The organism is Campylobacter sp. BCW_4332, assembly GCF_001763175.1.
Lineage (GTDB): Bacteria > Campylobacterota > Campylobacteria > Campylobacterales > Campylobacteraceae > Campylobacter_D > Campylobacter_D jejuni.
Window position 1 is genome coordinate 1 of record NZ_MJYF01000037.1, and the last position, 56758, is coordinate 56758.

General features: G+C 30.3%; 58 protein-coding genes and 4 pseudogenes (1 of these 62 cut by a window edge). 50 read left to right on the forward strand and 12 right to left on the reverse strand.

Annotation, left to right across the window (positions count from 1 at the left end; genetic code table 11):
* The 4 genes and pseudogenes from AJN64_RS03140 to argS form a co-directional block, all read left to right on the forward strand.
* Positions 1-858: pseudogene (locus tag AJN64_RS03140) on the forward strand (highly acidic protein); the annotation flags it as partial.
* A gap of 2 nt (positions 859-860) precedes the next feature.
* Complete coding sequence (gmk, locus tag AJN64_RS03145; RefSeq protein WP_070292660.1) at positions 861-1478, forward strand: guanylate kinase; 618 nt, start codon at positions 861-863, stop codon at positions 1476-1478.
* Between the two features lies 1 nt (position 1479).
* Positions 1480-1719, forward strand: a complete 240-nt coding sequence (locus AJN64_RS03150; protein ID WP_070283691.1) for a twin-arginine translocase TatA/TatE family subunit — start codon at positions 1480-1482, stop codon at positions 1717-1719.
* Between the two features lie 11 nt (positions 1720-1730).
* Positions 1731-3323, forward strand: a complete 1593-nt coding sequence (gene argS, locus AJN64_RS03155) for an arginine--tRNA ligase (protein WP_070292661.1) — start codon at positions 1731-1733, stop codon at positions 3321-3323.
* A 17-nt stretch (positions 3324-3340) separates the two neighbouring features.
* On the opposite strand, the gene AJN64_RS03160 is transcribed toward argS, so the two are convergent.
* Both AJN64_RS03160 and AJN64_RS03165 read right to left on the reverse strand, forming a co-directional pair.
* The gene (locus tag AJN64_RS03160) at positions 3341-3649 is read right to left on the reverse strand and encodes a DMT family transporter (protein ID WP_070247783.1); all 309 of its coding nucleotides are present in this window, start codon (positions 3647-3649) and stop codon (positions 3341-3343) included.
* Positions 3649-3990 (reverse strand): DMT family transporter, encoded by a 342-nt coding sequence (locus AJN64_RS03165; protein ID WP_002777281.1) that lies wholly within the window; start codon positions 3988-3990, stop codon positions 3649-3651. Before AJN64_RS03165 ends, AJN64_RS03160 begins: the two co-directional genes overlap by 1 nt.
* Before the next feature lie 106 nt (positions 3991-4096).
* Here AJN64_RS03165 and AJN64_RS03170 point away from each other — a divergent pair, with 106 nt between their 5' ends.
* From AJN64_RS03170 to AJN64_RS09730, 12 genes and pseudogenes are all read left to right on the forward strand, one after another.
* Positions 4097-4804 carry a YebC/PmpR family DNA-binding transcriptional regulator gene (locus tag AJN64_RS03170; protein WP_002787769.1) on the forward strand — a complete coding sequence of 236 codons (708 nt, stop codon included), beginning with the start codon at positions 4097-4099 and terminating at the stop codon, positions 4802-4804.
* Between the two features lie 10 nt (positions 4805-4814).
* Positions 4815-5288 carry a peptidylprolyl isomerase gene (locus AJN64_RS03175; protein WP_044780073.1) on the forward strand — a complete coding sequence of 158 codons (474 nt, stop codon included), beginning with the start codon at positions 4815-4817 and terminating at the stop codon, positions 5286-5288.
* Positions 5289-5433: 145 nt separating this feature from the next.
* Complete coding sequence (locus tag AJN64_RS03180; protein ID WP_070247787.1) at positions 5434-6882, forward strand: DUF3373 family protein; 1449 nt, start codon at positions 5434-5436, stop codon at positions 6880-6882.
* Positions 6883-6892: 10 nt separating this feature from the next.
* Positions 6893-7120 carry a hypothetical protein gene (locus AJN64_RS03185; RefSeq protein WP_002894642.1) on the forward strand — a complete coding sequence of 76 codons (228 nt, stop codon included), beginning with the start codon at positions 6893-6895 and terminating at the stop codon, positions 7118-7120.
* A gap of 81 nt (positions 7121-7201) precedes the next feature.
* Positions 7202-7801: a DedA family protein gene (locus tag AJN64_RS03190; RefSeq protein WP_070292662.1), complete on the forward strand. Its 600-nt coding sequence runs from the start codon at positions 7202-7204 to the stop codon at positions 7799-7801.
* An 81-nt stretch (positions 7802-7882) separates the two neighbouring features.
* Entirely contained in the window at positions 7883-8659 is a 777-nt protein-coding gene (locus AJN64_RS03195; protein WP_002870478.1) for a threonine/serine exporter family protein, read from the forward strand.
* A complete protein-coding gene (locus tag AJN64_RS03200) occupies positions 8656-9150 on the forward strand; it encodes a threonine/serine exporter family protein (protein WP_070292663.1) in 495 nt (164 codons plus the stop codon). Before AJN64_RS03195 ends, AJN64_RS03200 begins: the two co-directional genes overlap by 4 nt.
* A 71-nt stretch (positions 9151-9221) precedes the next feature.
* Positions 9222-9485, forward strand: a complete 264-nt coding sequence (locus tag AJN64_RS03205; protein ID WP_002861877.1) for a zf-TFIIB domain-containing protein — start codon at positions 9222-9224, stop codon at positions 9483-9485.
* A gap of 74 nt (positions 9486-9559) precedes the next feature.
* Complete coding sequence (gene czcD, locus AJN64_RS03210; RefSeq protein WP_070292664.1) at positions 9560-10510, forward strand: CDF family cation-efflux transporter CzcD; 951 nt, start codon at positions 9560-9562, stop codon at positions 10508-10510.
* Positions 10500-10694 (forward strand): heavy-metal-associated domain-containing protein, encoded by a 195-nt coding sequence (locus AJN64_RS03215; protein WP_070292665.1) that lies wholly within the window; start codon positions 10500-10502, stop codon positions 10692-10694. Before czcD ends, AJN64_RS03215 begins: the two co-directional genes overlap by 11 nt.
* On the forward strand, positions 10694-12793 hold the full coding sequence (gene copA / locus AJN64_RS03220) for a copper-translocating P-type ATPase CopA (protein ID WP_070292666.1): 2100 nt from the start codon (positions 10694-10696) through the stop codon (positions 12791-12793). The genes AJN64_RS03215 and copA overlap by 1 nt, the downstream gene beginning before the upstream one ends.
* 96 nt (positions 12794-12889) lie before the next feature.
* A pseudogene (locus AJN64_RS09730) lies at positions 12890-13354 on the forward strand (DUF2165 family protein).
* Here the strand turns inward: AJN64_RS09730 and AJN64_RS03230 are convergent.
* Positions 13351-14877 (reverse strand): DNA polymerase III subunit gamma/tau, encoded by a 1527-nt coding sequence (locus AJN64_RS03230; RefSeq protein ID WP_070292667.1) that lies wholly within the window; start codon positions 14875-14877, stop codon positions 13351-13353. The pseudogene AJN64_RS09730 and the gene AJN64_RS03230 sit on opposite strands and share 4 nt — an antisense overlap.
* Positions 14878-14880: 3 nt before the next feature.
* Positions 14881-16179 carry a transcription termination factor Rho gene (rho, locus tag AJN64_RS03235; RefSeq protein ID WP_057042622.1) on the reverse strand — a complete coding sequence of 433 codons (1299 nt, stop codon included), beginning with the start codon at positions 16177-16179 and terminating at the stop codon, positions 14881-14883.
* A 108-nt stretch (positions 16180-16287) separates the two neighbouring features.
* On the opposite strand from rho, the gene AJN64_RS03240 reads away from it, so the two are divergent.
* Positions 16288-18645, forward strand: coding sequence for a heavy metal translocating P-type ATPase (locus tag AJN64_RS03240; protein ID WP_083271910.1), 2358 nt, complete (start codon positions 16288-16290; stop codon positions 18643-18645).
* On the forward strand, positions 18642-18848 hold the full coding sequence (ccoS, locus tag AJN64_RS03245) for a cbb3-type cytochrome oxidase assembly protein CcoS (protein ID WP_002852798.1): 207 nt from the start codon (positions 18642-18644) through the stop codon (positions 18846-18848). Before AJN64_RS03240 ends, ccoS begins: the two co-directional genes overlap by 4 nt.
* A gap of 22 nt (positions 18849-18870) precedes the next feature.
* On the opposite strand, the gene AJN64_RS03250 is transcribed toward ccoS, so the two are convergent.
* A complete protein-coding gene (locus AJN64_RS03250; protein ID WP_002852762.1) occupies positions 18871-19173 on the reverse strand; it encodes a c-type cytochrome in 303 nt (100 codons plus the stop codon).
* Positions 19174-19253: 80 nt separating this feature from the next.
* Between AJN64_RS03250 and gmhB the strand changes: the two are divergent.
* From gmhB to AJN64_RS03275, 5 genes and pseudogenes are all read left to right on the forward strand, one after another.
* Positions 19254-19815: pseudogene (gene gmhB / locus AJN64_RS03255) on the forward strand (D-glycero-alpha-D-manno-heptose-1,7-bisphosphate 7-phosphatase).
* The gene (gene rfaD / locus AJN64_RS03260) at positions 19816-20769 is read left to right on the forward strand and encodes an ADP-glyceromanno-heptose 6-epimerase (RefSeq protein WP_070210284.1); all 954 of its coding nucleotides are present in this window, start codon (positions 19816-19818) and stop codon (positions 20767-20769) included.
* Entirely contained in the window at positions 20762-22147 is a 1386-nt protein-coding gene (gene rfaE1 / locus AJN64_RS03265; RefSeq protein WP_070210283.1) for a D-glycero-beta-D-manno-heptose-7-phosphate kinase, read from the forward strand. Before rfaD ends, rfaE1 begins: the two co-directional genes overlap by 8 nt.
* Positions 22144-22704, forward strand: a complete 561-nt coding sequence (gene gmhA / locus AJN64_RS03270; RefSeq protein ID WP_070210282.1) for a D-sedoheptulose 7-phosphate isomerase — start codon at positions 22144-22146, stop codon at positions 22702-22704. The genes rfaE1 and gmhA overlap by 4 nt, the downstream gene beginning before the upstream one ends.
* The gene (locus tag AJN64_RS03275) at positions 22704-23462 is read left to right on the forward strand and encodes a glycosyltransferase family 25 protein (protein WP_070210281.1); all 759 of its coding nucleotides are present in this window, start codon (positions 22704-22706) and stop codon (positions 23460-23462) included. Before gmhA ends, AJN64_RS03275 begins: the two co-directional genes overlap by 1 nt.
* On the opposite strand, the gene waaF is transcribed toward AJN64_RS03275, so the two are convergent.
* Positions 23452-24402, reverse strand: coding sequence for a lipopolysaccharide heptosyltransferase II (gene waaF, locus AJN64_RS03280; RefSeq protein ID WP_070292669.1), 951 nt, complete (start codon positions 24400-24402; stop codon positions 23452-23454). The two genes, AJN64_RS03275 and waaF, sit on opposite strands and share 11 nt — an antisense overlap.
* A gap of 58 nt (positions 24403-24460) precedes the next feature.
* Between waaF and AJN64_RS03285 the strand changes: the two genes are divergently transcribed.
* From AJN64_RS03285 to AJN64_RS03310, 6 genes and pseudogenes are all read left to right on the forward strand, one after another.
* A complete protein-coding gene (locus AJN64_RS03285) occupies positions 24461-25270 on the forward strand; it encodes a glycosyltransferase family 2 protein (protein WP_070292670.1) in 810 nt (269 codons plus the stop codon).
* Between the two features lie 54 nt (positions 25271-25324).
* Positions 25325-26133, forward strand: a pseudogene (locus tag AJN64_RS09735) (glycosyltransferase); the annotation flags it as partial.
* A 69-nt stretch (positions 26134-26202) separates the two neighbouring features.
* Entirely contained in the window at positions 26203-27135 is a 933-nt protein-coding gene (locus tag AJN64_RS03295) for a glycosyltransferase family 2 protein (RefSeq protein WP_070292734.1), read from the forward strand.
* Positions 27132-27911 (forward strand): glycosyltransferase family 25 protein, encoded by a 780-nt coding sequence (locus AJN64_RS03300; protein ID WP_070292672.1) that lies wholly within the window; start codon positions 27132-27134, stop codon positions 27909-27911. Before AJN64_RS03295 ends, AJN64_RS03300 begins: the two co-directional genes overlap by 4 nt.
* Entirely contained in the window at positions 27892-28968 is a 1077-nt protein-coding gene (locus tag AJN64_RS03305; RefSeq protein WP_070292673.1) for a glycosyltransferase, read from the forward strand. The genes AJN64_RS03300 and AJN64_RS03305 overlap by 20 nt, the downstream gene beginning before the upstream one ends.
* Positions 28968-29996 (forward strand): hypothetical protein, encoded by a 1029-nt coding sequence (locus AJN64_RS03310; RefSeq protein WP_070292674.1) that lies wholly within the window; start codon positions 28968-28970, stop codon positions 29994-29996. Before AJN64_RS03305 ends, AJN64_RS03310 begins: the two co-directional genes overlap by 1 nt.
* Here AJN64_RS03310 and AJN64_RS03315 read toward each other — a convergent pair.
* From AJN64_RS03315 to waaC, 3 genes are read right to left on the reverse strand one after another with little or no spacing between them, the layout of a single operon-like run.
* Positions 29980-30690: a glycosyltransferase family 2 protein gene (locus tag AJN64_RS03315; RefSeq protein WP_070292675.1), complete on the reverse strand. Its 711-nt coding sequence runs from the start codon at positions 30688-30690 to the stop codon at positions 29980-29982. The two genes, AJN64_RS03310 and AJN64_RS03315, sit on opposite strands and share 17 nt — an antisense overlap.
* Complete coding sequence (locus tag AJN64_RS03320; RefSeq protein ID WP_070292676.1) at positions 30687-31565, reverse strand: lipid A biosynthesis lauroyl acyltransferase; 879 nt, start codon at positions 31563-31565, stop codon at positions 30687-30689. The genes AJN64_RS03315 and AJN64_RS03320 overlap by 4 nt, the downstream gene beginning before the upstream one ends.
* Positions 31555-32583, reverse strand: coding sequence for a lipopolysaccharide heptosyltransferase I (gene waaC / locus AJN64_RS03325; RefSeq protein WP_070292677.1), 1029 nt, complete (start codon positions 32581-32583; stop codon positions 31555-31557). Before waaC ends, AJN64_RS03320 begins: the two co-directional genes overlap by 11 nt.
* A 66-nt stretch (positions 32584-32649) precedes the next feature.
* On the opposite strand from waaC, the gene AJN64_RS03330 reads away from it, so the two are divergent.
* The 18 genes from AJN64_RS03330 to pssA all read left to right on the forward strand — a co-directional run bounded on the left by AJN64_RS03330 (position 32650) and on the right by pssA (position 52304).
* Positions 32650-33444 (forward strand): 3'-5' exonuclease, encoded by a 795-nt coding sequence (locus AJN64_RS03330; RefSeq protein ID WP_052793764.1) that lies wholly within the window; start codon positions 32650-32652, stop codon positions 33442-33444.
* 55 nt (positions 33445-33499) lie between these two features.
* Entirely contained in the window at positions 33500-34486 is a 987-nt protein-coding gene (galE, locus tag AJN64_RS03335; protein ID WP_002874249.1) for a UDP-glucose 4-epimerase GalE, read from the forward strand.
* Complete coding sequence (gene pglK / locus AJN64_RS03340; RefSeq protein ID WP_070292678.1) at positions 34480-36174, forward strand: ABC-type lipopolysaccharide transporter PglK; 1695 nt, start codon at positions 34480-34482, stop codon at positions 36172-36174. The genes galE and pglK overlap by 7 nt, the downstream gene beginning before the upstream one ends.
* Entirely contained in the window at positions 36171-37250 is a 1080-nt protein-coding gene (gene pglH, locus AJN64_RS03345; protein WP_083271911.1) for a GalNAc-alpha-(1->4)-GalNAc-alpha-(1->3)-diNAcBac-PP-undecaprenol alpha-1,4-N-acetyl-D-galactosaminyltransferase, read from the forward strand. Before pglK ends, pglH begins: the two co-directional genes overlap by 4 nt.
* Complete coding sequence (gene pglI / locus AJN64_RS03350; RefSeq protein WP_070292680.1) at positions 37243-38172, forward strand: GalNAc(5)-diNAcBac-PP-undecaprenol beta-1,3-glucosyltransferase; 930 nt, start codon at positions 37243-37245, stop codon at positions 38170-38172. Before pglH ends, pglI begins: the two co-directional genes overlap by 8 nt.
* A complete protein-coding gene (pglJ, locus tag AJN64_RS03355) occupies positions 38160-39257 on the forward strand; it encodes an N-acetylgalactosamine-N,N'-diacetylbacillosaminyl-diphospho-undecaprenol 4-alpha-N-acetylgalactosaminyltransferase (RefSeq protein WP_002861842.1) in 1098 nt (365 codons plus the stop codon). The genes pglI and pglJ overlap by 13 nt, the downstream gene beginning before the upstream one ends.
* Before the next feature lie 3 nt (positions 39258-39260).
* Positions 39261-41402: an undecaprenyl-diphosphooligosaccharide--protein glycotransferase gene (gene pglB / locus AJN64_RS03360; protein WP_070292681.1), complete on the forward strand. Its 2142-nt coding sequence runs from the start codon at positions 39261-39263 to the stop codon at positions 41400-41402.
* Positions 41403-41411: 9 nt separating this feature from the next.
* Positions 41412-42542, forward strand: a complete 1131-nt coding sequence (gene pglA / locus AJN64_RS03365) for a N,N'-diacetylbacillosaminyl-diphospho-undecaprenol alpha-1,3-N-acetylgalactosaminyltransferase (protein WP_070292682.1) — start codon at positions 41412-41414, stop codon at positions 42540-42542.
* Positions 42535-43137, forward strand: a complete 603-nt coding sequence (pglC, locus tag AJN64_RS03370) for an undecaprenyl phosphate N,N'-diacetylbacillosamine 1-phosphate transferase (protein ID WP_002861839.1) — start codon at positions 42535-42537, stop codon at positions 43135-43137. Before pglA ends, pglC begins: the two co-directional genes overlap by 8 nt.
* Positions 43124-43714, forward strand: a complete 591-nt coding sequence (gene pglD / locus AJN64_RS03375) for a UDP-N-acetylbacillosamine N-acetyltransferase (RefSeq protein ID WP_032603433.1) — start codon at positions 43124-43126, stop codon at positions 43712-43714. The genes pglC and pglD overlap by 14 nt, the downstream gene beginning before the upstream one ends.
* A gap of 97 nt (positions 43715-43811) precedes the next feature.
* Entirely contained in the window at positions 43812-44972 is a 1161-nt protein-coding gene (gene pglE / locus AJN64_RS03380; RefSeq protein WP_070210265.1) for a UDP-N-acetylbacillosamine transaminase, read from the forward strand.
* A 1-nt stretch (position 44973) separates the two neighbouring features.
* Positions 44974-46746, forward strand: coding sequence for a UDP-N-acetylglucosamine 4,6-dehydratase (configuration-retaining) (gene pglF, locus AJN64_RS03385; RefSeq protein WP_070292683.1), 1773 nt, complete (start codon positions 44974-44976; stop codon positions 46744-46746).
* A complete protein-coding gene (locus tag AJN64_RS03390) occupies positions 46746-47639 on the forward strand; it encodes a PDC sensor domain-containing protein (protein ID WP_002861835.1) in 894 nt (297 codons plus the stop codon). Before pglF ends, AJN64_RS03390 begins: the two co-directional genes overlap by 1 nt.
* Positions 47640-47751: 112 nt before the next feature.
* Complete coding sequence (locus AJN64_RS03395; protein WP_032603349.1) at positions 47752-48144, forward strand: chemotaxis response regulator CheY; 393 nt, start codon at positions 47752-47754, stop codon at positions 48142-48144.
* A gap of 22 nt (positions 48145-48166) precedes the next feature.
* Positions 48167-49015 carry a 50S ribosomal protein L11 methyltransferase gene (locus tag AJN64_RS03400; RefSeq protein ID WP_002861833.1) on the forward strand — a complete coding sequence of 283 codons (849 nt, stop codon included), beginning with the start codon at positions 48167-48169 and terminating at the stop codon, positions 49013-49015.
* Entirely contained in the window at positions 49015-50952 is a 1938-nt protein-coding gene (gene ftsH / locus AJN64_RS03405) for an ATP-dependent zinc metalloprotease FtsH (protein ID WP_002861832.1), read from the forward strand. Before AJN64_RS03400 ends, ftsH begins: the two co-directional genes overlap by 1 nt.
* The gene (locus AJN64_RS03410) at positions 50949-51566 is read left to right on the forward strand and encodes a phosphatidylserine decarboxylase (RefSeq protein WP_044779141.1); all 618 of its coding nucleotides are present in this window, start codon (positions 50949-50951) and stop codon (positions 51564-51566) included. The genes ftsH and AJN64_RS03410 overlap by 4 nt, the downstream gene beginning before the upstream one ends.
* A gap of 9 nt (positions 51567-51575) precedes the next feature.
* Complete coding sequence (pssA, locus tag AJN64_RS03415) at positions 51576-52304, forward strand: CDP-diacylglycerol--serine O-phosphatidyltransferase (RefSeq protein ID WP_002859122.1); 729 nt, start codon at positions 51576-51578, stop codon at positions 52302-52304.
* Here the strand turns inward: pssA and AJN64_RS03420 are convergent.
* Positions 52295-53092, reverse strand: a complete 798-nt coding sequence (locus AJN64_RS03420; RefSeq protein WP_070292684.1) for a ferritin-like domain-containing protein — start codon at positions 53090-53092, stop codon at positions 52295-52297. The two genes, pssA and AJN64_RS03420, sit on opposite strands and share 10 nt — an antisense overlap.
* 89 nt (positions 53093-53181) lie before the next feature.
* Here AJN64_RS03420 and AJN64_RS03425 point away from each other — a divergent pair, with 89 nt between their 5' ends.
* The 3 genes from AJN64_RS03425 (at position 53182) to cetZ (ending at position 55552) form a co-directional block, all read left to right on the forward strand.
* Positions 53182-53541, forward strand: a complete 360-nt coding sequence (locus AJN64_RS03425; protein WP_002861829.1) for a methionine-R-sulfoxide reductase — start codon at positions 53182-53184, stop codon at positions 53539-53541.
* 14 nt (positions 53542-53555) lie between these two features.
* Positions 53556-54182 (forward strand): MarC family protein, encoded by a 627-nt coding sequence (locus AJN64_RS03430; RefSeq protein ID WP_074470041.1) that lies wholly within the window; start codon positions 53556-53558, stop codon positions 54180-54182.
* An 80-nt stretch (positions 54183-54262) separates the two neighbouring features.
* The gene (gene cetZ / locus AJN64_RS03435; RefSeq protein ID WP_002861827.1) at positions 54263-55552 is read left to right on the forward strand and encodes an energy taxis response protein CetZ; all 1290 of its coding nucleotides are present in this window, start codon (positions 54263-54265) and stop codon (positions 55550-55552) included.
* Between the two features lie 22 nt (positions 55553-55574).
* On the opposite strand, the gene aat is transcribed toward cetZ, so the two are convergent.
* The gene (aat, locus tag AJN64_RS03440) at positions 55575-56222 is read right to left on the reverse strand and encodes a leucyl/phenylalanyl-tRNA--protein transferase (RefSeq protein WP_002826100.1); all 648 of its coding nucleotides are present in this window, start codon (positions 56220-56222) and stop codon (positions 55575-55577) included.
* A protein-coding gene (locus AJN64_RS03445; RefSeq protein ID WP_070261237.1) for an AAA family ATPase crosses the window boundary here: on the reverse strand, positions 56197-56758 show its end. It continues 1568 nt past the right edge of the window; only the last 562 of its 2130 coding nucleotides appear in the window; the start codon falls outside the window, past its right edge; the stop codon is at positions 56197-56199. Before AJN64_RS03445 ends, aat begins: the two co-directional genes overlap by 26 nt.

Sequence of the window (56758 nt, forward strand, 5' to 3'; positions counted from 1 at the left end):
CAAGATGATAATGCAAACGAAACTTTAGAAACTCAAAATTTAGAAGATGAAAATTTAGAACAAGAAACAACTAAAGAACAGAATCAAGAAGACATTCAAACTGATTTAGATTTAACTTTGGAAGATGGCGGAAGCGAAAAAGAAGACTTAAGCCAAGAACATACAGCTTTGGATACTGAGCCTAGTTTAGATGAACTAGATGATAAAAATGATGAAGATTTAGAAGATAACAAAGAATTACAAGCTAATATAAGCGACTTTGATGATCTTCCTGTGGTTGAAGAGCAAGAAAAAGAAATGGATTTTGATGATATTCCTGAGGATGCTGAATTTTTAGGTCAAGCAAAAGATAATGAAGAATCAGAGGAAAATTTAGAGGAGTTTGCTCCTGTTGTGGAAGAAGATGTTCAAGATGAAATGGATGATTTTATTTCAAATTTAAGCACTCAAGATCAAATCAAAGAAGAACTAGCTCAACTTGATGAGCTTGATTATGGTATTGATAGTGATAATAGTAGCAAGGTTTTAGAAGATTTTAAAGATGAGCCAATTTTAGACGATACAGAATTAGGAACAAATGAAGAGGAAGTGGTTGTGCCAAATTTAAATATAAGTGATTTTGATGCATTGAAAGAAAGTGATATACAAGAAGCTCTTGGAGAGGAAATTGTAGAAAAAAATGAAGAGCCTATAGTAAGTAATGCAACTAAAGATGATAATAGTGAAGAGATAGTTAATGAGCTTAGCCAAAGTATAGTAGGAGCGATCACTTCAAGTATTAAGGATGATACCTTAAAAGCTGCTCTTAAGGGTATGAATATGAATATAAATATAAACATTAGTTTTAAAGAGGATTAAAATTGCAAGGTTTTATTTTGTTGATTTCAGGTCCTAGTGGAGCTGGAAAATCAACTCTTTTAAAAAAACTTTTTGATGAATTTGAAGATGAGCTTTATTTTTCTATTTCTTCAACAACTCGCAAACCAAGAGAGGGTGAAAAAAATGGAATACATTATCATTTCATATCCCATGAAGAATTTCAAAAAGGTATAGATGGTGATCATTTTTTAGAATGGGCTAAGGTGCATGAAAATTTTTATGGCACTTCTTTAAAGCACACTCAAAATGCTTTAGATAATGGAAAAATAGTTGTTTTTGATATTGATGTGCAAGGATTTAAAATAGCCAGACAAAAAATGGCTGATAAGATTGTTTCTGTTTTTATTACTACAAAAAATAAAGATGAGTTAAAAAAAAGACTTATTAAGCGAAATACTGATACAATAATACAACTAGAAAAAAGATTACAAAACGCTAGTGATGAAATGAAAGAGCTTAGCGAGTATGATTATCTTATCATTAATGATGAGCTAAAGCAAAGCTATGAAGCATTGCGAGCGATTTTAATTGCCCATAAATTTAGAACCAAAGGGCAGAATCTAGGACAAATTCAAAATATTTGGAATGAAGGAGAATAAAATGGGTGGTTGGTCAAGTCCAAGTCATTGGTTGATTATTTTATTGATTGTTGTATTGCTTTTTGGAGCAAAAAAAATTCCAGAACTTGCAAAGGGTTTAGGCAAAGGTATTAAAACTTTTAAAGATGAAATGAATAATGATGATGAAGTAGCAAAAAATACTCAAAAAATAGAAGAAAACAAAAACACAACTAATAATACAAGCGCTGATGCAAGTATAGACGAAACAAAAAAAGCTTAAGGTTTAGTCTTTTGAAAAGTATTATTTTTAATGAAATTAAAAAGATTTTAGAGTGTGATTTTACACTTGAAAATCCAAAGGATAAAAATTTAGCACATTTTGCTACCCCTTTGGCTTTTTCACTGGCTAAGGAATTAAAAAAATCTCCTATGTTGATCGCTAGCGACTTAGCGAGCAAATTTCAAAATCATGATTGTTTTGAATCGGTTGAAGCTGTAAATGGGTATTTAAATTTTAGAATTTCCAAAACTTTTTTAAATGAACTTGCAAATCAGGCTTTAGCAAATCCAAATGATTTTTCTAAAGGAGAAAAAAAACAAGAAAGTTTTTTGCTTGAATATGTGAGTGCAAATCCTACTGGACCTTTACATATAGGACATGCAAGAGGCGCTGTTTTTGGAGACACCTTAACAAGACTTGCAAGACATTTGGGTTATAAATTTGATACAGAATACTATGTCAATGATGCGGGTAATCAAATTTATTTACTAGGGCTTTCTATTTTACTAAGTGTGAAAGAAAATATACTTCATGAAAATGTTGAATATCCAGAGCAATATTACAAAGGCGAGTATATAGCAGATTTGGCAAAAGAAGCTTTTGAAAAATTTGGTAAAGAATTTTTTAGTGAAGAAAATATCCCTAGTTTAGCTGATTGGGCAAAAGATAAAATGCTTGTTTTGATTAAACAAAATTTAGAACAAGCAAAGATTAAAATTGACAGCTATGTAAGCGAGAGATCGTATTATGACGCTTTAAATGCAACTTTAGAATCTTTGAAAGAGCATAAAGGAATTTACGAGCAAGAAGGTAAAATTTGGCTTGCTTCTTCGCAAAAAGGCGATGAAAAAGATAGGGTAATTATCCGTGAAGATGGACGCGGGACTTATTTGGCAGCAGATATTGTTTATCATAAGGATAAAATGAGTCGTGGTTATGGCAAGTGTATTAATATCTGGGGAGCAGATCATCATGGTTATATCCCTAGAATGAAAGCTGCGATGGAGTTTTTGGGATTTGACTCTAATAATCTTGAGATTATTTTAGCACAAATGGTTTCCTTGCTTAAAGATGGAGAGCCTTATAAAATGAGTAAAAGAGCAGGAAATTTTATCTTGATGAGCGATGTGATTGATGAAATAGGAAGTGATGCTTTGCGTTATATCTTTTTGAGTAAAAAATGCGATACTCATTTGGAATTTGATATTAGTGATTTGCAAAAAGAAGATAGCTCTAATCCTGTATATTATATCAACTACGCACACGCTAGAATTCATCAAGTGTTTGCTAAAGCTGGTAAAAAAATCGATGATGTAATGGGAGCTGATTTACAAAGTTTAAATCAAGATGGTGTAAATTTACTTTTTGAAGCTTTGAATTTAAAAGCTATTTTAAACGATGCTTTTGAGGCTAGAGCTTTGCAAAAAATTCCTGATTATCTTAAAAATTTGGCTGCAAATTTTCATAAATTCTACAATGAAAATAAAGTTGTAGGCTCTGCAAATGAAAATGATTTGCTTAAATTATTTTCTTTAGTTGCTCTTAGTATTAAAACCGCATTTTCTTTAATGGGTATTGAAGCGAAAAACAAAATGGAACATTAAAACAGCATTTTGCTGTTTTAATAATTTAGTAAAAATACTGCTATTATTACGATAATGATGCCTAAAATTCCTATTTTGTTTAATTTTTCTTTATATAAAATCCATCCACCAAGACAAGTTCCTATGATGCCTATAGCACCCCAAGTTGAGTAAGCTATGCTTAAAGGAACGTATTTTAAAGAAAAAGAAAGTAGAAAAAAAGCAAGTATAGCATTGACAATCGCAGCCAAGCCCCAAATTTTATGCTTAAAACCATCTGATTTTTTTAGCAATAAATTTGCTACGATATCTAAGAATGCTGATAAAACAATGATAAAAATATACATTATTCTTTAACCTCGCCTATATTAATCATGATAATTCCAACGATAGAAAGAACAATGCCTAGAATTTGAGTTAAGGTTAAACTCTCTTTAAAAACTATAAAAGAAACTAAAAGTATAAGAATAATCCCTAAAAGTTCCCATACAGCATAGGCTATGCCTACTTGAATTTTTTTAATCGCCTTGCCCATAAAAAAATAAGAAAAAGCTATAAATAAAGCCATAAATATATAGCCTAAAATTTGATTTTCCATTTTTAAAAAACTAGTACCTAAAACTTCAAATACAATAGCAGCAATCAAGAAAAACCAAGCAACAAAAAGTTCTTTTTTTGCGATATTCAAAAAACTTCTCCTAAAATAAATGGTAAAATCATACCATTTAAAGCTTTAATTAGCCTTTTTAGTTTATACTTTTAAGTTTGAAAATCTTTAAAGAAAGTGAGAATTTATGGGACGAGCATTTGAATACCGAAGAGCTTCTAAAGAGGCTAGATGGGATAAAATGAGCAAGCTTTTTCCTAAGCTTGCTAAAGCCATACAAGTAGCTGCTAAAGAAGGTGGCACTGATCCTGATATGAATCCAAAATTAAGAAGTGCTATAGCTACAGCAAAAGCAAATAATATGCCAAAAGATAATATAGATGCGGCTATTAAGCGTGCGAGTGGAAAAGATAGCGCAGATATTAAAAACATTCATTATGAAGGAAAAGCTGCACATGGAGCTTTGGTTATAGTTGAATGTATGAGTGATAACCCTACACGCACCGTGGCTAATGTAAAAGCTATTTTTAGCAAGAATGGTGGAGAAGTTTTACAAAATGGATCTTTAGGCTTTATGTTTACAAGAAAAGCGGTTTTTCATCTTGAAAAATTTGCAGGGGATTTAGAAGAATTAGAACTTGATTTGATCGATGCAGGGCTTGAAGAATTAGAACAAAATGAAGAAGAGTTAGTAATTAGCGGTGATTATACTGCTTTTGGCGAGCTAAGCTCTGCTATAGAAACTAAGGGTTTAGTTCTTAAAAAAGCAGGACTTGAGTATATACCAAACAATCCTGTAAGCTTTAGCGAAGAACAGCTTAGTGATATAGAAAAACTTTTAGATAAGTTAGAAGATGATGATGATGTTCAAGCTGTTTATACAAATATAGATTAAGGAGAAAAATATGATAAAAACAATTGACACAAGCAAAGTAAATGAATACAAATTTGCTCTTATAGAAACTGAAAAAGGTACAATGAAGCTAAAACTTTTTGGTGATGAGGCTCCACAAACGGTTTGTAATTTTGCTACTTTGGCTAATGAAGGATTTTATAAAGATTTAAATTTTCATCGTGTGATCCCAAATTTTGTCATACAAGGGGGTTGTCCACACGGCAATGGTATAGGTGGGCCTGGATATGAAATCATTTGTGAATGTGATGATCAAGAACATAAACATGAGCGTGGAACCTTATCTATGGCACACGCAGGACGCGATACGGGTGGATCCCAATTTTTCATTTGTCACAGCCCTCAAGCTCATTTAGATGGGGTTCATACTGTTTTTGGGCAAATTGATCCAAAAGATGAAGAAAGTTTGGAAGTTTTAGACTCTATACGCCAAGGAGATAAAATTTTAGATATAAAAATTTTGTAATTAAATTTAAATCTTATAATGTAAAGCTAGTCATAAAATTTGACTAGCTAAAAATAATTAACACATAATTTTTTTTAAAGCTTTTTTTTCTATAATTATAATTTTATTTCAGTGAAATGTAACAAAATTACAAGGAGTTATGATTATGAAAACTAAGTTTTCACTTATTTTAAGTGCTTGTCTTCTTTCATCTTCACTTTTTGCTAAAAATACAGATGATGAAATAACCAAGCTTCAAAAACAGCTTGCACAAATTCAAGCTGAACTTGCACAAATCAGAAAAGAAAGGGAAGCTCAAGCTAAGCAAAATGAAGCTGTAAAAGCTGAACTTGCCGATCTTAATGATAGAGCTGATGAAACAGAATTTCAAGCTGCTTTAAGCAAAGTTAAATTTGGACTTGAGTTTTCAACAGCGGTTTCAAATACAAACTATAAAGTTGGCGGACAAGATTATAGCGCCAATAACAAATGGATGAATGAGCTTCATTTAAATATGAATGCTGATATTAATGATAAAACCAAATTCTATGGTCGTTTATCTATGGCTAAAAACTGGTCTCAAATGGGTTGGAGTGGCACTCCTTACGACTTAGATGCAGGAAGAAATACAAGAACAAGTGGGCCTGTACTTTATGTAGATAGAGCTTATCTTGACTACTATATCACGCCTGAGTGGATTGCAACTATAGGAAGACAGCCAGGAACCGATGGTCCAGGAAGTAATCTTAGAAACAATGCTTTAAGACAATCCACTTATCCAGCCTTGGCAATCAACGCTCTAGGTGATGCAGCGGTGATCACTTATAAACCTGAAAGTTTGCAAGATCATAAGGTAGCTATCCGTGCAGCTTATGGTAAAACTTATCAATGGGATGAAGAAGGCAAGGTAAGAGACTGGATGAGCGATCAAAAAGATGCTGATGCAAATCTTTACTATGCTGCAGTAGAAGGAGAGCTTCCTATAGAAGGCATGGGAGATAATTTAATATTATTTAATATTGCATATTTAAGCGATTTTGCTTTGCCGCTTAACAATGGTCCAATTGCTTTACCTGGTGGTGTCGGTACTACTACTATTCTTGATGATGATGGTGTGGTAAATTTAGGAGATTTAACTATAGCAAATCTTCATTTTGAAAATTACAAAGCTTTTGGAACGAATTTTAATTATTTTCTATCTTTGGGTTATTCTCACGGGAATAACAATCAATTAAGTTCGCCACTAAGCGTAATTCTTCAAAGCCAAGGTTATGGCGATGGCAAGTTTAATGAAGAAGATGGCTATGCGGTACATGTAGGTGGACGCTATGATTTTACCAAGGCTTTAAAAGTAGGATATGAGTTCTTCTGGGGAAGTAGATACTGGTATACTATGAGCCGTCCAAGTATCAATGATCCGCTTAATATAAGAATGACAAGAGGAACGGCTCACGATGTTTATGTGATTTATCAACTTGATAGATATCAATTCTTACGCTTAAGCTATACCAATATCCAAAATAAATGGGGCAATCGTGGCTTACCATTTGGTGGAGCGAAAAAAGATAAAGCAAGAGCTGATAATATCATGTTAATGTATAATGTAAAATTCTAAGGAGCAAAAGATGAGAAAAATACTTTTTGCAAGTTTATTACCTATCATTGCTTTGGCTGATTGTGCAAGTTTGATGGCAAAATACGAAGCTCCAGAGCCAGAGTCAAAAACAATGAAACAAGTTGAACGCTGGATTAATAAAAAAGTTAGCGATCCAGCTGATGCTGCTATTTTAAAAGAGTGTATGATCGCTCGTGCAGCGGACAATCCAAATCAAGTTTCAGTTGCAGGTAAATAAAAAAAGCGGTATAAAACCGCTTTTTACTGTTTAATCTTTTAAGCTACAATTTTTTAAAATTTTTCTTCAAATAAGGCTAATATGCAAGAAATCATTTCTTTTATTGTTGAGACGGCTAGTGCTTGGGGGTATTTGGGTATTATTATCTTAATGACCTTAGAGAGTTGTTTTATACCTTTTCCAAGTGAAGTTGTTATGATACCTGCTGGATATTTGGCACATAAAGGCGAACTTGATATTACTCTTTGTATACTTAGTGGGACTTTAGGTTCTGTTTTAGGGGCTTTGATTAATTACTATATTTGCTTTTTTTGGGGTAAAAATTTTGTATTAAAATGGGGCAGGTATTTTGGTATAAATGAAGCCAAATTTGCTAAATTTGAAGAATTTTTTAACACGCACGGGGAATTTTCAACCTTTACTTGTCGTCTTTTACCAGGGATTCGTCAGTACATCTCTATGCCCGCAGGTTTGGTAAAAATGAAACTTGTAAATTTTATACTTTTTACTGCACTTGGTAGTGCTATTTGGGTGGCTATACTTGTATTTTTGGGTTATTATATAGGACAAAATGAAGAGTTGATTAAAACTTATTTAACTCAAATTTTAATCATTATAATTGTTTTTGTGATTTTAGCAAGTTTAATTTATATCAAAATCAAAAAGCCTTTTAATAAATGATTTAAATTATAAATATTTTTTTCTTTATTATTTTCAAATTTGCTATAATTGTAATAAATTCAAGTTAAAGATGATCAAAATATGGAAAAACCTGATATACAAAGATTAACTAATTTTTTAATCGTATATACTAAAACTTTGCTAGGTGCTGGAACTTATACAGCTAGGGTGGCAAAATGTGTAGGAAGAATAGCTGAGGTTTATGGCTATGAGATAAATATCAATTTCTTTTTTCATCATATTACTTTAAATGTTGTAGATATGGATGATAACTCCATTCAAAGAACTTATGTTATACCCAATCATCATGCCCATGTTAATTTTAAGCTCATTTTTGATTTAAGTGCTTTAAGCTGGGCTATATATGATCATAAATACGATCTTGAAAAAGCACAAGTTGTTTTTGAGAAAATTTCTCAACAAAAAAAGCATTCTTATTTGCTTAATCTTTTATTTGTTTCTATGGCAAATTCGGCTTTTTGTAGGCTTTTTGGCGGTGATTTTGGCGCTGGAAATTTGGTGTTTTTTGCAACTTTCGTGGGATTGTTGTTAAGATATATTTTAACTAAAGCAAAGATTGATTTAAGAATTCAATACATTCTTTGTTCTTTTATCTCATCGTGGTTTGTATTTTTTGGACTGGATATGGGATATACCAATACTTCTGATGTGGCTTTGGGTTCTAGTATTTTATATCTTATACCAGGGGTATTTTTTATAAATTCTGTGATTGATATATTAAAAGATCATATTTTAATGGGGCTTAGTCGTATTATCAGCGTGGCTATTTTGATTTGTTGTATAGCACTTGGAATTTACATGACGCTTAGTATTTCGGATTTTGGGATTTTAAGATGATTGAATTTATTTTAAGAGATATGTTTTTTGCTGCTGTGGCGGGATTTGGCTTTGCTTATGCTTGCAATCCACCTTTAAAAACCCTTATTTTATCTGCTATTTTAGCAGCAATTGCGCATGGGCTTCGTTTTACTTTGGTGGAATATTTTCATTTTCAAACTTTAGCAATTGCAACTTTTGTTGCCTCATTTTGCATAGGATGTTTAGGAATTGTTCTAGCAAAAATCATCAAAACCCCTGCTGAAATTATCGCTTTTCCTGCTCTTATTCCTATGATACCTGGAATTTATGCTTATAAAGCTATTTTGTATCTTATTTCTTTTATACGCAGTGATGATTTGAAGGCTAAGTCTGAATTTTTGGTTCAATTTTTTGATTATTTTTTTACAACTGTTTCTGTGACTTTGGCTCTAGCTATAGGAGTGAGTGTTACTTTGCTTATATTTTTTGAACAAAGTTTTATGATGACTAGATATGCAAAAAAACATTAAAACTTGTTGTAAAATTGTTTAATATTTCTTTTTATAATTTTAAATCAAAAATTTAAAAAAGGTGGTATTGTATGTTATGTCCAGTTTGCAATGTGGATTTGGTTATGAGCGATAGGAGTGGAGTTGAGATTGATTATTGTCCAAAATGTCGTGGCGTTTGGCTTGATCGTGGAGAACTTGACAAAATCATAGAACGCAGTGTCCCTAATGCAGCAAATTTTAACCAAGTTTCAAGACAAGAGTCAAGATATAATAACTCAGCTTATCATCAGCACAATGATTACTATAAAAAGAAAAGGAAAGAAAGTTGGCTAGGCGAACTTTTTGACTTTTAATTTTTATAAGAATAACAAATATTTATATTCTTTTTAACTTAATATCTTAAAATGTCAAGCAAAAAGGATATAAAATGTATAAATTTTTATCACATGAGCCTTTAGCTAACAAATCTTGTAATCATAATCACGAAGAACATTCTCATGAACATCATCATTCCCATGCTGATGCAAGGAGTATGGATAAAAAGATTTTAAAAATTTCTCTTTTAATGACTTTTTCTATGATGCTTGTGCAATTTATTTATTCAATCCTTTCAAATTCTTTGGCACTTTTAAGCGATACTTTGCATATGTTTTCTGATGTTTTTGCCTTAGCTCTTAGTTTTTTAGCCATTATAGCTGTAGAAAAATGGCAAGATCATCAAAAGACCTTTGGGTATTTTCGTCTTGAAGTTTTGGTGGCTTTTATCAATGCTTTAACCATTATTTTATCGGCTTTATTTATCATTTATGAGGCTATAGAAAAATTTATTAATCCAAAAGAAATTGACGCTAAAACCATGATAATTGTAGCTATTTTGGGCTTTTTGGTAAATGGGGTTAATGCTTTGATGATGTTTAAGGGTGCAAATTTAGAAAATGTCAATATGAAATCTGCTTTTTTACATATGATGAGTGATTTATTGGGTTCTTTAGCGGTTATTATAGGTGGGATCGCGGTGTATTTTAGTGGTATTGTTTATATAGATACGATTTTAGCTATTGTATTATCAATCTTGCTTTTAAGATGGGCAATTATCTTGCTTAAACAAAGCGCTAATGTCTTGCTTGAAAGTTCTCCTGTAGATATAGAAAAAGTAAGACAAGTTTTGCTTTTAAATCCTAGTGTGGATGAGGTAGTGGATTTGCATATTACTCAAATTACCAATAAAATGTTAGTAGCTTCTATGCATTTAAAAGTGAAAGTTTGCGATCTAAAGGAATTTGAAAAACTATCTCAGGATTTATCCCATAAATTACTACATGAATTTGAAATCGGGCACATTACTATACAACCTATAAGGAGTGAAAATGAAATTTAAAGTAAAAAATGTTAATTGTATGAATTGTGTAAATTTGATCAAAAATTCTCTTGAAGATGAATTTGGAAATATAGAAGTGGATTTGGAGCAAAAAATTTTAAGTTTAAATTTAGAAGAAAATCAAGTATCAAATTTTACAAAAGAATTTCAAGATTTAGGTTTTGAAATCATAGAGTGTTTATAATGGAAGAATTGCGTATAAAAATAGGTAAAATGACTTGCGTTAATTGTTCTAACGCTATAGAAAGGGCTTGTAAAAAAATTGATGGTGTTAAAGATGCTAGTGTTTCTTATGTGAATTCTAGCGGAGTTTTTTTACTTGAAGATCAAGAAAAACGCAAAGATATCATCGCAAAAATTAAAAATTTAGGCTTTGAAATTTTAGAAGATGAACAAAGCTTGAACGCATACAAGGCAAAAAAACACTTAGAATTAAGAAAAAATTTGCTTTTAAGTATAGTTTTGAGTGTGATTATTATGTATTTTGAAATGTTTGTTAAAACTTCTTTTTCGCAAAATATCCAAATGGCTTTGAGTTTTTTTGGGATATTTTATTGTGGGAGAGATTTTTTTTCTCATGCTTTTTTAGGACTTAAAAGTAAAAATTTAGATATGAATACCCTTGTAGCTTTGGGGACTTTGAGTGCTTTTGTGTATTCTTTTTTGGTGTATTTGCAAATTTTCAAAGAAGAAGATTTGTATTTTAGTGGTGCAATGATGATTATTTCTTTTGTGCTTTTAGGAAAATATCTTGAAGGTAAGGCTAAATTTAAAGCACAAGATTATCAAAGAATTTTGGAAAATATAGATACAAAAAAGACAAAAATTTTGCTTGAAGATGAAAGTATTAACGAAATTCCAAGTTCTTTTGTCAAAAGTGGTGATGTGCTTTTGGTAAAAGAAGGAGAAAGCATTGTTGCAGATGGAGTAGTGCTTTTAGGGAGCGCAGAGCTTGATATGAGTTTTTTAAATGGGGAGTTTTTACCTGTTTTAAAAAAAGAAGGCGATGAAGTTCAAGCAGGAGCAGTAGTTTTAAATGGCGCTTTAAAGATCAAAGCAAACAAAAAGGCTATGGATAGTACTTTAGAACAAATCAAAAATCTAGTTTTTGAAGCAGGAAATATCAAAAGTCCTTTGGCAAATTTAGCAGATCAAATTTCTAAATACTTTGTAGGAGGTATAATATTTTTTGCTTTTTTAGTTTTTGTTTTTTGGGCGGTAAAAGCGGATTTAAATACAGCTTTTTTACACGCTTGTGCTGTGCTTTTGATCTCTTGTCCTTGTGCTTTAGGGCTTGCAACACCTATAGCTTTGGTTGTGGCAAGTGCAAATGCGGCAAAAAATTTCATTCTTATTAAAAATCCTGCTGCTTTAGAAAAATTAGCCTTAGTTAAGTACGCTTTTTTTGATAAAACAGGTACATTAACAAAGGAAAATTTGAGTATTTTTAAACACAATCTTTCTAAAGATGATTTTGATAAATTATGCCAAATTGAAAGTTTAAGCTCTCATCCTATAGCTAAGGCTTTGCATAAAGATCAAATTTTTGATTTAAAGGGCGAGGGAAGAGTGATTGTGGGTTCTGGTATAAAATACAAAGAAGATAATGATATTTATCTTGTAGGTAGTGCGGAGTTTTTGCACGAAAATGAAATTGACACAAAAGAAAGTGATACCTTTTTTGATTCTTTTAAAGAACATGTTAGGGTGTATTTTGCTAAGAATAAAAAGTGTTTAGGCGGTGTTTTGTTAAGCAATGCTTTAAAAGACGGGGCTAAAGAGCTTGTGTTAAATTTAAAAGGGCAAAATCTTAAAACTTTTATTTTAAGCGGTGATCATATAAAAAATGTAGAAAAAATAGCCAAAGAATTACAAATAGACGAATTTCATGCTCAACTTAAGAGTAAAGAAAAACTGCAAATCATTCAAAAATTTAAAAAAACTCTTTTTGTAGGAGATGGGATCAATGATGCGGCGGCTTTATCTGCTGCAAGCGTGAGTATGAGTTTTTCAAAAGCAAATGAACTTGCAAAAAAAACAGGGGATTTTATCTTGATAAAAGATGATTTATCAGCGATTTTTAAATGTTTTAAACTTGCTAAAAAAACACGCAGTATTATCAAGCTAAATCTTTTTTGGGCTTTTATTTATAATGTACTTTGCATTCCTATCGCAGCAGGATTTGTACCTTTTATCACTTTAAGTCCTCATATAGCAGCACTTGCAATGTGTTTTAGTTCTGTTGCTGTGGTACTTAATTCTTTAAGGCTTAAAAGAATTTAAAAATTTAATTTTTATTAATAATATATTATTAAAATGGTATAAATGTAATAAAAATGTTTTTGCATAAGTAAAATGATTTGATTTTCAAAAATTATTATTTTGCTTACCGTTGCATCGTTAGCAGGTATAGTGGTTTTTAGAAATGTGACAGATTATAATTCTAATTTCCAATTTGTTTCGCATGTGATGAGTGCGGATATAAAGTCTGATTATTTAGGTAATGCTATAGTTTATGGGGTTATTACTTCTCCTGTGATTCATCATATAGGCTATATAAATAATTATTCTTTTTGAAATTTTTATTACCTTAACAGCCCTAAAAGGTGCTTATGATATGTTTAAAGCTAGAAATTTAGATGCTCAAAGCTTTCTTAACGTTAAGATTTTTGGGATTATTTCCTTAACTTGTTGTTGTATTTATGGTTTGCCTTTCAAGTAGTTGCTGCAGAATGGTTTGAAATGTGGATGAGTAATGTTTGGAATGGTTTGCCTGGTGCTACAAGATTGGTAACTTATATGTTTTTAGCTTTGATTTTCATTTCTCTTAAAAATGATGATTAATTTTCTATACTAGGCTCCCCAAAACAATCTTTAAGAGCCTCTTTAAGATCTTCTTGTGGGTCAAATTTTTTAGCTCCTTCTTTAAGCATATTAATAGAACTTTGAATATTGTTTTTATTTTCACTGTTTGGTAATTCTTGAGTTAAGGATTGAAGTTTATTTTCATCAATTGTTAGTGCTTTTTGCACATTAATTTTTGCATTTTCTCCAAATTTAGCTTTAAAAAGTTTTTGTATGAGTTTAAAACCTTTATTGAGCGTATCGCGATTTTTTCCTTGTGCGTTTGAGCTTATATTTAAAGTATTATTTTCAAAACTAATAAATTTTGTGCTTTGTTTAAAGCATTCTGCAAGATCAAAATCCCTATCATAAATACTATCAAGCAAGATTTCATAAGCATTTTTTTCTATTTTTTTCTCAAGATTAGGCATGATAGGAGAAGGTGTGATCTTAGGTGTAGTATTTGTTATATTTTCTTGTTTGATTTCTTGGATTTGTGCGTCAATTTCTTTTAAATGACTTGCTTCCATCATCATAAAAGCCATAACACAAAGCGTAAAGCCATCATCATCGCAAAGCATATTTTTAGCTTTTGATAAAATACGGAAAAATCTTTCATAAATTAAAGTAGAAAATTCTGTACTTTTTGCAAAAAAACTTTCTTTTAAATAAAAAAGCATTTCATCAATCACGCTTGAAGCTTCATAGTCTTGCAATTCTTCTAAATATGCAAAAACTTTTTCTTTGTCTTTTGTTAAAATAGCTTGATAAAAGGCTTTGATTTTTTGAGGATCTAAAAAGCCTAGCATATCTGTAATTTTACTAATGCTGATTTCATTTTGACAAAAAATAATAGCTTGATCAAGTAAGGTTAAAGTATCTCTTAAAGATCCATTGCCGCTTCTTGCTATGAATTTTAAAGCTTCTTCTTCAAATTTAACATTTTCTTTAAGTAAAATTTCTTTAAGATGATTTAAAATTTCACTTTGTGGAATTTGTTTAAAGCGAAAATGTTGCGTTCTTGAAAGTACAGTAGCTGGGAGTTTTAAAGGATCTGTTGTTGCAAGTATAAATTTAACATAACTTGGTGGTTCTTCTAAGGTTTTTAAAAGTGCATTTGCAGCTTGCGGGGTAAGCATATGTACTTCATCGATGATGAAAATTTTAAATCTTGCCATAGAAGGGGTGTATTTGGTTTGCTCGATTAAGGTTTGTATGTCTTCAAGTCCACGGTTGCTTGCAGCATCCATTTCTATAATGTCTATATGTTTGCCTTCAAGTGCTGCAAGACAGTGCTTGCAAGTGCCACATGGAGTATCACTTGGTCCTTGTTCGCAAACTAAAGCACGAGAAAAAATTCTAGCACTTGAGGTTTTTCCGCTTCCTCTAAGTCCTGAAAAAAGATAAGCATGAGCTAAGCGATTATGATTTAGAGCGTATTTTAAACTTACGCTAACTGTTTTTTGTCCTATGAGTTCATCAAAGGTTTTTGGTCTGTATTTAATCGCTAGAGCTTGAAGCATTTTCTACTCGTTCATTATAGATAAAAGTTCTACATTGTCTTTGGTTTTAAGCATTTTAGAATATAAAAATTTCAATGCCTCAACATCATCCATTTGAGAAATCGCCGAACGGATCGCCCAAATTTTTTGAAGATTTGCTACGCCTTGGAGTAATTCTTCTTTTCTTGTTCCTGATTTGATGATATTAATCGCAGGATAAATTCTTCTATCGGCGATATTTCTATCAAGAACTATTTCGCTATTTCCTGTGCCTTTAAATTCTTCAAAAATCACATCATCCATTCTTGAACCTGTGTCAATTAAAGCTGTAGCAACTATGGTTAAAGAGCCTCCATTTTCTATATTTCTAGCTGCACCAAAAAAGCGTTTTGGTTTGTGCAAAGCATTAGCATCTACCCCACCGCTTAGGACTTTTCCACTGCTTGGAGTTGCGGTGTTATAAGCACGTGCCAGTCTTGTGATACTATCAAGTAAGATGATAACATCTTTTCCTGTTTCTACCATTCTTTTGGCTTTTTCTATCACGAGTTCAGCTACACGCACATGATTATAAGCAGGTAAATCAAAAGTAGAACTAAAAACTTCGCCTTTTACACATCTTTGCATATCGGTAACTTCTTCAGGTCTTTCATCGACTAAAAGCACGATTAAATGCATTTCTGGGTGGTTTTTTGCAATGGCAGCAGCAAGTTCTTTCATAAGCTCTGTTTTACCTGTGCGTGGTGGAGCAACGATGAGTCCGCGTTGTCCTTTCCCTATAGGAGTAAAAAGATCCAAAACACGACCTGTAAGCTTCATTGCATCGTATTCGAGTTTGATTTTTTCTGTTGGAAAAATAGGGGTTAAGTTATCAAACAAAGGTCTTTCTTTGGCTTCTTGTAAAGGCAGATAATTGATCGCTTCGATTTTTAAAAGAGCGTAGTATTTTTCCTGATCTTTTGGCTCTCTTACCTGTCCTGTAACGATATCGCCTACACGCAGAGCAAATTTTCTAATTTGTGAATTTGAAACATAAGCGTCATTAACACTATCGCTAAGATTGGAGTCCATGCCTCTTAAAAAGCCATAACCTTCAGAAGAAATTTCTAAAATTCCTGTAAAAAGTATGAAACCACCTTTTTTTGTTTGTGCTTTTAAAATTTCAAAAATAAGTTCTTGGCGGCGAAATTCTCTTGGGTTTTCGATTTCACATTCATTGGCGATTTTAACTAGATTTTCTAGATCTAATAATTTTAATTCTTCGATTTTATAACCTTCCACTGGAACGTGGGTTCTTTGATGTTGTTTTTTTTCTTTTTCCATAAGTCCTCGTAAGATTTAGCAGAATATTTTTTGTAAAATGTGATTTTAGTAAAAAAGTACACTTTTTGTCAAATTTGTTTATAATTATAAAAAATATTTTTTTAAAGAATGATTATGAAATGTGAACATTGTAGACTTGATTATAAACAAGCTCAAATGATAGAGTATAAGGGTAATTTTTTTTGTTGCAAGGGTTGTGAGAGCGTTTGGGAAATTTTGCATGAAAGTGGATTAGATGAGTTTTATGAAAAGCTTGGAAATCAAACTTTAAGTCCTGTAAATTTTCAAAATGAAATGAAAAATTATGATGAGTTTATTACTAAAACCAAAGAAGGATTTAGTGAAATTTATCTCATGATACACGGTATAGAATGTGCAGCTTGTGTGTGGCTTAATGAGAAAATTTTAACCAAGCAAGAAGGAATTTTAGAACTTGATATCAATCATTTAAGCCATAAAGCACGCATTGTTTTTGATGAACAAAGTATTTCTTTGGTGCAAATTTTAAGACTTATTGAAAGCATAGGTTATAAAGCGAGTGCTTATGATGCGAGCAAGGTTTCAAAAAAAGCGGATTTACTAAAAAGAGAATTTTATTCTAAGCTTGTTGTGGCTATAGCTTGCGTGATGAATATCATGTGGATAGCAGTGGCAAAATACGCAGGATTTTTTAGCGGTATGGATAAGGATACTAAGGATATTTTAAATTTTGCTGAATTTATCCTTTGCTCTCCTGTGCTTTTTTATACGGGATCTCATTTTTATAAAAGCGCTTTTAAAACTTTAAAAATGCATAGTTTAAATATGGATGTATTGGTGATTAGCGGAGCGAGTTTGGCTTATGTTTATTCTTTATGGGCTATGTTTTTTAGGGTAGGGGAGGTGTATTTTGACTCTGTGGCGATGATAGTTTGCTTTGTGTTTATAGGTAAATATCTTGAGATGTTTAGTAAAAAGCGCGCTTTAGATACTATAGATGGGCTTAATGATTTTTTGCAAAATGAAGTTTTGGTTTTTGATGGTAAAGAATTTGTTCCTAAAGAAGTCCAAAAGGTTTGTTTAGGAGATAGAGTTTTACTTAAAACTGGAGATAAAATTTTAATCGATGGGATCTGTAAAAGTGGCGAAATGAGCGTGGATACTTCTTCTTTAAATGGAGAAAATGCCCCAAAACTCATACAAAAAGAAGATGAAATTTTTTCAGCTTGTATAGTGCTTGATGGAAGTGTGGAGTATGAAGCAACAAAGCTTTACAAAGATTCAAAACTCAGTCAAATTATCCAGCTTTTAGAACTTGCAAGTTCTAAAAAAGCAAAACTTGAAAGTTTGGTCAATAGTCTTTCGGCTTATTTTTCTAGAACGGTTTTATTGATCGCTTTTGTTTGTTTTGCTTTTTGGTTTTTTTATAAGGAAGAGAGTTTTGAAATTTCTTTAGTCAATGCGATTGCAGTTTTGATTATCGCTTGTCCTTGTGCCTTGGCTTTAGCAACGCCCGTGAGCAATCTTGTGGCCTTAGGTAGGGCTTTAAAAAAGCATATTTTATTTAAAAGTTCTAGCGTGATAGAAGATTTAAGTAAATGTGATTGTGTAGTGTTTGATAAAACAGGTATTTTAACTAAAATAGAGCTTGAACTTAAAGAGGTTTTTTTAGATAAAGCGCTTGATTTAAATGAGCTTTATAATTTTGTAAAACTTTCTAAACATCCTATCTCTCAAAATATTGCGTCGTATTTAAGGCAAAAAGGAGCTAAGGATTTAAATTTGGATTTTAAAAAGCATTCGAGTATTCAAGCTAAAGGTTTAAGTGCTGAGTTAAATGAAGGGTTGCTTTTAGGCGGAAGTTCTAAATTTTTGCAAGAAAAGGGTATTGTAACTAAAGAATTTGATAATACACATTTTATTTTTGCTAAGGAAGGTAAAATTTTAGCTTTTTTTGAGTTTGATAGTGTTTTAAGAGAAGGTGCAAAAGAGCTTATCACTTATCTTAAAAAAGAAAAAAAAGAATTAATGATACTTAGTGGCGATCATCAAAAAGCAGTGGCAAAAATCGCTAAAAAGTTAGAAATTCAAAATTATCAAGCTTCTTGTTTGCCAGAAGATAAGATGAAAACTATAGAAAAATTAAGTAAAAATTACAAAGTTTTATTTGTAGGTGATGGGGTAAATGATGCACTAGCTTTAAAATATGCAAGTGTTTCGATGACTTTAAGAGAAGGAAGTGATCTAGCTATAGAAAGTAGTGATGTTTTGCTTTTGAAAAATGACTTGCTTTCTTTAAAAAAAGCCATCAAATTATCTAATAATACCTTTAAAATTATCAAGCAAAATCTTGCTTTTTCTTTGTTTTATAATGCTTGTACCATACCTTTGGCTTTTTTGGGCATGATCAATCCTTTGTTTGCTGCTATTTCTATGTCTTTTAGTAGTATAATAGTTATTTTAAATGCTTTAAGGATTAAAGAATGAATAGTATAATCATGATGATGATAGGGGTTTCTATCTTAGCGTTTTTTATCATTTTGGCAACTTTGCTTTGGGGGATTAAAAATAAACAATTTGATGATGATTATAAATTTACTACTTTAAACGATGATGAGGATTCTTTGCGTGATGCCATAGAATTAGAAAGGCGTAAAAAAGAAGCTTTGGATAAAAAAAGGCTTTCTTAAAAAGGAAAGCCTTTTTTAGAAATTATTTTAAAGTTTCAATATGGGCTTCAATAGCTTTAAAATCTTCTTCAGTTAAACCTTTAAGGTTAAGTTTCATGATCGCACCTTGACCATAAGCATTTCTTTTGCCTTCTGAATATTCTTTCATGTATTGAAGTCTTTCAGCAGAAGAAAGAGTTTTTAAAGCTGGAACTTTGTTTAAGTAAACTTTGTCAGCATTTGCACCATGACATACTGCACATTTTTTAAAAAGTGTAGCACCATCTGCAGCAAAAGCAGAAACACCAAGACATGCCAAAGCAGAAACTACTAATAATTTTTTCATTTGTTTTCTCCTTAGTAAAAATTAGATTGCTAGGTATTATATATCTTTATTTTTATAAAAATCTTAAGAAATTAAAGATAATGTTTATTTTCTTTTTAAAAAAGCTATATTATAATGTTTTTTATGAAAACAAAAGCATTATTTTTAGATAGAGATGGTGTGATTAATATAGATAAAAAATATGTTTATAAAATAGAAGATTTTGAATTTTGTGATGGAATTTTTGAGCTTTGTAGATATTTTTTAGCTAGAAATTATTTGCTTTTTATAGCGACAAATCAATCAGGCATTGCAAGAGGATATTACAAGGAAAGTGATTTTTTTAAGCTTTGCGATTATATGCTTAAAGAATTTGCCAAACAAGATATAAAAATTGATAAAATTTATCATTGTCCACATTTAGAAGGTTGTGAGTGTCGCAAACCTAAAGCAGGAATGCTTTTAAAAGCAGAAGATGAGTTTGATTTGGATATGAAAAATTCTATCTTTATCGGAGATAACCTAAGCGATATGCAAGCAGGATTAAATGCTGATATTGGCACTTTGATTTTAGTAAATGAAGAAAAAAAAGAAGGCGATTTTTTTAGACAATTTAAAAATTTAAAAGAAATTTTGAGCTTTTTTAAAGAAAAGGACATTTAAATGAGAATAGCAATCACAGGTGGCGCAGGATTTATAGGTTCGCAACTGGCTTTAAATTTGCAAGAAAAACATGAAATTTTAATCATCGATAAAATGCGTAGTAGTGCGACTTTTGAAAATGGAAATTTGCAAAGTTTTGGGCATTTTAAAAATTTACTTGAATTTGATGGAGAGCTTTTTGCAGGTGATATTAATGATGAAAAAGTTTTAAAAAAGATTGAAGATTTTAAGCCAGAGATTATTTTTCATCAAGCAGCAATTTCAGACACTACGGTTTTTGATCAAACTAAGGTTTTACAAACCAATTTAAATACTTTTAAAGATTTTATAGAACTTAGCATAGATCTTAATGCAAAGCTTATTTATGCAAGTTCAGCTTCGGTTTATGGTGATGCAAAAAGTCCACAAACTGTAGGTAAAGATGAAGAACCAAAAAATCCTTATGCTTTTTCAAAATTGATGATGGATAAGCTAGCGAAAAAATACTACGATAAAGCCCATTTAGTAGGACTTAGATATTTTAATGTTTATGGAAAAGGCGAATTTTATAAAAACAAAACCGCTTCTATGGTTTTACAATTTGGCCATCAAATTTTAGCAGGAAAAAATCCACGCTTGTTTGAAAGAAGTGATCAAATTTATAGAGATTTTACTTATATTAAAGATGTTATTAATGCCAATTTAATCGCTCTTGACTCAAAATGTGGAGTTTATAATGTAGGTAGTGGTAAAGCAAGGACTTTTCAAGATATAGTTGATATTTTGCAAAAAGAGTTAAAGACTGATTTGCCTTGTGAATATATCCCAAATCCTTATGTAAAATCTTATCAATTCCATACTGAAGCAAAGCTAGATCAAACTTGGGATTATCAGCCAAAATTCACTTTAGAAGAGGGGATAAAAGATTATTTAGGCGAGATAAAAAGACTTTTCGAAAAGGAAGTAAATGCTTGAGTTTTTAAGCCAGCAAAAACCTAAAATTTTAATTATAGGAGATTTTATGGTGGATAATTACACCTGGTGTGATTGTTCGCGTATCAGCCCTGAAGCCCCTGTTTTAGTAGCTAAAACTCTTAAAGAAGATAAAAGATTAGGCGGGGCTGCGAATGTTTATGCAAATTTAAAAAGCTTGGGAGCTGATGTTTTTGCACTTGGTGTTGTGGGCGATGATGAGAGTGGGAAATTTTTACAAGAAAATTTAAAAGGAGAATTTTTGATCCAAAAAGGACGCAAAACCCCTTTTAAAAATCGCATTATAGCACACAATCAGCAGGTTTTAAGACTAGATGAAGAAGACATAAGTGCAATTTTGCTTGAAGATGAACTTATAGCTTTGTTTGATGAAAAGATTAAAGATTTTAAAGCTGTGGTTTTAAGTGACTATGCTAAGGGTATTTTAACGCCTAAGGTTTGTAAAGCTTTGATAGAAAAAGCAAATGTTTTAAATATCCCTGTTTTAGTTGATCCTAAAGGTAGTGATTTTAGTAAATATAGCGGCGCAACCCTACTCACGCCTAATAAAAAAGAAGCTTTAGAAGCTTTGAAATTTGAAAATTTAGAGGGTGAAAATTTAGAAAAAGGCATCAAAAAATTAAAAGAAGATTTTGCTTTGCATTATTCTATCATCACTCTTTCAGAAGCAGGAATTGCACTTTTTGATGAGGGTTTAAAAATCGCACCTGCTAAAGCCTTGGAAGTTTATGATGTAACAGGGGCAGGCGATAGTGTGATTGCTATTTTGGCTTTTTGTTTGGCAAATGGGATTGAAATTTTTAAAGCTTGTGAACTTGCTAATGAAGCTGCAGCTGTTGTAGTGAGCAAAATAGGTAGCGTGAGTGTGAGTTTTGATGAGATTAAGAGTTTTAATCGTGTGGATTTTGAGAAAAAAATTAAAAGCAAAGAAGAACTTTTAACACTTTTAAAACAAAATGATAAAAAGATCGTTTTTACAAATGGTTGTTTTGATATCGTGCATTTTGGACATATAAAATACCTTGAGAAAGCTAAAAGATTGGGTGATGTTTTGATTGTAGGTTTAAACTCAGATGCGAGTGTGAAAAGACTCAAAGGCGAGAGTCGTCCTGTAAATTCAGAGTTTCAAAGAGCTTGTATGTTGGCAGCTTTTTATTTTGTAGATTTTGTAGTGATTTTTGATGAAGATACCCCTTTGGAACTTATAAGCTTTTTAAAACCCGATATTTTGGTTAAAGGAGCTGATTATAAAGATAAGCTTGTTGTGGGTACGGATATTGTTTCAAGAGTTAAATTAATCGACTTTGAAGAAGGATTTAGCACAAGTAAGATCATAGAAAAGATTAAGGATAAAAAATGATAAATTTAGTAGAAAAAGAATGGCAAGAACATCAAAAAATCGTTCAAGAAAGTGAAATTTTAAAAGGACAAATCGCTAAAATAGGTGAGCTTTTATGTGAATGTCTTAAAAAAGGTGGCAAGATTTTGATTTGTGGAAATGGTGGAAGTGCAGCTGATGCACAGCATTTTGCAGCTGAACTCAGTGGGCGTTATAAAAAAGAACGCAAGGCTTTAGCAGGTATAGCACTTACAACCGATACTTCAGCACTTAGTGCTATAGGAAATGACTATGGTTTTGAGTTTGTTTTTTCAAGACAAGTGGAAGCTTTAGGAAATGAAAATGATATTTTAATCGGTATTTCAACGAGTGGAAAAAGCCCTAATGTTTTAGAAGCTTTTAAAAAAGCAAAAGAACTTAATATGCTTTGTTTAGGGCTTAGTGGAAAAGGTGGTGGAACGATGAATAAGCTTTGCGATCATAATCTTGTTGTGCCAAGCGATGATACGGCTAGAATTCAAGAAATGCACATTGTAATTATACACACACTTTGTCAGATCATCGATGAGAGTTTTTAATGAAAGTTTTTATCATCAATTTAGAGCGTTCTTTATATAGAAAAGAGTATATGCAAAAACAAATTCAAAAGCTTTTTGAAAAAAATCCTAGTTTAAAAAATAAATTAGAATTTATTTTCTTTAAAGCTATTGATGCTAAAAATAAAGAACATTTGGAATTTAAAGATCATTTTTCTTGGTGGGGTTCTTGGATTTTGGGTAGAGAGCTTTCTGATGGAGAAAAAGCTTGTTTTGCTAGTCATTATAAACTTTGGCAAGAATGTGTGAAGCTTGATGAGCCTATAATCATCCTAGAAGATGACGTGGAATTTAGTGATGAATTTTTAAATAATGGGACAGAATATATAGATGAGCTATTAAAGAGCAAATATGAATATATAAGACTTTGCTACTTATTTGATAAAAGATTGTATTTTTTGAGTGAGGGTGAATATTATTTAAGTTTTGAAAAACTTGCTGGAACTCAAGGCTATGTACTGCAAGTAAGTGCTGCAAAGAAATTTCTTAAATGCGCTAAAAATTGGATCTATGCTGTAGATGATTATATGGATATGTTTTATAAACATAATGTGTTAAATATAGTGAAAAAGCCTTTATTTCTTAAGCAAGCAAATTTTTCAAGTGTTATTGTAGAATATGGAAGAAAATTTTCAATAAAATTAATATTATATAAAAAAATTGCTAGAGAAATTTTTAGATTTTACTCAAATATTTTAGTTGTTATCTATTGTATATATAAAAAATCGATTAAAGCTTAAGTAAATTTCTAGCCTCTTCTATAACCCTTTGAGGCTTTAAATCTTTCATGCATTTGTGGTGTTTTAAAGGACAGGTTTTTTGCATACAAGGCATACAAGCTAGATCTAAATGCACTAATTTTGCGTTTTCGTTTTGCCAAGGTGAAGTTTGGGTAAATTTTGTGGGGCCAAAAATAGCTACGGTTTTTATCTTATAAACCGCACTTAGGTGCATAGGACCACTATCATTTGTGATAAAAAGATCGCAAAAAGCGATATTTTGACAAAGGGTTTTGATGGTGGTTTTATTGCAAAGATTTTTTACTTTTATGTTTTGTTCTTTTAAAATTTGATAAATTTCATTACAAAGTTCTTGTTCGGCTTTTCCTGCGCCAAAGATTAAAATTTCATGACTTTGGCTGAAATTTAAAGCCACTTTAGCAAAATAACTCGCATCCCATCTTTTTGCACTTCCAAAGCTTGCGCCAGGGTTGAGTCCTAGAATTTTTTTGCCATTTTTTAAGACAAGAGGGTTTTGAAATTTTAGTTTAAAGGGAAGTTTTAAGTCTTTAGAATGAGCTTTTATGCCAAGTGAGTTTTCTATAAAATAAAGGTATTTTAAAACTTGATGTTCCTCTTTGTGCTTGTTTTTGTCAAAAAAATATCTTTGCTTTGTTTTAAGAATATGTAAGATAATCTTAGAAGAAAACGCAGACCTAAAAGCAAAGCTAAAATCGATTTTGCCAAGTTCTTTGCGTAAAGATAGGGCTTGTTTATAGCGAGATTGTTTATTTTCTATGATGATTTTAGAATTAGGAAATTCTTTAAAAAGTGCTGTGGAAACCAAAGAGCCATAAAGGATAAATTGGGCATTTTTAAAATGTTCTTTTATAGCGTATAAAGCAGGTGAAGCCATCACTGCATCGCCTAGCCAAGTTGGAAGGTGTATAAAAATTTTCATAAATTTCCTAAACTTTGATAGAATTGTTTTTATTATTTTAACAAAATTTAGGAAAAATATGCCACAACTTTCGATCATAATCCCGCTTTTTAATTCTTGCGATTTTATTTCAAGGGTTTTGCAAAGTTGTATAAATCAGACTTTAAAAGATATTGAAATTTTGATTATCGATGATAAAAGTAAAGATAATAGTTTAAATATGGTTTTAGAATTTGCTAAAAAAGATCCAAGGATAAAAATCTTTCAAAATGAAGAAAATTTAGGCACTTTTGCAAGTAGAAATTTGGGGGTTTTGCATTCTAGTTCTGATTTTATAATGTTTTTAGATAGTGATGATTTTTTAACACTCGATGCTTGTGAAATAGCACTTAAAGAGATGAAAAAAGGTTTTGATTTGCTTTGTTTTGATGCCTTTGTACATAGGGTAAAAACCAAGCAGTTTTATCGTTTTAAGCAAGATGAAGTTTTTAATCAAAAGGAATTTTTAGAATTTTTAAGCAAGCAAAGGCATTTTTGCTGGTCGGTTTGGGCGAAGTGTTTTAGAAAAGATATCATCTTAAAAAGTTTTGAAAAAGTTAAAATAGATGAGCGTTTGAGCTATGGCGAAGATGTGCTTTTTTGTTATGTTTATTTTATGTTTTGTGAGAAAATAGCTGTTTTTAAAACTTGCATTTATCATTACGAATTTAATCCAAATGGAAGATATGAGAATAAAAATAAAGAAATTTTAAATCAAAATTATCAAGATAAAAAGAAAAGCAATGAGCTGATAAAAAAGCTTTCTTTAGACTTTAAAAATGATACCTTTTATCAAAAATTACTCAAGGTTTTAAAGAAAGAAGAGTTGGATTTAAAAAATAGAATTTAAGATTAAATTTTATATAATTAAATTTTCGTATTTTTTAACACTAGAAGGCTAATAATGACTGAAATTTCAAGTTTTTGGTATACCCCTAAAGGCTATAAGGGCATGGGTTTGATGGAAATTCTTACGATTAAATCTTGGCTTGATAATGGATATAAATTCCATCTGTATACTTATAATTTAGAAGATAAAATCTTTTTAAAATTCCAAGAATTGTTTGATAATTTTACACTTAAAAATGCAAATGATATTGTGCCTTTTGAAGAATATTTTAGTGATGATAGGGGAGCTGGAGTGGCTGCTTTTTCAGATTTTTTTAGATTTAATCTACTCTATCTCAGGGGGGGGTATGGGTAGATTTAGATATGGTGTGTTTAAGCCCTTATGATTATCATGAAAAAGAATATATTTTTTCTAAGGAAATTGATGATGATCCTAACAAAGCTAGAATTACAACTTCATTACTTAAATTTCCAAAACAAAGTGAATTTGGAAGATTGCTTATAGAAGAAGCAAAAAAGATTATAGACAATAGAAAAACCATCCCTTGGGGAGTCATAGGACCTTGGTTTTTGGCTAAATGGGTTAAAGAATGTGATTTGGAAAAATATGCCTTAGATTATAAAGATACTTGTCAAATTTCTTGTGGTAATGCTAGAGATTTTATAGACAAAAAGACTTTTGATGAAAGCAGACCTTGTTTGCATTTATTTTCTGAAATGTGGAGAATTTATAAAATGAATAAAAACCATTTTTATAAATCATGCATTTATGGATTTTTACTTCAAAAGCACAATATCTTTGATTTATGTCTTAAATTAAATTATAATCTTAGTTTTTGCGATAAACATTATGATAAATTCCTTCCTTTTATTAATATAAAAAATAAAACAAGATTTTATTTTCGCCACCCAAAACAAATTTTGAGGAAAAAAATGCCTAAAATTTCAATCATCTTGCCAACTTTTAATGTAGAAAAATATATAGCTAAAGCTTTAGAAAGTTGTATCAATCAAACTTTTAAAGATATAGAAATAATTGTAGTTGATGATTGTGGGAGTGATAAAAGTATAAATATAGCTAAAGAATACGCTAAAAAAGATGAAAGAATAAAAATAATTCACAATGAAAAAAACTTAGGTCTTTTAAGAGCTAGATATGAAGGGGTTAAGGTAGCTAATTCTTTATATGTCATGTTTTTAGATCCTGATGATTATTTAGAACTTGAGGCTTGTGAGGAAGTATCTAAGTATTTAGATCAAAACAATGATTTGATATGTTTTAATTATAATACTCTGGATACAACTTTGAAAAAAAAATATTTTTTTACTGATAGTAATTATAATATTGACGAGTATTTGAAATTTTTATCAAAATGGATCGTTGGTTCTAAAATTTACCACTGGAATATATGGGGCAAAGTTTTTCAAAAACAAAAATATTTAAAGACTTTTGAAAAAATCAATGAAAACCCAAAACTTACTATGGCAGAAGATGTATTGCTCCTTACTTTGTATTATCTTGAATGTAAGCGTATTGTAACTTTAGAGCAATGTCTGATTAATTATAATATGCAAAATATTAGCTCATCAACCAACGAAAGAAAAAATTTTGATAAGATGCAATTTTTTATAGAAAATTTAAATTTTGTTATTCATAAGCTTAATTTATATTCTAATGCTTTAAATTCTATATATTTTTTATTGTGTCAATACTTTATTTGCGAGCTTTCTATACACAAATTGGATTTAAAATATCGTATTGTTTATAATAATTTTTTTAAAAAAATTCTCATAAAATTAAAAAGAAAAAAGATAAAATTAACAAGAAAAAAATATATAAAACAATTAGCAATGGAATTAAAATGAAATTTCTTATCATCAATCTTAAAAAAGCAAAGAAAAGAAAAGAATACATTAGTCAATTGTGTCAAAAATATCAACTTGATTATGAAATCATCGAAGCTGTAGAAGGAAAAGCTATAAGCAAACAAGAGTATTTAAATATAGTTGATTATGACAAAATGCTAAATTTTCATAAAAGAGAATTAGGGCTTGGAGAGCTTGGTTGTTCTTTATCTCATAAAAAATGTTATGAAAAAATATTGCAAGAAAATTTAAAATACGCTGTGATTTTAGAAGATGATGCGTATTTTGATGAAAACTTACTTGAATTTTTACAACACCTTAATGAATTTCCTAACGACTTGGAGCTTTTGTTATTAGGGCATCAAAGACAGGTTTATAATGATGATGGTTTTAGGATAGAAAGTCCTTACTCAAGAAGATTTGCAAAAAAAATCTTAAATTATAAAATTCGCCGTTTGATCGCTAGAGGCAACGGTACTTATGGTTATTTTATAACCAAAAATGGAGCCTTAAAACTGCTTTCTCATTTAGAAAAAATTTATTTGCCTATAGATGCTCTTACTTGTAATGAAAAAGTTTTAAACACTTACGCTTTATTTCCTGTACTTGTTTATACACATGAAAATTTTATGTTTGAAAGTTCTACTCAAGATGATAAAAAATTTCTTAAAAAGAAAAATAAAATAAGTAAGTATATTAAAAAAATTCACATTTTTATAAAATATTTTTTACCTAGTTTAAAAAAGGTTAGATCTTATGAAAATATTGATTGTTAGTGACTATTTTAACAAAGGTGGGGTAAGTTATGTTATTTATCAACTTGCTAAAGAATGGAATAAAAATCACGAGCTTTCTTTGTTATTTTTTGAAAAGACGCCTCTAGCTTATGATGATATTTGTAACAATGCTTATGTTGAATTTATCAACACTAAAGCTTTAACTCCCATCCGTTTTTTAAATAAACTTATTAATAAAATCATATATAAGTGTGCAATTAAAAAAAAAATAAAACAGTATAAGCCTGATATTATGATTTCTTTTAAAACCAAGCCTAATCTATTTACTCTACTTGCAAATAAAAATATAGGCATCAAGCATATTATTTGCGAGCATGGTTTTCATCTTGGAGAAAAGTCTAAAAAAACCAATCGTTTAAGAAGAAAACTATATCCTTTGGCTACCTATTTAAGTGTTTTAACTAGGGAAGATTTTAAATATTATTCTTTTGTAAAAAACAAAATCATCATGCCTAATCCCTTGGGTGTAAAAAAACAAATTCATACAAATGATAAAAAAAACATTATTTTATACGCAGGAAGATTAGAAGAAGAAAAGGCTGTGGATGTTTTTATTAAAGCTTTATCTTGCATCCAAAAAGATGTTTTAAATAAATGGAAGATTATCGTAGCAGGAGAGGGTTCTTTAAAAAAGAATTTGATGGAGCTTGCTAAAAATTTAAATTTGCACATCGATTTTGTAGGCTATATAGAAGACTTAAGTTTTTACTATGAAAAAGCTAAAATTTTATGCTTATGTTCCAAACAAGAAGGCTTACCTATAGTTTTAATCGAAGCTGCTTTTTATGAATGCGCTAGAATCAGTAGTGATTATATGGGTGTAAATGAGCTAATCGATGATAAAAACAATGGACTTTTATTCAAGATGGATGATTTTAAGGATATGGCTTTAAAAATATCACTTTTAATGCAAGATGAAAACTTAAGACAAGAAATTGTTAAAAAGGCCAAAGAAAAAGTTGAATCTTATAAAGTAGAAAGCGTGATGAAAAAATGGGATGAATTGTTTATAGAAGTATTGGGTAAAGGATTGTAATGGTAACTTTTTTTTATTATTTTAGAAAATATTTGGCTAAATTTATCAGTGCTTTCGTGCCAAGCAAGGATTTGCGTTGCAAGATTAGAAGGAGAATTTGTTATAGGGTGATCAAGCATACGCCTTATTCTACAGATACTTTAGTGCCAGCTCATATTTTAGCTTACATTAACGCTCATACCAACGAATACTTCATAAAAGAAAATAAAACCATTCATGGGGGGGGGCATAAGGGGTATTTTGATTTTGATCCTAGATCAAAAGATAAAAACTCTCCCTTAAATCCTTGGGCTTTTATAAGAGTAAAAAATGAAGCCATTACTTTAAGAGCTTCTCTTGAAAGCATATTGCCTGCCATACAAAGAGGTGTTATAGGTTATAATGATTGTGATGATGGAAGCGAAGAAATAATCTTAGAATTTTACAAGCAATACCCTTCTTTCATACCAGTAAAATATCCTCATGAAGTTCAAATAGAAAATCCCCAAAGTGAAGCAAATAAACTTTATACTTATTATAATTGGGTTTTAAGTTTTATACCTCAAGACGAATGGCTTATAAAGATTGATGTGGATCATATTTATGATGCTAAAAAGCTTTATAAAAGTTTTTATATACCTAGAAAAGATAATGATGTTTTGTGCCATCCTAGGATAGATTTTTTAGTTGAAAATTCTGAAGTCTTTCTTAAATTTGATGAAAGATTTGGTTTTTTAAACACTATAGGAGATGATCATTGGCTTATTAAAAATAAAAGATTAAAATTTATTGAAATGCTAGTTGGGCAAAATCATTCTTATGAGTGGTTAGACATTAGAAAATTAAAATTACATCATGCAGAATTAACACAATATCATTTTCCTTATGTGAAAAATTCAAGAAAAAAATACGCCAAAACAAACAATATTTGGTTTAGACTCGATGATGATTTTGTTTTAAAAGATGAAAATTTAAAATTTATAGACATGCAAATGCTTAATGAAAAATTGATAATAAAACAATACGCCAAATTTAAAACTCAGATTTGATGTATTTCCAAAAAGTATATTGTGCATAAAGTTTTGCTATGATAAAACCTCTTTTGCCTTCTAAAAAACCTAATTTTACAAAATAAAGCTTGAAAAAAGTCCAATAAGGATTTATTAAAGCTTTAAGAAGGTTATTTTTTTTAGGATTTAGACTTGAGTATTTGTTTTGCTTATCTATAAATTGCTCGATATTTTCATAAGCATAATGTAAAAAATGATGTTTTAATTTCCCTATTTTTTCTTGACAGATTATGCTTTCGTGAACTTCTCTTTCATTAAATTTGGCATATTTTTTATGAAATAATCTTATGTTATAATCAGGATATAGCCCCATTTTTGTTATTGCTTCTCCAAAGAAAAAATTTAATCTTGCTACTTTGTATGCTTTAAATGATGGATTTTTAATTATTTGCAATACTTCCTCTTTTAATTCTTCAGTAAAAACTTCATCACTATCTAAAACAAATATCCAATCATTATTTGCTTTTTCAACTCCAAATTGTTTTTGCTTTCCAAAACCAAGCCAATCTTGATGGAAAATTTTCACGTTTTTAAAAGTTTTTGCTATTATTAAACTATCATCCGTGCTTCCGCTATCTATTAAAATAATTTCATTGGCAAAATTAACACTTTGTAATACTTCTTGAAGATATTTTTGGCTATTAAAAGTTAGTATTACTATTGAAATATTCATGAGTATATTCCTTGATTATAACTTGCAAAGCGTCTATGGAAAAAAAAGTATTCCCAAGGTCTTTTTTTAATCATTTCTTCGCAACTTTGTGCTTGATAAAGTGTCAGTTCTTCTAAACTTGCATTTTGAGAATCTTTTGCTTTAAAAAACTCTATGCAAAATTTACCATCTTCTTTATAGACATAAACAGGGATGATCAAAGCATTAGTTTTTTGAGCGATAAAACTTGCTCCCATTTGATAGTTTACTTCTTTGTCAAAAAATTTTAGCTTTATACCTTCTTTATCAGTGCAATCTTGATCGGTTAAAATTCCTAAAGTTCGCCCCTTTTTTAGGGCACTTAGCATTTGTCTTAACCCGCCTTTTTTGTCAATAAGCTCTATGTTAAATTGGGTGCGATTTTTACTTAAAATTTCATACATAACTTCGCTTTTTAACTTTTTCCCCACTATGGAAATTGCACCATATTTAGCTGCATAAGCAAGGCTTAAAATTTCCCAGTTTCCATAGTGTGCAGTTGTGAAGATAATAGGACGCTTTAAAGCTAGAGCGTCTATAAGAAAATTTTCATTGATAAAATTTACTTTATTGAGAATTTTTTCTTTGGTGGTGTTTTGATTTTGTAAACAATCAATTCCAAATTGAGCAAAATTTTCATAAATTTTCAAAGATAGTTTATCGCGTTCTTTTTGAGTGTATTGAGGAAAACAGATTTGCAAATTTATATCGATGATCTTGCGATGTTTTTTGTTAAGATAAAAAGTGATTCTTGCTACAATCAAAGCTAAAAAATGCAAGATACACTCAGGCATAAAAGTAACAAAAAATTTCAAAATATAATAAAGACTAAGATATATTCTATCACTATTTTTCATTAAGTAAGCCTTTGGCAAGTTTGAAGATATCTTCTTCTTCTATACGCGTGATACAAAAATCACTTTTATCGATATGCTTGGCATTTTGGATTTTTTTACCTGCATCAATGATTTTATTGATATGAGTTTGAAAAGCATTGCGGTAGCTTGGTGTTGCGCCAAAAATCGTAATAGATGCCTTATTTAAAGCAAAAGCCAAATGTGTTGGGCCGCTATCATTTCCTATGATTAAATTCATCATTTTTGTAAAAGCCATTAGTTCTTCAAGATTAAATTTTGGCGCTAATTCTATATGTGTTTCATCAATACCACTAAGATTTAAAACCTCTTTGGCAAATTCATATTCTTTTACATTTCCCCAAGCGAGCCAAATTTTTGCTTGTTGAAATTTATTGATTAAAAGTTTGCAAAGTATAGCAAGTTTGGTTTTAGGATAGATTTTATTTTCTACACTTGAACCCACGTGTATGAGTATGTTTTTTTCGTTTTTGTCGAGCTTGAGTTTATTGTTTAAGAGTTGTTTTAAATTTTCATCTACGCTAAAAATATCTTGTTTAAAGGCTAAATTTTTGACATTAAAATCAGTATTTAACATAAAGGAGGTAAGACTTAAGTATCTTACAAATACATTTTCATTGTAATCTAACTCAAGTTTTTGGTTGTAGAAATTATGAGCAAAACTTTCTTTAAGACTATTTTTATCAAAACCAAAATTATTTCTACTTAAAATTCGACTTACAATAGCAGATTTTATAAGCCCTTGTAGATCTATTACTGCATTATAGTTGTTTTTTCTTGCTTTAAGAAGAATTTTTAGGCTTTTTAAAATTTTTTTGTCTTTTAAGGGCAGGGCATAGAGTTTGTCTATTAAAGGATGGTTTTTAAGTATGCCTTCAAATTTTTCATCTACAAACCAATGAATTTCTATATCTTTTTTAAAATTTTTGATAAATTGCAAAACCACGGCACTTTGGATAATATCACCAAGTGCTGACAAACGAACAATTGCTATTTTCATTAAAAGCCTAATATTTTAAAATTTTTGCTATGATTTTAGCGAAATTATTTAAAAAAAGGTTAAAAAATGGCAAAAAATGAAGGTTATATTTGTGTTTTTGATTGTGAGAGTGTGCCAGATGTTGAGCTTATCCGCAAAACTTTAGGTTTTGAAGGAAGTGATTTGGAGGTAAGTTTAAAAGCACTTCAGTGGCAAAAAGAACAAAGCGGGAGTGAGTTTTTGCCTTTGCCTTATCATAAAATCATCAGTATTTGTGCGGTTTTAAGTGATAATTTTGGAAAATTTATCAAAGTAAATAAAATTGATGGGCAAAATGAAAAAGAAATGATTGAGAATTTTTTCAATTTTATAGAAAATTATGAGCCAAAATTAGTCAGCTTTAATGGTAAAAATTTCGATATGCCTGTTCTTGTTTTAAGGGCTTTAAAATACAATTTAAAAGCAGCAACTTATTTAGATACTCAAAGCGATAAATGGAATAATTATAAAACAAGATTTTCAGAATTAAAACATTGTGATTTATTAGAATCCTTAGGATCTAATGGGCGTGGAATAAAGCTTGATACACTTTGCTCTATGGTGGGTTTGCCAGGAAAATATGATGTGCATGGCGATGAGGTGATGAAACTTTTTTATGAAAATGAACTTGAAAAAATCCACGAATATTGTGAAAGTGATGTTTTAAACACCTATATGCTTTTTTTAAAATATGAACTTATTAAAGCTAATGTTAGTGAAGAAGATTATGTTGATTTTCTTTCTTATATGAGAGATTTTTTGCGCGCAAAAAAATCAGATCGTTCTTATACAGAAGTTTTTGCAAAAGCTTGTGAGAGTGAAATTTCAAAAGTTCGATCTTAAGTATTTAAGAAAATATATTAAAATTTATTTTTGACATTTTAAAAAAGGAATGATGATGAAAATTCTTATTAGCGGTGGCGCAGGTTATATAGGTTCTCATACTTTAAGACAATTTTTAAAAACAGATCATGAAATTTGTGTTTTAGATAATCTTTCTAAGGGCTCTAAAATCGCAATAGAAGATTTGCAAAAAATAAGAGCTTTTAAATTTTTTGAACAAGATTTAAGTGATTTTCAAGGTGTAAAAGCATTGTTTGAGAGAGAAAAATTTGACGCTATTGTGCATTTTGCAGCGAGCATTGAAGTTTTTGAAAGTATGCAAAACCCTTTAAAATATTATATGAACAACACTGTTAATACAACAAATCTCATCGAAACTTGTTTGCAAACTGGAGTGAATAAATTTATATTTTCTTCAACGGCAGCCACTTATGGCGAACCACAAACTCCCGTTGTGAGCGAAACAAGTCCTTTAGCACCTATTAATCCTTATGGGCGTAGTAAGCTTATGAGCGAAGAGGTTTTGCGTGATGCAAGTATGGCAAATCCTGAATTTAAGCATTGTATTTTAAGATATTTTAATGTTGCAGGTGCTTGCATGGATTATACTTTAGGACAACGCTATCCAAAAGCGACTTTGCTTATAAAAGTTGCAGCTGAATGTGCCGCAGGAAAACGTGATAAACTTTTCATATTTGGCGATGATTATGATACAAAAGATGGTACTTGTATAAGAGATTTTATCCATGTAGATGATATTTCAAGCGCGCATTTAGCGGCTTTGGATTATTTACAAGAGAATGAAAGCAATGTTTTTAATGTAGGTTATGGACATGGTTTTAGTGTAAAAGAAGTGATTGAAGCGATGAAAAAAGTTAGCGGAGTGGATTTTAAAGTAGAACTTGCCCCACGCCGTGCGGGCGATCCTAGTGTGTTGATTTCTGATGCAAGTAAAATCAGAAATCTTACTTCTTGGCAGCCTAAATATGATGATTTAGAGCTTATTTGTAAATCTGCTTTTGATTGGGAAAAACAGTGTTAAAAAAACTTTTTTTTATTTTAAGCAAGGAAGATAAAAATTTTTTATTTTTCTTGCTTGTTTTTTCAGTATTTGTTTCTTTTATAGAAACTTTTGCGATTTCTTTGGTAATGCCTTTTATCACTTTGGCTAGTGATTTTTCTTATTTTGATCGTAATAAATATTTAATCAGCCTAAAAGAATATCTTAATATCCCTGTTTTTGAAATCATTGTTTATTTTGGAGTGGGGCTTATTGTTTTTTATGTATTTAGGGCTTTGTTAAATGCGTATTATTTTCATCTTTTGGCAAGATTTTCTAAAGGACGGTATCATGCGATCGCTTATAAGGTTTTTTCTAAATTTTTAAATATTAATTATGAAAAATTTACTCAAAAAAATCAATCTGAAATTTTAAAGTCCATTACAGGGGAAGTTTATAATCTAAGCACTATGATTTCATCATTTTTACTTTTGATGAGTGAAATTTTTGTAGTGCTTTTGCTTTATGCTTTAATGCTTTTGATTAATTATAAAATCACTTTATTTTTAAGTATTTTTATGGTGTTAAATGCCTTTATTTTAGTGAAAATTTTAAGTCCTATCATTAAAAAAGCAGGACTAAGACGCGAAGAAGCGATGAAAAATTTCTTCGAAATTTTAAATACAAATTTAAATAATTTTAAATTTATCAAGCTTAAAACTAAAGAAGATGGAGTATTAAGTCTTTTTAAAGCACAAAGTGAAGCTTTTTCTAAAGCAAATATTACCAATGAAAGCGTAGCTGCGGTGCCTAGAATTTATCTTGAAGGAATAGGTTTTTGTGTGCTTGTTTTTATCGTGGTATTTTTGGTTTTGAAAAATGAAAGTGATATTTCAGGTATTTTATCCACGATTTCTATTTTTGTTTTAGCGCTTTATCGCTTAATGCCAAGCGCAAATCGTATTATCACAAGTTATCATGATTTGCTTTATTATCATTCTTCTTTGGATATTATTTACCAAAATTTAAGACAAGAAGAAGAAAATTTGGGCGAGGAAAAATTAAGCTTTAATCAAGAGCTTAAAATTTGCAATCTTAGCTTTGGTTATGAGGGAAAAAAACATTTATTTAAAAATCTTAACTTAAACATTAAAAAAGGCGAAAAAATCGCTTTTATAGGGGAGAGTGGTTGCGGAAAAAGTACCTTAGTAGATCTTATCATAGGACTTTTAAAACCAAAAGAAGGGCAAATTTTAATTGATAAGCAAGAGTTAAATGTAAGTAATGCAAAAAATTATCGCCAAAAAATAGGCTATATCCCACAAAATATCTATCTTTTTAATGACAGCATAGCTAAAAATATTACTTTTGGAGATGCGGTTGATGAAGAAAAACTTAACAGGGTTATCAAACAAGCAAATTTAGAGCATTTTATAAAAAATTTACCTCAAGGAGTGCAAACAAAAGTAGGTGATGGGGGGAGTAATTTAAGCGGGGGACAAAAACAACGCATAGCTATAGCAAGAGCTTTATATCTAGAGCCTGAAATTTTAGTGCTTGATGAAGCAACTTCTGCGCTTGATACTCAAAGTGAAGCAAAAATCATGGATGAAATTTATAAAATTTCTAAAGATAAAACCATGATTATTATCGCACATCGCCTTTCTACGATAACGCAATGTGATAAGGTTTATCGTTTAGAACACGGTAAGCTTAAAGAGGAGAAATGATGAAAATAAGCTTTATTATCGCAACTTTAAATTCAGGAGGCGCTGAGCGTGTTTTGGTAACTTTAGCTAATGCACTTTGTAAAGAGCATGAAGTAAGTATTATTAAATTTCATGCAGGAGAATCTTTTTATAAGCTTGAAAATGAAGTTAAAGTTACAAGTTTAGAACAATTTAGATTTGACACACTTTATCATAAAATCGCAAGTCGTTTTAAGAAATTTTTTGCTTTAAGAAAGGCTTTGAAAGAAAGTAAGGCTGATGTTTTTATTTCTTTTTTGGATACGACTAATATTGCTTGTATTGCTGCGAAAATAGGGCTTAAAACTCCACTCATTATAAGTGAGCATAGTAATGAAGCGTATTTAAAACCTAAAATTTGGCGTTTTTTAAGAAGGGTAAGCTATCCTTTTTGTGATGCTTTAAGTGTGCTTGGAAGCAGTGATAAGGTGTATTATGAAAGATTTGTAAAAAGGGTTAAGCTTTTATTAAACCCTTGTCATTTTAGCGATGAAATTCCTTTTGATTCTAGTTTTGAAAAGGAAAATTTGGTTCTTTTTATAGGGCGTTTAGATCACAACAAAAACCCTGCAATGTTTTTAAAAGCTATAGCGCATTTGGATAAAAATTTGCAAGAAAATTATAAATTTGTTATAGCAGGAGATGGAGAGTTAAGGCAAGAACTTGAATACAAGGTAAAATCTTTAGGAATAAAAGTTGATTTTTTAGGGCGAGTTGAAAATGTCAAGGCTCTTTATGAAAAAGCAAAAGTGCTTTGCCTTTGTTCTTTTGTAGAGGGTTTGCCAACGGTTTTAATTGAAAGTTTGTATTTTGAGGTTTGTAGAATTTCAAGTTCTTATTATAATGGTGCTAAGGATTTAATCAAAGATAATCATGATGGGCTTTTGGTAGGTTGTGATGATGAAATAGCACTTGCTAAAAAACTTGAACTTGTTTTAAATGATGAAAATTTTAGAAAAGAACTTGTAAATAATGCCAAACAAAGGTGTAAAGACTTTGAAATTTCTCATATCAAAGAAGAATGGCTTAAGCTTATAGCCGAGGTTAAAAATGCCTAAACTTTCTGTTATAGTACCAACTTTTAATCGTCAAGCTTTGTTGGAAAAGGCTATTAAAAGCATACAAAATCAAGATTTTAAAGATTTAGAAATTATTATAAGTGATGATAATTCTAGTGATGATACTAAAAGTGTGGTGCAAAATTTACAAAAAGATGATGATCGCATTAAGTATTTTTTAAATCAAAATTACAAACAAGGCCCAAATGGCAATAAAAACAATGGCTTAGATCAAGCAAGTGGCGAGTTTGTAACTTTTTTAGATGATGATGATGAGCTTTTATCTGGGGCTTTAAGTACCTTGATGCAAAAAGCAAGTGAGGGTTATGCTCATGTTTTTGGAAATTGTTTGATGGAAAAAGAAGGAAATTTAAGCAAGGAATTTAGCGGCAAGGGCTTGGAAAAAGATAGTGAAATTTCTAAAAAAGATTTTTTAATGGCTAAATTTAGCGGAGAGTTTTTTTCTGTTTTTAAAAAATCTCTACTTGAAAACAAGCGTTTTAATGAAGAATTTTATGGCAATGAAGCCACGCTTTGGGTAAATTTATACAAGGAAAAAAGTTTTTATATCCATAAGGCTTTTAGGATTTATAGGATTTTTAGGCAAGATAGCGTGACTTTAGGGGCGAGTAAAAATGCTCATAGGGTGTATTTGGGATATTTAGAGCTTGCTAAAATTTTAGAAAATGAACTTAGAATGAGTAAGGATAAAGATTATAAAAAAACTTGTGCGAGTTATTATAAAATGGCAGCTTATTATGCAAAACTTGCAAAAAATTATAAAGCTCTTTATAAGTGTTTGTTTAAAAGCCTGAGTATAAAAATCAACACTCCTGCTTTGATATTACTCATTTTAAGTATAATTCCAAATAATATGATTGAAAAATTATCAAAAATTCGGGTGGCTTTATGCAAAAATTAGGCATTTTTATTTATTCTTTAGGAAGTGGTGGTGCTGAAAGAGTTGTGGCGACTTTATTGCCTATTTTAAGTTTGAAATTTGAAGTGCATTTGATCTTGATGAATGATAAAATTTCTTATGAAATTCCAGAGTGTCAAATTCATTTTTTAGAATGTTCAAAACCTAGTGAAAATCCTATTTTGAAATTTTTAAAACTACCTTTTTTGGCTTTAAAATACAAAAAACTTTGCAGAAATTTAGGCATTGATACAGAATTTGTTTTTTTAAATCGACCTAATTATATAGCTTTAATGGCAAGAATGTTTGGAAACAAAACTCGCCTTGTGATCAATGAATGCACTACACCAAGTGTGATGTATATGAAAAATAATTTTAATTCTTTGGCAAATAAATTTTTAATTTCTTTACTTTACCCAAGGGCTGATTTAATCTTGCCTAATTCTAAAGGAAATTTAGAAGATTTAGTGCAAAATTTTAGTATAAATCCAAAAAAATGTGAAATTTTATACAATGCCATCGATTTAGAAAACATAGAGCAAAAAGCTCTTGAAGATATAGCTTTAAAAGATAAATTTATTTTAAGTGTAGGCAGGCTTGATAAAGGTAAAAATCATGCTTTATTAATTCGTGCTTATGCGAGATTGAAAACAGATTTAAAGCTTGTGATTTTAGGTGAAGGTGTGCTTAAAGATGAGCTTTTGGCTTTGATTAAAGAGTTAAATTTAGAAGAAAAGGTTTTGCTTTTAGGATTTGATAATAATCCTTATAAATACATGGCTAAATGCGAATTTTTTGCTTTTGCTTCTGTGTTTGAAGGTTTTTCAAATGTTTTAATCGAAAGTTTGGCTTGTTCTTGTGCGGTGGTTTGCACTGATCATAAAAGTGGCGCAAGAGAGCTTTTTGGCGATGATGAATTTGGACTTTTAGTAGAAGTAGATAATGAAAACTCCATGTTTCAGGGTTTAAAGACTATGCTTGAAGATGATAAATTAAGAAAAGCGTATAAAAATAAGGCTAAAACTAGGGCTAAGGCTTTTGATAAAGTAAAAATTGCACGTGATGCTTTGAAATATTTATTAGGATAAAAGATGTTGAAAAAAGAGTATTTAAAAAACCCTTATTTAGTTTTGTTTGCGATGATTGTATTAGCTTATGTTTTTAGTGTATTTTGCAGGTTTTATTGGGTTTGGTGGGCAAGTGAGTTTAATGAGTATTTTTTCAATAATCAATTAATGATCATTTCAAACGATGGCTATGCCTTTGCTGAGGGCGCAAGAGATATGATAGCAGGTTTTCATCAGCCTAATGATTTGAGTTATTATGGATCTTCTTTATCCGCGCTTACTTATTGGCTTTATAAAGTCACACCTTTTTCTTTTGAAAGTATCATTTTATATATGAGTACTTTTTTATCTTCTTTGGTGGTGATTCCTATTATTTTGCTAGCTAATGAATACAAACGTCCTTTAATGGGCTTTGTAGCTGCTCTTTTAGCAAGCATAGCAAACAGTTATTATAATCGCACTATGAGTGGGTATTATGATACGGATATGCTGGTAATTGTTTTACCTATGTTTATTTTATTTTTTATGGTAAGAATGATTTTAAAAAAAGACTTTTTTTCATTGATTGCCTTGCCGTTATTTATAGGAATTTATCTTTGGTGGTATCCTTCAAGTTATACTTTAAATGTAGCTTTAATTGGACTTTTTTTAATTTATACGCTTATTTTTCATAGAAAAGAAAAGATTTTTTATATAGCTGTGATTTTGTCTTCTCTTACTCTTTCAAATATAGCATGGTTTTATCAAAGTGCCATTATAGTAATACTTTTTGCTTTATTTGTCTTAGAGCAAAAACGCTTAAATTTTATGATTATAGGAATTTTAGGTAGTGCAACTTTGATATTTTTGATTTTAAGTGGTGGGGTTGATCCTATACTTTATCAGCTTAAATTTTATATTTTTAGAAGTGATGAAAGTGCGAATTTAACGCAGGGTTTTATGTATTTTAATGTCAATCAAACCATACAAGAAGTTGAAAATGTAGATCTTAGCGAATTTATGCGAAGAATTAGTGGTAGTGAAATTGTTTTTTTGTTTTCTTTGTTTGGTTTTGTATGGCTTTTGAGAAAACATAAAAGTATGATTATGGCTTTACCTATATTGGTGCTTGGGTTTTTAGCCTTAAAAGGGGGACTTAGGTTTACCATTTATTCTGTACCTGTAATGGCCTTAGGATTTGGTTTTTTATTGAGCGAGTTTAAGGCTATATTGGTTAAAAAATATAGCCAACTAACTTCAAATGTTTGTATTGTTTTTGCAACTATTTTGACTTTAGCTTCAGTATTTATCCATATTTACAACTATAAAGCACCAACAGTTTTTTCTCAAAATGAAGCATCATTATTAAATCAATTAAAGAATATAGCCAATAGAGAAGATTATGTGGTAACTTGGTGGGATTATGGTTATCCTGTGCGTTATTATAGCGATGTGAAAACTTTAGTAGATGGTGGAAAGCATTTAGGTAAGGATAATTTTTTCCCTTCTTTTGCTTTAAGCAAAGATGAACAAGCTGCAGCTAATATGGCAAGACTTAGTGTAGAATATACAGAAAAAAGCTTTTATGCTCCGCAAAATGATATTTTAAAAACAGACATTTTGCAAGCCATGATGAAAGATTATAATCAAAGCAATGTGGATTTGTTTCTAGCTTCATTATCAAAACCTGATTTTAAAATCGATACACCAAAAACTCGTGATATTTATCTTTATATGCCCGCTAGAATGTCTTTGATTTTTTCTACGGTGGCTAGTTTTTCTTTTATTAATTTAGATACAGGAGTTTTGGATAAACCTTTTACCTTTAGCACAGCTTATCCACTTGATGTTAAAAATGGAGAAATTTATCTTAGCAACGGAGTGGTTTTAAGCGATGATTTTAGAAGTTTTAAAATAGGTGATAATGTGGTTTCTGTAAATAGTATCGTAGAGATTAACTCTATTAAACAAGGTGAATACAAAATCACTCCAATTGATGATAAGGCTCAGTTTTATATTTTTTATTTAAAGGATAGTGCTATTCCTTACGCACAATTTATTTTAATGGATAAAACCATGTTTAATAGTGCTTATGTGCAAATGTTTTTTTTAGGAAATTATGATAAGAATTTATTTGACTTGGTGATTAATTCTAGAGATGCTAAGGTTTTTAAACTTAAAATTTAAGGGTTGAAAATGAGAATAGGATTTTTATCACATGCAGGAGCAAGTATTTATCATTTTAGAATGCCTATTATAAAAGCGTTAAAAGATAGAAAAGACGAAGTTTTTGTTATAGTGCCGCAAGATGAATACACGCAAAAACTTAGAGATCTTGGCTTAAAAGTAATTGTTTATGAGCTTTCAAGAGCTAGCTTAAATCCTTTTGTGGTTTTAAAGAATTTTTTTTATCTTGCTAAGGTTTTGAAAAATTTAAATCTTGATCTTATTCAAAGTGCGGCACATAAAAGCAATACCTTTGGAATTTTAGCAGCAAAATGGGCAAAAATTCCTTATCGTTTTGCTTTGGTAGAAGGCTTGGGTTCTTTTTATATAGATCAAGGTTTTAAGGCAAATTTAGTGCGTTTTGTTATTAATAATCTTTATAAATTAAGTTTTAAATTTGCACACCAATTTATTTTTGTTAATGAAAGTAATGCTGAGTTTATGCGGAATTTAGGACTTAAAGAAAATAAAATTTGCGTGATAAAATCTGTAGGGATCAATTTAAAAAAATTTTTTCCTATTTATGTAGAATCGGAAAAAAAAGAGCTTTTTTGGAAAAATTTAAACATAGATAAAAAACCAATTGTGCTTATGATAGCAAGAGCTTTATGGCATAAAGGTGTAAAAGAATTTTATGAAAGTGCTGCTATGCTAAAAGACAAGGCAAATTTTGTTTTAGTTGGTGGAAGAGATGAAAATCCTTCTTGTGCAAGTTTGGAGTTTTTAAACTCGGGTGTGGTGTATTATTTGGGTGCTAGAAGTGATATAGTCGAGCTTTTGCAAAATTGTGATATTTTTGTTTTACCAAGCTATAAAGAAGGCTTTCCTGTAAGTGTTTTGGAGGCAAAAGCTTGCGGTAAGGCTATAGTGGTAAGTGATTGCGAAGGTTGTGTGGAGGCTATTTCTAATGCTTATGATGGACTTTGGGCAAAAACAAAAAATGCTAAAGATTTAAGCGAAAAAATTTCACTTTTATTAGAAGATGAAAAATTAAGATTAAATTTAGCTAAAAATGCCGCCCAAGATGCTTTACAATACGATGAAAATAATATCGCACAGCGTTATTTAAAACTTTATGATAGGGTAATTAAGAATGTATGAAAAAGTTTTTAAAAGAATTTTTGATTTTATTTTAGCTTTAGTGCTTTTGGTGCTTTTTTCTCCGGTGATTTTAATCACTGCTTTACTTTTAAAAATCACTCAAGGAAGTGTGATTTTTACCCAAAATCGCCCAGGGTTAGATGAAAAAATTTTTAAAATTTATAAATTTAAAACCATGAGCGATGAAAGAGATGAAAAGGGTGAGTTATTAAGCGATGAATTGCGTTTGAAAGCTTTTGGAAAAATCGTTAGAAGCTTAAGTTTGGATGAGCTTTTACAACTTTTTAATGTTTTAAAAGGGGATATGAGTTTTGTTGGACCTAGACCTCTTTTGGTTGAGTATTTACCTCTTTACAATGAAGAGCAAAAATTACGTCATAAAGTGCGTCCAGGTATAACAGGGTGGGCGCAGGTAAATGGTAGAAATGCTATTTCTTGGCAGAAAAAATTCGAACTTGATGTGTATTATGTGAAAAATATTTCTTTTTTGCTTGATTTAAAAATCATGTTTTTAACAGCTTTAAAGGTTTTAAAACGAAGCGGGGTAAGCAAAGAAGGCCATGTTACAACAGAGAAATTTAATGGCAAGAACTGAAAAAATTTATATTTATGGTGCTAGTGGTCATGGGCTTGTTTGTGAAGATGTGGCTAAAAATATGGGTTATAAAGAATGTATTTTTTTAGATGATTTTAAAGGAGTGAAATTTGAAAGCACCTTACCTAAATATGATTTTTTTATAGCCATAGGAAACAATGAAATTCGAAAAAAGATTTATCAAAAAATTTCAGAAAATGGCTTTAAAATTGTTAATCTTATCCATAAAAGTGCACTTATAAGTCCTAGTGCAGGTGTGGAGGAAAATGCAGGAATTTTAATCATGCCTTATGTAGTAGTTAATGCTAAAGCCAAAATAGAAAAAGGCGTGATTTTAAATACTTCAAGTGTGATTGAACATGAATGCGTGATAGGGGAATTTTCTCATGTGAGTGTAGGGGCTAAGTGTGCGGGCAATGTAAAAATCGGTAAAAATTGTTTTTTAGGGATTAATTCTTGTGTTTTGCCTAATTTAAGCTTAGCAGATGATAGTATTTTAGGTGGTGGAGCAACTTTGGTTAAAAGTCAAGATGAAAAAGGTGTTTTTGTGGGAGTGCCTGCAAAAAGAAAAATATGAAATGATTATAAAAAGATTTTTGTTTGATTCTTTGTAAATTTTTTTAGGTAAAATAGAGTCAATTTATAAAAATTTTGTTTTATACAAAGGATAAATCATGAGATTTTTTCTTTCTCCTCCGCATATGGGTGGCAATGAATTAAAATACATAGAAGAAGTTTTCAAAAGCAATTATATAGCACCTTTGGGTGAATTTGTAAATCGCTTTGAGCAAAGTGTAAAAGATTATAGCAAAAGTGAAAATGCCTTAGCTTTAAATTCAGCCACAGCGGCTTTGCATTTAGCTTTAAGGGTGACAGGGGTAAAACAAGATGATATCGTTTTAGCTTCTTCTTTTACTTTTATCGCTTCAGTAGCACCTATTTGTTATCTTAAAGCAAAGCCTGTATTTATAGATTGTGATGAAACTTATAATATTGATGTAGATTTGTTAAAACTCGCCATTAAAGAATGTGAAAAAAAACCAAAAGCATTGATTTTAACTCATCTTTATGGCAATGCTGCAAAAATGGATGAGATTGTTAAAATTTGCAAAGAAAATGAAATTGTTTTAATCGAAGATGCTGCCGAAGCTTTAGGAAGTTTTTATAAGAATAAAGCTTTAGGAACTTTTGGAGAATTTGGAGTTTATTCTTATAATGGTAATAAAATTATCACCACTTCAGGTGGAGGTATGCTTATAGGAAAAAATAAAGAAAAGATTGAAAAAGCAAGATTTTATAGCACTCAAGCAAGGGAAAATTGTTTGCATTATGAACATTTAGATTATGGTTATAATTACCGTTTAAGCAATGTTTTAGGAGCTATTGGCGTAGCACAAATAGAGGTTTTAGAACAAAGAGTGCTTAAAAAAAGAGAAATTTATGAGTGGTATAAAGAATTTTTAGGAGAGCATTTTAGCTTTTTAGATGAATTAGAAAATTCAAGAAGTAATCGCTGGTTAAGTACAGCTTTGATTGATTTTGATAAAAATGAACTTAATGCTTGTCAAAAAGATATAAATATCAGTCAAAAAAATATCGCTTTGCATCCAAAAATTTCAAAACTCATAGAAGATTTGAAAAATGAACAAATAGAAACAAGACCATTATGGAAAGCTATGCACACTCAAGAAGTATTTAAAGGAGCTAAGGCTTATCTTAATGGTAATAGTGAGCTATTTTTCCAAAAAGGAATTTGTTTGCCAAGTGGCACGGCGATGAGTAAAGATGATGTTTATCAAATTTCAAAACTGATCTTAAAGAGCATAAAGGCTTAAAATGATTTTTTATAAAAGCAAAAGATTAGCATTTTTTTTAACTTCAGATATTGTTTTAATTTTACTTAGCGTTTATCTGGCTTTTTCTTTGAGATTTAGTGGAGATATTCCGAGTATTTTTTATCATGGTATGATGATTTCTGCTATTATTTTGCTTGTTTTAAAACTTTCATTTTTGTTTGTTTTTAGAATTTATAAAGTAGCTTGGAGATTTTTTTCTCTCAATGAAGCAAGAAAAATTTTTATTGCTTTGCTTTTAGCTGAGTTTTGTTTTTTTCTTATTTTTTATTTTTTTAGTGATTTTTTTAATCCTTTTCCAAGAAGTGCTATTGTGATAGATTTTGTTCTTTCTTATATGTTTATAGGTACTTTAAGAATTAGCAAAAGAATGCTTGTGGATTTTAAACCTTCTAGAATGAAAGAAGAAGAAACTCCTTGTATTGTAGTAGGGGCAACTTCTAAGGCTTTGCATTTGTTAAAAGGTGCAAAAGAAGGTTCTTTAGGGCTTTTTCCTGTAGGCGTAGTTGATGCGAGAAAAGAGCTTATAGGGACTTATTGTGATAAATTTATTGTAGAAGAAAAAGAAAAAATAAAATCTTATGTAGAACAAGGGGTAAAAACTGCCATTATTGCTTTAAGACTTGAACAAGAAGAGCTTAAAAAACTTTTTGAAGAACTTGTAGCTTATGGTATTTGCGATGTAAAAATATTTTCTTTTACAAGAAACGAAGCAAGAGATATCAGTATAGAAGACTTGCTTGCTAGAAAACCAAAAGATTTAGATGATAGTGCTGTGGCGGCTTTTTTAAAAGATAAGGTAGTTTTGGTAAGTGGAGCAGGTGGAACTATAGGCAGTGAACTTTGTAAGCAATGTATTAAATTTGGTGCTAAGCATCTTATCATGGTTGATCATAGTGAGTATAATCTTTATAAGATCAATGATGATTTAAATTTATATAAAGAAAAAATTACTCCTATTTTACTGAGTATTTTAGATAAGCAAAGTTTAGATGAGGTATTAAAAACTTATAAACCCGAGCTTATTTTACATGCAGCCGCTTATAAACATGTGCCTCTTTGCGAACAAAATCCACATTCAGCAGTAATTAATAATATTTTAGGAACTAAAATTTTATGCGATAGTGCTAAAGAAAACAAAGTAGCTAAATTTGTGATGATAAGTACAGATAAAGCAGTGCGACCAACAAATATTATGGGTTGCACTAAGAGAGTTTGCGAGCTTTATACTTTAAGTATGAGTGATGAAAATTTTGAAGTTGCTTGTGTGCGTTTTGGTAATGTTTTAGGTTCTAGTGGTAGTGTGATACCGAAATTTAAAGCACAAATTGCCAATAATGAGCCTTTAACTTTAACGCACCCTGATATAGTGCGTTATTTTATGCTTGTGGCTGAGGCAGTGCAACTTGTTTTACAAGCTGGAGCTATTGCAAAAGGGGGAGAACTTTTTGTTTTGGATATGGGTAAGCCTGTAAAAATCATAGATTTAGCTAAAAAAATGCTTTTACTTTCTAATCGTAATGATTTAGAAATTAAAATCACAGGCTTAAGAAAAGGCGAGAAGCTTTATGAAGAGCTTTTGATTGATGAAAATGATGCTAAAACGCAATATGAGAGTATTTTTGTAGCAAAGAATGAAAAGGTTGATCTTGATTGGCTTAATAAAGAGATAGACAATTTACAAATATGTGAAGATATTTCAGAGACTTTATTAAAGATTGTGCCTGAATTTAAACACAATAAAGAAGGTGTATAATGTATATAAAAGATATACAAAGATTTGAAGATAATCGCTATCGTGCTAGAGCTTATATGAGTTATATTTTAACAAGAAATTTACCTAATAAACTTCCTGATATTCACCTTGAAACGATTAAAACAGCTTTGGATAAAATAGCTCATGAAGTTGTTGTTTTTGATGCTTTGTATATTTTAGATATTTCAGGCATGCAAATAGAAAATGCGATTTCCTTAAATAAGGCTCATGAAATAGGGCAGGGTGAGGATAGAAGTACTCGTTCTTATTTTTATAGAGCTGTAAAATTAAGACGATGCGTTTTAAGTGATCCTTATCCTTCGGTTTTAAACAACGAACTTTGCGTGACAGCTTCTATGCCAATTTACGATGATAAAAATAACTTGCTTTTTGTTGTTTGTATCGATATCAAGCTTGAAGATATTTTAAGGATTATTCAAGCAGGAAAATTTGAGTTTGTTTTTACTCAATTTAGTCGTTTGGTATATTTTTGTTTCGCACTGGTTTTATTTGTGATTACTTGCTTTTTATTTCAAAAAGGTTTTTTTAGTCTTTTTGATAATCAAGCTATAGGTATAGAACATATGTTTGAAAGTACTATTGCTATAACTTTAGCTTTAGCTATTTTCGATTTGGCAAAAACTTTGATCGAACAAGAAGTATTAGGAAAAACAAAAAAAGAAGAAGGCGGAATTCAAAAAACTATGGTGAGATTTTTAGGTTCTATTATCATTGCTTTGGCTATAGAAGCTTTGATGTTGGTATTTAAACTTGCTATTGGTGATTTTTCTCAGATGATTTATGCGATTTATCTTATCGGTGGAGTGAGCTTGCTTCTTTTAGGTTTAAGTGTATATTTATTTACGGTTAAGTATAAAAATAATAATATTTGAGTAAAATTTTAAATAAAAGATGATATAATGCTATTTTTTAAAATTTTTTAGCTTGATTAATAAGGCTAAAAAGGGTAAAATAAAACTATAAAAACTTTGAAAGGACGAAATTGTGAAATTGTTAGTTGTTGATGACAGTTCTACTATGAGAAGGATTATTAAAAATACCCTAACAAGACTTGGACACGATGATGTTTTAGAAGCTGAGCATGGCGTTGAAGCTTGGGATTTATTAACTAAAAATGAAGATGTAAAAGTTTTAATTACAGATTGGAATATGCCAGAAATGAATGGCTTGGAGTTGGTAAAAAAAGTAAGAGCAGAGAAAAAATATGAAGATATGCCTATTATCATGGTTACAACTGAGGGCGGAAAAGCTGAAGTGATTACTGCTTTAAAAGCTGGCGTAAATAACTATATTGTAAAACCTTTTACTCCACAAGTTTTAAAAGAAAAACTTGAAGATGTTTTAGGAATAGGAAGTGGAGAAGGTGCAGCTGAGTAAAGGCTGATTTTTAAAATTCTAAATGCAAAAAAAATATTACGAATTGTTCTTTATCGTAGAAGAGCAGTATAAAAATTTATTTCTTGATTTTGCTTTTGATTTAGGTATAGAAGCTATAGAAGAGAAAGATAATGGTGTTTATATTAGATCCCATGAGAGTTTAGAAGAGCTTTCATGGGCACTTGAAATATTTGCTCAAAAACTTACAACTACTTTCAATTTAAACCATAAAATTATTTCTAATTTAAGTCTTGTAGAGAAAGAAAACAAGGACTGGATACAAGAATATAAAAACGGCATAAAACCTATTTTGGTGGATAATGTTTATATCCATACCACTTGGCAAGAAGAAAAAAAGAATTATATAAATATAAAGATTAATCCAGCCTTAGCCTTTGGCTCAGGACATCATGAAAGCACATATTCTTGTGTAAAATTTTTACAAAAATTTTCTAAAAGTAAATTAAGAGCCTTAGATCTTGGTTGCGGTAGTGGAATTTTAGGTATTATCATGGCAAAGTTTGGTTGTAATGTTGAAATTTGTGATACTGATGAGTTGGCTATCGATAGTTCTTTGGAAAATGCAAGATTAAATGATGTCGATTTTCATAAGACTTGGTGTGGATCTATAGATAAAGCAAATGGTTTATATAACCTAATTGTTGCAAATATCATTGCAGATGTGATTTTAATTTTAGAAAAAGATATTAAAAACCATTTAGAAGATAATGCTATACTTATTTTGTCAGGAATTTTAGATAAATATTCAACAAGAATTAAAGAAAAATTTCAAGATTTAGAACTCATTGATGAAATGCAAATCAATGAGTGGTGTAGTTTTGTATATAAAAACAATAAAAAGGATAAGTAATGAATAATAATACCCCAAATAATAAGGGTAATCCGCAGGGTAATAATTTTTTTAACAAAAATCCCATTTTTATTTTTGCGATTTTTGCAATTGTAATGATAATTATTTTTAAGGGATTTTTTGATGGCAATGGTTCTTTTGGTGGGGCATTGAATGGTAATGAAGTAAATAAAAATGTCCCTTATTCTGAGTTAAAAAAGCTTATTGAAAATGGACAAATCAATCAAGTTAGTATAGGACAAACAACAATCAAAGCAATTTCAAGCTCTCACAATACTGTTTATACAGCAAAAAAAGTTAACGATCCTGAGCTTGTGAGTTTACTAGATAGTAAAAATATCGCTTATGGTGCGTATTCTGAAACAAATTGGTTTACGGATATACTTTTTTCATGGGTTTTGCCAGTATTTATTTTCTTTGGTATTTGGATGTTTTTGGCAAGTCGTATGCAAAAAAATATGGGAAGTTCTATATTGGGCATAGGAAGCTCTAAGAAGCTTGTAAATTCAGAAAAACCTAAAGTAAAATTTAGCGATGTGGCTGGTGTTGAAGAAGCTAAAGAAGAAGTAAAAGAAATTGTAGATTTTTTAAAGTATCCTGAAAGATATATTAAATTGGGAGCGAAAATTCCAAAAGGGCTTTTGCTTGTTGGGCCTCCAGGTACAGGAAAAACCTTGCTTGCAAAAGCAGTTGCAGGTGAAGCTGATGTGCCGTTTTTTAGTGTTTCAGGCTCGTCTTTTATAGAAATGTTTGTGGGTGTAGGTGCTTCTCGTGTGAGAGATTTGTTTGAAAATGCAAAAAAAGAAGCTCCTGCTATTGTTTTCATAGATGAAATAGATGCTATTGGTAAAAGTCGTGCGGCAAGTGGCATGATGGGTGGAAACGATGAAAGAGAACAAACTTTAAATCAGCTTTTGGCTGAAATGGATGGCTTTGGGACAGAAAGTTCCCCAGTCATTGTTTTAGCAGCAACAAATCGCCCAGAAGTTTTAGATGCAGCACTTTTAAGACCAGGAAGGTTTGATAGACAAGTTTTGGTTGATAAACCTGATTTTAAAGGTAGGTGTGATATTTTAAAAGTGCACATGAAAGATGTAAAAATCTCCCCAAAAGTTAAGGTAGAAGACATAGCACGCTTAACCGCAGGACTTGCAGGAGCTGATCTTGCAAATATTATTAATGAAGCGGCACTTTTAGCGGGTAGGGATTCTAAAAAATATGTAGAACAAAATGATTTAGTTGAAGCTGTTGAAAGAGCTATAGCAGGACTTGAGAAGAAATCACGTCGTATTAATGAAAAAGAAAAGAAAATTGTTACTTATCATGAATGTGGTCATGCTTTAATCGCTGAAACTACCAAAGGTGCAAAACGTGTAAGTAAGGTTTCTGTGATTCCGCGTGGTCTTGCGGCTTTAGGTTATACTTTAAATACTCCTGAGGAAAATAAATTTTTAATGCAAAAACATGAGCTTATAGCTGAAGTAGATGTACTTTTGGGTGGTCGTGCAGCTGAAGAAGTGTTTATAGGTGAAATTTCAACGGGTGCAAGTAATGATTTAGAAAGAGCAACCGATATCATAAAAGCTATGATTTCTATGTATGGTATGAGTGAAATTGCAGGACTTATGGTGCTTGAAAAACAAAGAAATACTTTCTTAAGTGGTGGACAAACCATAAAAGATTATTCTGAAAAGATGGCAGAATCTTTAGATGATTATGTAAAGAAAACCTTAGATGAACGCTATAAAGATGTTAAAGATACTTTAAATACTTATAAAGGAGCGATTGAGACTATGGTAGCAGCCCTTTATGAAGAAGAGACTATTGAAGGCGCTAAAGTGCGTGAGATTATTAAAGAGTTTGAGGAACAAAATAGTCTACCAACTCGTTTGCAAGAGCTCGAAGAAGTTAAAATTGAAGTTAAAGTAGAAGAATGAAAGATTTTATTGCAAAAGATGGATATTTAAGTCTTATTATTTTAAGCTTGATTTTTATTTTTGTGTGGATTTTTTATTCTTTTTCCATCCTACTATTAGCATTAATTGTAATTTGTATTTTTCTTTTTAGAGCACCCAAAAGAGAACTTGTTTGTAGTGATGAAAAAGCTATTTTTGCACCTATAGATGGCAGGGTTACTAAAATAGAAAATATTCATCATAAAGATTTAGGTGAATGTGTTGAAATTACTATTAAAAATGCTCTTTATGATGCTGGGAATTTTAATACACCTTTTGCAATGTCTATAATAGATATTCGTTTACGACACGGGCTTTTTTTGTGCAGTGAATTAAAATCTGCAAAAATGATGAATGAAAGAGCTTTTATTTTGGCAAAAGTTAAAGAGAATAAAACGATAGCTTTGCGAATTTATGCAGGTTCTTTTGATAGAAAATTAAAGCTCGATAATATTTCTCATGATTTAAAAGCAGGAGATAGAATGGGTTTTTTAATTAATGGCTCTATAAGTTTACTTTTACCAAAAGATACTAGAATTCATATAGGCTTAAATGATGAAATTAAAGCAGGTTCATTGTTAGGCTATTTTGCGTAAGGAAAAATAATGAATAACAGACCGCAATTAATCTATATTTTACCCAATCTTTTTACAGCTGCTTCAGCTTTTTTAGGGGTTATTTCTATTATAGCTTCAATACATGGAAATTATTATACAGCTTTGATTTATATTATTTTATCTTTGATTTGCGATGGGCTTGATGGCCGTGTTGCAAGACTTACAAATTCTACTTCAAAATTTGGAGTAGAATTTGATTCTTTAGCTGATCTAGTAGCTTTTGGAGTTGCTCCAGCGGTTCTTTTTTATATGGCTATAGGTTATGATTTTGGAAAACTTGGATCTTTGATTACGGCTTTTTTTGTGGTTTTTGGAGCCATTCGTTTGGCGAGATTTAATGTTACCACAGGCACTTATGAACCTTCTGTTTTTATAGGTCTTCCTATACCTACTGCAGCAGTTGTGAGTGCTATATGGACTTATGCGTTTATCAGTTATGATTTTTTAAAGCCTTATGGTGTAGTTTTTTTGGTGCTTCAAGCAATTTTGGGGCTTTTAATGGTAAGTAATATACGCTATCCCAGCTTTAAAAAGCTTGATTTTAATCGTTCTAGCGTTTTAAAAGTTTTAATTATATTAATTATAATATTTTCATTTTTATATCTTTATCCCCTTGAAAGTTTAGTAATTTTAGCAAGCTTGTATGTGCTTTATGGAATTATTCGGGTTTTATATACCATTATTGTTTCAAAATTTAAGATAAGAAATCAAGAGTAAAATTTTTCAATGACTTCGCATTCTTCTTGAGTGAAACCAGCTTTGATTCTTGCCTGAATGTTAAGTTTTTTTCCTGCAAGAGAGAATTGTTTAAATGTTTTGCAAAGCTCGATAAAATCATACTTGTTTTGATTTGAAAATTTCCACCAAGTATCTCCTTTTTTAACGTGTTTTATTTCATCATTAAGTATAATTTCAAGATATTCCATTAAAAGATTTTTAATGGAGTGATTGGAGCTTTCAAGTTTTTGAACAACAAATGGGTTGACATCAAGCCCTTTAGCTTCTAAACCTCTATGAACTACTCCCATTCTAAAGCTTAAAGAGTCTTTCGTAGCTTCTAGAGCAGATTCTAAATTATCATGCACTGGAAAATCTCCATATTTGTAACCAAGTTCTTCAAGTACTGAATTTAAAAGTTTGAAATGTTTAATTTCCTCATCTGCTACCTCCAGCCAATCGTAATAAAATTGCAAAGGTAGATTTTTAAAGCGATAACTCGCATCTAAAGCCAGGTTAATTGCATTAAATTCTATATGAGCGACTGAATGAATTATTTTAGCAAGCGCATGAGTTGAATTGACAAATTTAGGTCTTCTTATACGCGTAGGATGAAGTAAGGTAATTTGTTGTGATGTATTTTTTTTGAAAATGCTTTGATTCTCGTGATTAAAAATAAATTTGTGGCTTTTAAAGTCTTCATAAAAATTTTGAAAAGAGTGAAATTTTATATTTGTATTTTTTTCATATAAAATATTTTGAAGCTCTTGAAAAAATTCTTTTTGCATTTAAAACTTTCTTGAAAATTATAAAAATTTATCATTTAAAATTGAAATTTTAATTATATAATATAAAAATTATTTTACAAGGGTAGATCATGAAAGAATTAAATGAAGAAGAAAAAAAAGTAATTTTAAATAAAGGAACAGAAGCTCCTTTTAGTGGGAAATATAATGATTTTTATGAAAAAGGAATTTATCAATGCAAGCAATGTGGAGCTTCACTTTATAAATCCGAAGATAAATTTAAATCAGGTTGTGGATGGCCTAGCTTTGATGATGAAATAAGAGGGGCTATTAAAAGAATTCCTGATAAAGATGGGATTAGAACCGAGATTGTGTGTGCAAACTGCAATGGACATTTAGGTCATGTTTTTGAAGGAGAAGGGTTTTCTGCTAAAAATGTAAGACATTGTGTAAATTCTATTTCTTTGGAATTTGTAAAAACTAAGGATTGATAGTGTTTTCTAGTATGGGTTCTGAGCTTTATTTGATATTTTTTGCTGCAATTACTTTACTTGCCATCTTAAATCCTTTTGGTAATTTAACTCAATTTTTGGCTATGAGTGATGGATTGCCTTTAATGCTTCGAAAAAAACTTTTTAGAACTATTCTCTATACAGCTTTTACTATAGTTTTGGTATTTTTACTATCAGGACCTTTATTTATGAACTATATTTTTAGAGTTTCATTAGATGATTTAAGGGTTTCTGGTGGCTTAGTCCTTATTATAATGGCTATTAAAAATTTACTTTTTTCAACAAAAATTGCAACTAAGGATTTTAGTTCTTATCAGGATATAGATGATAAGGAAATTTTAAGACAGAGTTTAATACCTATGGCATTTCCTATGCTTGTTGGGCCTGGAACTTTAGCTAGTATTATCGTTATAGCCGAAGATGGTGGGCTTGATGTTGCTCTTGGCGGAGTAATGATAGCTTTTATTTTTATGTTTATACTTTTTCATTTTGCAGCTACTATAGAAAAAATAGTTGGAAAATTGATTTTACATGTTTTTTCTCGTATAGCACAAGTATTTATTGCTGCTATGGGGTTTAAGATGATTATTGTAGGTTTAAAAGATATATTTAACTTATAAATTAATATAATTTTAAGTAAATAATACTATATAAATATGATATAATTTTAAAATAATTTATTATTAAAAAGGTGAGTTTTATGTTTGGTGCTAAGAAAAACAATACTGAAATAATTGAACAACTTGAAAAAAAGTGTAATGGTTTAGGAGATATTTTAAGATCTATTGGGAATACCATGGCGGTAATTGAATTTACCACCGATGGCGTTATTTTAGAGGCAAATCAAAATTTTTTAACAACTATGAAATACTCCCTTTCAGAGATCAAGGGCAAGCATCATAGTATGTTTTGTTTGCCTGAAGTTGTTAATTCTTCAGCATATAGTGATTTTTGGAAAGATTTAAGAGATGGAAAAGCTAGAAGTGGTCTTTTTAGACGTATAGCTAAGGGAGGGATAGATGTTTATTTAGAAGCAAATTATCTTCCAATTAGTGATAATAATGGTCATGTTTATAAAATTATTAAATTTGCCAATGATATAACTCAAAGACATTATGAAATGCTTGATCTTAGAAATACTATTGCTGCTGCTAATCGTTCTATGGCTATTATTGAATTTAAACCTGATGGGACTATTATTACGGCTAATGAAAATTTTTTAAGAACTATGGATTTTAATATTGATGAGATTAAAGGAAAGCATCATAGTATGTTCTGTGATTCTAATTATAGACACTCTAAGGACTATGTTCAATTTTGGGAAGATTTAAGAGAGGGCAAATTTCAATCAGGTAAATATATAAGATACGGAAGAAATAATAAAAAAGTATACCTTGAAGCAAGTTATAATCCGGTTAAAAATGATGATGGGAAAATTTACAAGGTTATTAAATTTGCTACAGATATAAGCGAACAAGTTAAAAAAGATCAAGAAAAACTTCGCCTCATAAGCGAACTTGCAGAAAAAAATGATAATCTTACTCAAGATGGAGATCGTGTAATTGAAAACACTGTTTCAAATGTTCAGAATATTGCTGATATGATGTCTCAAAGTTCAAATCTTGTTTCTTCATTAAATCAACAATCAGATGAAATTAAATCTATTATTCAGACTATTAGTGATATTGCTGATCAGACTAATCTGCTTGCTTTAAATGCTGCTATTGAGGCAGCGCGTGCTGGTGAACATGGTAGAGGTTTTGCTGTTGTTGCTGATGAAGTAAGAAATTTAGCTGAAAGAACAGGGCATTCAGTTAATGAAATTACCACTACGATTAATTCTATTCGTAATGTTACATCACAAGTGGTTGAGAGTATTAAAAGCGGTTTAGAGGATGTTAATCAGAGTGTTGAACTTGCAAAAGAAGCAAGAGAATGTATGGAGAAAATTCGTGAAAGCTCTGCTGAAGTTGCTAAAGCAATGTCATAAGCGTGATTTTCACGCTTATTTTTTAAGTAATTAAATCTTTAAAATTTTTAAAACCACTTTCTTGATTGCATTTTTCTTTTAAAATATTTAAAAATTCTTTCCTAGAAATATTATGAGCACCCATAAATTCTAAATGTTGGTTATAAACTTGACAATCTATGATAAAATCATAAGGTTTTAATAAATCACAAAGTTTAATCATGGCAACTTTAGATGCATTTTTTTTAATGCTTACCATGCTTTCACCAAAGAAAACCTTGCCTAAAATTAAACCATAAATTCCACCTATAAGTTCATTATTTTCATAAAGTTCAAGGCTATGCGCATAGCCTTGGGTAAATAACTTATAATAAGTGGTAATAAATTCATCATCTATCCAGCTTTGAGAGCGTGTATCGCGACATAATGTAATTAATTTTAAAAAATCATAATCAAGTTTAATTTGATAGAGATTAATAAATTTTTTCATATTTTTTTGGATGTGAATTTGATTTGGAATTAAAATGCATCTAGGGTCTGGACACCACCAAGTTACAGGTTTACTTGTCCATGGGAATAGACCAAAAGTATAAGCTTTTACAATAAAATCAGCTTCTAAATTTTGACTTAAAAATACAGGGGCATTTTTAGGTGCATTGAGTAATTTAGAATATAAATTCGAGCTTTCCATTTTTACCAAGTTTGATTTTAGCTATACCGCCTTTTTTAAGCTTTCCGAATAAAATTTCATCACTGATTTTTTCTCCTATCTCCTCAGAAATTATGCGTTTTAAAAGCCTTACTCCAAATTCTTTATTATAGGCTTTTTTAGCTAAATAAATTTTAGCTTTATCATCCACTGATAATTTTATATTATTTAAATTTTTAGAAATTTCATCAAGTTCTTTTTCGATAATTTTAACAAGTATAGCATTGTTTAAATCATTAAAATGTAAAATTTTATCAATGCGATTAATAAATTCTGGAGCAAAAAAATCTTTGATAGCACGATTACTTTTTTCTTCATTTTTACTTAAAAAACCAAGCTCATTGCTTTCTTTAAGTCCTAGATTGGATGTCATAATAATGATTGTATTTTTAAAATCTACTTTAAGACCGCTATTGTCGGTGAGTTCAGCATTGTCAAAAATCTGTAAAAAGGTATTACTTAAATCAGGATGAGCCTTTTCTATTTCGTCAAAAAGAACAAGACTGAAAGGATTTTTG

What these genes read in the sequence shown, in the direction of transcription:
- AJN64_RS03150 (WP_070283691.1), top strand. Translation starts at nt 1,480, where the DNA reads ATGGGTGGTTGGTCAAGTCCAAGTCATTGGTTGATTATTTTATTGATT.
- AJN64_RS03160 (WP_070247783.1), bottom strand. Translation starts at nt 3,649, where the DNA reads ATGTATATTTTTATCATTGTTTTATCAGCATTCTTAGATATCGTAGCA.
- AJN64_RS03170 (WP_002787769.1), top strand. Translation starts at nt 4,097, where the DNA reads ATGGGACGAGCATTTGAATACCGAAGAGCTTCTAAAGAGGCTAGATGG.
- AJN64_RS03175 (WP_044780073.1), top strand. Translation starts at nt 4,815, where the DNA reads ATGATAAAAACAATTGACACAAGCAAAGTAAATGAATACAAATTTGCT.
- AJN64_RS03180 (WP_070247787.1), top strand. Translation starts at nt 5,434, where the DNA reads ATGAAAACTAAGTTTTCACTTATTTTAAGTGCTTGTCTTCTTTCATCT.
- AJN64_RS03185 (WP_002894642.1), top strand. Translation starts at nt 6,893, where the DNA reads ATGAGAAAAATACTTTTTGCAAGTTTATTACCTATCATTGCTTTGGCT.
- AJN64_RS03190 (WP_070292662.1), top strand. Translation starts at nt 7,202, where the DNA reads ATGCAAGAAATCATTTCTTTTATTGTTGAGACGGCTAGTGCTTGGGGG.
- AJN64_RS03195 (WP_002870478.1), top strand. Translation starts at nt 7,883, where the DNA reads ATGGAAAAACCTGATATACAAAGATTAACTAATTTTTTAATCGTATAT.
- AJN64_RS03200 (WP_070292663.1), top strand. Translation starts at nt 8,656, where the DNA reads ATGATTGAATTTATTTTAAGAGATATGTTTTTTGCTGCTGTGGCGGGA.
- AJN64_RS03205 (WP_002861877.1), top strand. Translation starts at nt 9,222, where the DNA reads ATGTTATGTCCAGTTTGCAATGTGGATTTGGTTATGAGCGATAGGAGT.
- czcD (WP_070292664.1), top strand. Translation starts at nt 9,560, where the DNA reads ATGTATAAATTTTTATCACATGAGCCTTTAGCTAACAAATCTTGTAAT.
- AJN64_RS03215 (WP_070292665.1), top strand. Translation starts at nt 10,500, where the DNA reads ATGAAATTTAAAGTAAAAAATGTTAATTGTATGAATTGTGTAAATTTG.
- copA (WP_070292666.1), top strand. Translation starts at nt 10,694, where the DNA reads ATGGAAGAATTGCGTATAAAAATAGGTAAAATGACTTGCGTTAATTGT.
- AJN64_RS03230 (WP_070292667.1), bottom strand. Translation starts at nt 14,877, where the DNA reads ATGCTTCAAGCTCTAGCGATTAAATACAGACCAAAAACCTTTGATGAA.
- rho (WP_057042622.1), bottom strand. Translation starts at nt 16,179, where the DNA reads ATGGAAAAAGAAAAAAAACAACATCAAAGAACCCACGTTCCAGTGGAA.
- AJN64_RS03240 (WP_083271910.1), top strand. Translation starts at nt 16,288, where the DNA reads ATGATTATGAAATGTGAACATTGTAGACTTGATTATAAACAAGCTCAA.
- ccoS (WP_002852798.1), top strand. Translation starts at nt 18,642, where the DNA reads ATGAATAGTATAATCATGATGATGATAGGGGTTTCTATCTTAGCGTTT.
- AJN64_RS03250 (WP_002852762.1), bottom strand. Translation starts at nt 19,173, where the DNA reads ATGAAAAAATTATTAGTAGTTTCTGCTTTGGCATGTCTTGGTGTTTCT.
- rfaD (WP_070210284.1), top strand. Translation starts at nt 19,816, where the DNA reads ATGAGAATAGCAATCACAGGTGGCGCAGGATTTATAGGTTCGCAACTG.
- rfaE1 (WP_070210283.1), top strand. Translation starts at nt 20,762, where the DNA reads ATGCTTGAGTTTTTAAGCCAGCAAAAACCTAAAATTTTAATTATAGGA.
- gmhA (WP_070210282.1), top strand. Translation starts at nt 22,144, where the DNA reads ATGATAAATTTAGTAGAAAAAGAATGGCAAGAACATCAAAAAATCGTT.
- AJN64_RS03275 (WP_070210281.1), top strand. Translation starts at nt 22,704, where the DNA reads ATGAAAGTTTTTATCATCAATTTAGAGCGTTCTTTATATAGAAAAGAG.
- waaF (WP_070292669.1), bottom strand. Translation starts at nt 24,402, where the DNA reads ATGAAAATTTTTATACACCTTCCAACTTGGCTAGGCGATGCAGTGATG.
- AJN64_RS03285 (WP_070292670.1), top strand. Translation starts at nt 24,461, where the DNA reads ATGCCACAACTTTCGATCATAATCCCGCTTTTTAATTCTTGCGATTTT.
- AJN64_RS03295 (WP_070292734.1), top strand. Translation starts at nt 26,203, where the DNA reads ATGCCTAAAATTTCAATCATCTTGCCAACTTTTAATGTAGAAAAATAT.
- AJN64_RS03300 (WP_070292672.1), top strand. Translation starts at nt 27,132, where the DNA reads ATGAAATTTCTTATCATCAATCTTAAAAAAGCAAAGAAAAGAAAAGAA.
- AJN64_RS03305 (WP_070292673.1), top strand. Translation starts at nt 27,892, where the DNA reads ATGAAAATATTGATTGTTAGTGACTATTTTAACAAAGGTGGGGTAAGT.
- AJN64_RS03310 (WP_070292674.1), top strand. Translation starts at nt 28,968, where the DNA reads ATGGTAACTTTTTTTTATTATTTTAGAAAATATTTGGCTAAATTTATC.
- AJN64_RS03315 (WP_070292675.1), bottom strand. Translation starts at nt 30,690, where the DNA reads ATGAATATTTCAATAGTAATACTAACTTTTAATAGCCAAAAATATCTT.
- AJN64_RS03320 (WP_070292676.1), bottom strand. Translation starts at nt 31,565, where the DNA reads ATGAAAAATAGTGATAGAATATATCTTAGTCTTTATTATATTTTGAAA.
- waaC (WP_070292677.1), bottom strand. Translation starts at nt 32,583, where the DNA reads ATGAAAATAGCAATTGTTCGTTTGTCAGCACTTGGTGATATTATCCAA.
- AJN64_RS03330 (WP_052793764.1), top strand. Translation starts at nt 32,650, where the DNA reads ATGGCAAAAAATGAAGGTTATATTTGTGTTTTTGATTGTGAGAGTGTG.
- galE (WP_002874249.1), top strand. Translation starts at nt 33,500, where the DNA reads ATGAAAATTCTTATTAGCGGTGGCGCAGGTTATATAGGTTCTCATACT.
- pglH (WP_083271911.1), top strand. Translation starts at nt 36,171, where the DNA reads ATGATGAAAATAAGCTTTATTATCGCAACTTTAAATTCAGGAGGCGCT.
- pglI (WP_070292680.1), top strand. Translation starts at nt 37,243, where the DNA reads ATGCCTAAACTTTCTGTTATAGTACCAACTTTTAATCGTCAAGCTTTG.
- pglJ (WP_002861842.1), top strand. Translation starts at nt 38,160, where the DNA reads ATGCAAAAATTAGGCATTTTTATTTATTCTTTAGGAAGTGGTGGTGCT.
- pglB (WP_070292681.1), top strand. Translation starts at nt 39,261, where the DNA reads ATGTTGAAAAAAGAGTATTTAAAAAACCCTTATTTAGTTTTGTTTGCG.
- pglA (WP_070292682.1), top strand. Translation starts at nt 41,412, where the DNA reads ATGAGAATAGGATTTTTATCACATGCAGGAGCAAGTATTTATCATTTT.
- pglC (WP_002861839.1), top strand. Translation starts at nt 42,535, where the DNA reads ATGTATGAAAAAGTTTTTAAAAGAATTTTTGATTTTATTTTAGCTTTA.
- pglD (WP_032603433.1), top strand. Translation starts at nt 43,124, where the DNA reads ATGGCAAGAACTGAAAAAATTTATATTTATGGTGCTAGTGGTCATGGG.
- pglE (WP_070210265.1), top strand. Translation starts at nt 43,812, where the DNA reads ATGAGATTTTTTCTTTCTCCTCCGCATATGGGTGGCAATGAATTAAAA.
- pglF (WP_070292683.1), top strand. Translation starts at nt 44,974, where the DNA reads ATGATTTTTTATAAAAGCAAAAGATTAGCATTTTTTTTAACTTCAGAT.
- AJN64_RS03390 (WP_002861835.1), top strand. Translation starts at nt 46,746, where the DNA reads ATGTATATAAAAGATATACAAAGATTTGAAGATAATCGCTATCGTGCT.
- AJN64_RS03400 (WP_002861833.1), top strand. Translation starts at nt 48,167, where the DNA reads ATGCAAAAAAAATATTACGAATTGTTCTTTATCGTAGAAGAGCAGTAT.
- ftsH (WP_002861832.1), top strand. Translation starts at nt 49,015, where the DNA reads ATGAATAATAATACCCCAAATAATAAGGGTAATCCGCAGGGTAATAAT.
- AJN64_RS03410 (WP_044779141.1), top strand. Translation starts at nt 50,949, where the DNA reads ATGAAAGATTTTATTGCAAAAGATGGATATTTAAGTCTTATTATTTTA.
- pssA (WP_002859122.1), top strand. Translation starts at nt 51,576, where the DNA reads ATGAATAACAGACCGCAATTAATCTATATTTTACCCAATCTTTTTACA.
- AJN64_RS03420 (WP_070292684.1), bottom strand. Translation starts at nt 53,092, where the DNA reads ATGCAAAAAGAATTTTTTCAAGAGCTTCAAAATATTTTATATGAAAAA.
- AJN64_RS03425 (WP_002861829.1), top strand. Translation starts at nt 53,182, where the DNA reads ATGAAAGAATTAAATGAAGAAGAAAAAAAAGTAATTTTAAATAAAGGA.
- AJN64_RS03430 (WP_074470041.1), top strand. Translation starts at nt 53,556, where the DNA reads ATGGGTTCTGAGCTTTATTTGATATTTTTTGCTGCAATTACTTTACTT.
- cetZ (WP_002861827.1), top strand. Translation starts at nt 54,263, where the DNA reads ATGTTTGGTGCTAAGAAAAACAATACTGAAATAATTGAACAACTTGAA.
- aat (WP_002826100.1), bottom strand. Translation starts at nt 56,222, where the DNA reads ATGGAAAGCTCGAATTTATATTCTAAATTACTCAATGCACCTAAAAAT.